General features: G+C 36.7%; 58 protein-coding genes, 8 tRNA genes and 1 rRNA gene (1 of these 67 running past the window's edge). 11 read left to right on the forward strand and 56 right to left on the reverse strand.

Annotated elements, in window-relative coordinates:
- The 24 genes from PGC35_RS09105 to acpS form a co-directional block, all read right to left on the reverse strand.
- Positions 1 to 61: ribosomal RNA gene (locus PGC35_RS09105) — 16S ribosomal RNA — on the reverse strand; the annotation flags it as partial.
- Positions 62 to 213: 152 nt separating this feature from the next.
- Positions 214 to 287, reverse strand: a tRNA-Gly gene (locus tag PGC35_RS09110).
- A 31-nt stretch (positions 288 to 318) separates the two neighbouring features.
- Positions 319 to 395: transfer RNA gene (locus PGC35_RS09115), tRNA-Arg, on the reverse strand.
- 8 nt (positions 396 to 403) lie between these two features.
- A tRNA-Leu gene (locus PGC35_RS09120) sits at positions 404 to 490 on the reverse strand.
- A 63-nt stretch (positions 491 to 553) separates the two neighbouring features.
- A tRNA-Lys gene (locus PGC35_RS09125) sits at positions 554 to 629 on the reverse strand.
- Between the two features lie 8 nt (positions 630 to 637).
- A tRNA-Gln gene (locus PGC35_RS09130) sits at positions 638 to 712 on the reverse strand.
- Between the two features lie 3 nt (positions 713 to 715).
- A tRNA-Asp gene (locus PGC35_RS09135) sits at positions 716 to 791 on the reverse strand.
- Positions 792 to 818: 27 nt separating this feature from the next.
- Positions 819 to 890, reverse strand: a tRNA-Glu gene (locus PGC35_RS09140).
- A 6-nt stretch (positions 891 to 896) separates the two neighbouring features.
- A tRNA-Asn gene (locus tag PGC35_RS09145) sits at positions 897 to 971 on the reverse strand.
- An 80-nt stretch (positions 972 to 1,051) separates the two neighbouring features.
- A complete protein-coding gene (locus tag PGC35_RS09150) occupies positions 1,052 to 1,522 on the reverse strand; it encodes a SprT family protein (protein WP_056830848.1) in 471 nt (156 codons plus the stop codon).
- A 59-nt stretch (positions 1,523 to 1,581) separates the two neighbouring features.
- A complete protein-coding gene (locus tag PGC35_RS09155) occupies positions 1,582 to 3,750 on the reverse strand; it encodes a Tex family protein (protein WP_375218930.1) in 2,169 nt (722 codons plus the stop codon).
- An 89-nt stretch (positions 3,751 to 3,839) separates the two neighbouring features.
- Entirely contained in the window at positions 3,840 to 4,436 is a 597-nt protein-coding gene (locus PGC35_RS09160) for a PP2C family serine/threonine-protein phosphatase (RefSeq protein WP_053591685.1), read from the reverse strand.
- Positions 4,433 to 5,218: an RNA polymerase sigma factor SigB gene (gene sigB, locus PGC35_RS09165; RefSeq protein WP_056830854.1), complete on the reverse strand. Its 786-nt coding sequence runs from the start codon at positions 5,216 to 5,218 to the stop codon at positions 4,433 to 4,435. The genes PGC35_RS09160 and sigB overlap by 4 nt, the downstream gene beginning before the upstream one ends.
- Positions 5,196 to 5,666, reverse strand: coding sequence for an anti-sigma B factor RsbW (rsbW, locus tag PGC35_RS09170; RefSeq protein ID WP_053591683.1), 471 nt, complete (start codon positions 5,664 to 5,666; stop codon positions 5,196 to 5,198). The genes sigB and rsbW overlap by 23 nt, the downstream gene beginning before the upstream one ends.
- Positions 5,653 to 5,997 (reverse strand): STAS domain-containing protein, encoded by a 345-nt coding sequence (locus PGC35_RS09175; protein ID WP_375218931.1) that lies wholly within the window; start codon positions 5,995 to 5,997, stop codon positions 5,653 to 5,655. The genes rsbW and PGC35_RS09175 overlap by 14 nt, the downstream gene beginning before the upstream one ends.
- Before the next feature lie 69 nt (positions 5,998 to 6,066).
- Complete coding sequence (locus PGC35_RS09180) at positions 6,067 to 7,065, reverse strand: PP2C family protein-serine/threonine phosphatase (protein WP_375218932.1); 999 nt, start codon at positions 7,063 to 7,065, stop codon at positions 6,067 to 6,069.
- Between the two features lie 14 nt (positions 7,066 to 7,079).
- Complete coding sequence (locus tag PGC35_RS09185; RefSeq protein WP_053591680.1) at positions 7,080 to 7,481, reverse strand: anti-sigma regulatory factor; 402 nt, start codon at positions 7,479 to 7,481, stop codon at positions 7,080 to 7,082.
- A 5-nt stretch (positions 7,482 to 7,486) separates the two neighbouring features.
- Positions 7,487 to 7,849: an STAS domain-containing protein gene (locus tag PGC35_RS09190; protein ID WP_053591679.1), complete on the reverse strand. Its 363-nt coding sequence runs from the start codon at positions 7,847 to 7,849 to the stop codon at positions 7,487 to 7,489.
- Positions 7,846 to 8,676, reverse strand: a complete 831-nt coding sequence (locus PGC35_RS09195) for an STAS domain-containing protein (protein ID WP_375218933.1) — start codon at positions 8,674 to 8,676, stop codon at positions 7,846 to 7,848. Before PGC35_RS09195 ends, PGC35_RS09190 begins: the two co-directional genes overlap by 4 nt.
- 176 nt (positions 8,677 to 8,852) lie before the next feature.
- Positions 8,853 to 9,203: a type II toxin-antitoxin system PemK/MazF family toxin gene (locus tag PGC35_RS09200; RefSeq protein ID WP_053591677.1), complete on the reverse strand. Its 351-nt coding sequence runs from the start codon at positions 9,201 to 9,203 to the stop codon at positions 8,853 to 8,855.
- A 4-nt stretch (positions 9,204 to 9,207) separates the two neighbouring features.
- Positions 9,208 to 9,489, reverse strand: coding sequence for a transcriptional regulator (locus PGC35_RS09205; protein ID WP_375218934.1), 282 nt, complete (start codon positions 9,487 to 9,489; stop codon positions 9,208 to 9,210).
- Between the two features lie 115 nt (positions 9,490 to 9,604).
- Complete coding sequence (gene alr / locus PGC35_RS09210; RefSeq protein WP_375218935.1) at positions 9,605 to 10,720, reverse strand: alanine racemase; 1,116 nt, start codon at positions 10,718 to 10,720, stop codon at positions 9,605 to 9,607.
- A gap of 68 nt (positions 10,721 to 10,788) precedes the next feature.
- A complete protein-coding gene (locus PGC35_RS09215; protein WP_375218936.1) occupies positions 10,789 to 11,808 on the reverse strand; it encodes a LolA family protein in 1,020 nt (339 codons plus the stop codon).
- Between the two features lie 59 nt (positions 11,809 to 11,867).
- Entirely contained in the window at positions 11,868 to 12,221 is a 354-nt protein-coding gene (acpS, locus tag PGC35_RS09220) for a holo-ACP synthase (RefSeq protein WP_053591673.1), read from the reverse strand.
- 66 nt (positions 12,222 to 12,287) lie between these two features.
- Here acpS and PGC35_RS09225 point away from each other — a divergent pair, with 66 nt between their 5' ends.
- Positions 12,288 to 12,920: a rhomboid family intramembrane serine protease gene (locus PGC35_RS09225; protein ID WP_375218937.1), complete on the forward strand. Its 633-nt coding sequence runs from the start codon at positions 12,288 to 12,290 to the stop codon at positions 12,918 to 12,920.
- A 786-nt stretch (positions 12,921 to 13,706) separates the two neighbouring features.
- Here PGC35_RS09225 and PGC35_RS09230 read toward each other — a convergent pair.
- The 7 genes from PGC35_RS09230 to PGC35_RS09260 all read right to left on the reverse strand — a co-directional run bounded on the left by PGC35_RS09230 (position 13,707) and on the right by PGC35_RS09260 (position 21,976).
- Positions 13,707 to 15,212 (reverse strand): PH domain-containing protein, encoded by a 1,506-nt coding sequence (locus tag PGC35_RS09230; RefSeq protein ID WP_375218938.1) that lies wholly within the window; start codon positions 15,210 to 15,212, stop codon positions 13,707 to 13,709.
- Positions 15,205 to 15,684 carry a PH domain-containing protein gene (locus PGC35_RS09235; RefSeq protein ID WP_375218939.1) on the reverse strand — a complete coding sequence of 160 codons (480 nt, stop codon included), beginning with the start codon at positions 15,682 to 15,684 and terminating at the stop codon, positions 15,205 to 15,207. The genes PGC35_RS09230 and PGC35_RS09235 overlap by 8 nt, the downstream gene beginning before the upstream one ends.
- A gap of 226 nt (positions 15,685 to 15,910) precedes the next feature.
- Entirely contained in the window at positions 15,911 to 17,461 is a 1,551-nt protein-coding gene (cshA, locus tag PGC35_RS09240; protein WP_053591670.1) for a degradosome RNA helicase CshA, read from the reverse strand.
- Between the two features lie 337 nt (positions 17,462 to 17,798).
- Entirely contained in the window at positions 17,799 to 18,515 is a 717-nt protein-coding gene (locus PGC35_RS09245; protein WP_375218940.1) for an alpha/beta hydrolase, read from the reverse strand.
- A gap of 21 nt (positions 18,516 to 18,536) precedes the next feature.
- The gene (locus PGC35_RS09250) at positions 18,537 to 19,904 is read right to left on the reverse strand and encodes a UDP-N-acetylmuramoyl-tripeptide--D-alanyl-D-alanine ligase (protein ID WP_375218941.1); all 1,368 of its coding nucleotides are present in this window, start codon (positions 19,902 to 19,904) and stop codon (positions 18,537 to 18,539) included.
- 5 nt (positions 19,905 to 19,909) lie between these two features.
- On the reverse strand, positions 19,910 to 20,992 hold the full coding sequence (locus PGC35_RS09255) for a D-alanine--D-alanine ligase (RefSeq protein WP_053591667.1): 1,083 nt from the start codon (positions 20,990 to 20,992) through the stop codon (positions 19,910 to 19,912).
- Between the two features lie 243 nt (positions 20,993 to 21,235).
- The gene (locus tag PGC35_RS09260; protein ID WP_053591666.1) at positions 21,236 to 21,976 is read right to left on the reverse strand and encodes a hypothetical protein; all 741 of its coding nucleotides are present in this window, start codon (positions 21,974 to 21,976) and stop codon (positions 21,236 to 21,238) included.
- A 200-nt stretch (positions 21,977 to 22,176) separates the two neighbouring features.
- On the opposite strand from PGC35_RS09260, the gene PGC35_RS09265 reads away from it, so the two are divergent.
- On the forward strand, positions 22,177 to 23,358 hold the full coding sequence (locus PGC35_RS09265; RefSeq protein WP_375218942.1) for an FtsW/RodA/SpoVE family cell cycle protein: 1,182 nt from the start codon (positions 22,177 to 22,179) through the stop codon (positions 23,356 to 23,358).
- Positions 23,359 to 23,406: 48 nt separating this feature from the next.
- On the opposite strand, the gene PGC35_RS09270 is transcribed toward PGC35_RS09265, so the two are convergent.
- Positions 23,407 to 23,538 (reverse strand): Lmo0850 family protein, encoded by a 132-nt coding sequence (locus tag PGC35_RS09270; protein WP_253278910.1) that lies wholly within the window; start codon positions 23,536 to 23,538, stop codon positions 23,407 to 23,409.
- A gap of 177 nt (positions 23,539 to 23,715) precedes the next feature.
- Between PGC35_RS09270 and PGC35_RS09275 the strand changes: the two genes are divergently transcribed.
- Together PGC35_RS09275 and PGC35_RS09280 are read left to right on the forward strand one after the other, a co-directional pair.
- On the forward strand, positions 23,716 to 24,129 hold the full coding sequence (locus tag PGC35_RS09275; protein WP_053591664.1) for a CBS domain-containing protein: 414 nt from the start codon (positions 23,716 to 23,718) through the stop codon (positions 24,127 to 24,129).
- A 126-nt stretch (positions 24,130 to 24,255) separates the two neighbouring features.
- The gene (locus PGC35_RS09280; protein ID WP_375218943.1) at positions 24,256 to 25,419 is read left to right on the forward strand and encodes an MFS transporter; all 1,164 of its coding nucleotides are present in this window, start codon (positions 24,256 to 24,258) and stop codon (positions 25,417 to 25,419) included.
- 289 nt (positions 25,420 to 25,708) lie between these two features.
- On the opposite strand, the gene PGC35_RS09285 is transcribed toward PGC35_RS09280, so the two are convergent.
- Positions 25,709 to 26,992, reverse strand: a complete 1,284-nt coding sequence (locus tag PGC35_RS09285; RefSeq protein WP_375218944.1) for an MFS transporter — start codon at positions 26,990 to 26,992, stop codon at positions 25,709 to 25,711.
- A gap of 207 nt (positions 26,993 to 27,199) precedes the next feature.
- On the opposite strand from PGC35_RS09285, the gene PGC35_RS09290 reads away from it, so the two are divergent.
- The 3 genes from PGC35_RS09290 to PGC35_RS09300 are packed head-to-tail and all read left to right on the forward strand — an operon-like array spanning position 27,200 to position 29,901.
- Positions 27,200 to 28,429, forward strand: a complete 1,230-nt coding sequence (locus tag PGC35_RS09290) for a helix-turn-helix domain-containing protein (RefSeq protein WP_375218945.1) — start codon at positions 27,200 to 27,202, stop codon at positions 28,427 to 28,429.
- Positions 28,430 to 28,432: 3 nt separating this feature from the next.
- Positions 28,433 to 29,341: a hypothetical protein gene (locus PGC35_RS09295; RefSeq protein WP_375218946.1), complete on the forward strand. Its 909-nt coding sequence runs from the start codon at positions 28,433 to 28,435 to the stop codon at positions 29,339 to 29,341.
- Complete coding sequence (locus PGC35_RS09300) at positions 29,338 to 29,901, forward strand: hypothetical protein (protein WP_375218947.1); 564 nt, start codon at positions 29,338 to 29,340, stop codon at positions 29,899 to 29,901. Before PGC35_RS09295 ends, PGC35_RS09300 begins: the two co-directional genes overlap by 4 nt.
- Before the next feature lie 410 nt (positions 29,902 to 30,311).
- Here the strand turns inward: PGC35_RS09300 and PGC35_RS09305 are convergent, their stop codons facing one another.
- The 5 genes from PGC35_RS09305 to PGC35_RS09325 form a co-directional block, all read right to left on the reverse strand.
- Positions 30,312 to 31,874, reverse strand: a complete 1,563-nt coding sequence (locus PGC35_RS09305; protein ID WP_375218948.1) for an aminotransferase class V-fold PLP-dependent enzyme — start codon at positions 31,872 to 31,874, stop codon at positions 30,312 to 30,314.
- 18 nt (positions 31,875 to 31,892) lie between these two features.
- Positions 31,893 to 32,999 (reverse strand): ABC transporter permease, encoded by a 1,107-nt coding sequence (locus tag PGC35_RS09310; RefSeq protein ID WP_375218949.1) that lies wholly within the window; start codon positions 32,997 to 32,999, stop codon positions 31,893 to 31,895.
- Positions 32,996 to 34,270 (reverse strand): ABC transporter permease, encoded by a 1,275-nt coding sequence (locus PGC35_RS09315; protein WP_375218950.1) that lies wholly within the window; start codon positions 34,268 to 34,270, stop codon positions 32,996 to 32,998. The genes PGC35_RS09310 and PGC35_RS09315 overlap by 4 nt, the downstream gene beginning before the upstream one ends.
- Before the next feature lie 10 nt (positions 34,271 to 34,280).
- On the reverse strand, positions 34,281 to 35,210 hold the full coding sequence (locus PGC35_RS09320) for an ABC transporter ATP-binding protein (RefSeq protein WP_375219165.1): 930 nt from the start codon (positions 35,208 to 35,210) through the stop codon (positions 34,281 to 34,283).
- A gap of 263 nt (positions 35,211 to 35,473) precedes the next feature.
- Positions 35,474 to 36,862: an L-cystine transporter gene (locus PGC35_RS09325; RefSeq protein WP_056830897.1), complete on the reverse strand. Its 1,389-nt coding sequence runs from the start codon at positions 36,860 to 36,862 to the stop codon at positions 35,474 to 35,476.
- 166 nt (positions 36,863 to 37,028) lie between these two features.
- Here PGC35_RS09325 and cls point away from each other — a divergent pair, with 166 nt between their 5' ends.
- Positions 37,029 to 38,483, forward strand: a complete 1,455-nt coding sequence (gene cls / locus PGC35_RS09330) for a cardiolipin synthase (RefSeq protein ID WP_053591653.1) — start codon at positions 37,029 to 37,031, stop codon at positions 38,481 to 38,483.
- Positions 38,484 to 38,522: 39 nt separating this feature from the next.
- Here the strand turns inward: cls and PGC35_RS09335 are convergent, their stop codons facing one another.
- From PGC35_RS09335 to PGC35_RS09355, 5 genes are all read right to left on the reverse strand, one after another.
- Positions 38,523 to 39,371 (reverse strand): M15 family metallopeptidase, encoded by an 849-nt coding sequence (locus PGC35_RS09335; RefSeq protein WP_375218951.1) that lies wholly within the window; start codon positions 39,369 to 39,371, stop codon positions 38,523 to 38,525.
- A gap of 101 nt (positions 39,372 to 39,472) precedes the next feature.
- Entirely contained in the window at positions 39,473 to 39,718 is a 246-nt protein-coding gene (locus PGC35_RS09340; RefSeq protein WP_375218952.1) for a hypothetical protein, read from the reverse strand.
- A gap of 74 nt (positions 39,719 to 39,792) precedes the next feature.
- A complete protein-coding gene (gene yidC / locus PGC35_RS09345) occupies positions 39,793 to 40,560 on the reverse strand; it encodes a membrane protein insertase YidC (RefSeq protein WP_375218953.1) in 768 nt (255 codons plus the stop codon).
- A 77-nt stretch (positions 40,561 to 40,637) separates the two neighbouring features.
- Positions 40,638 to 41,429 (reverse strand): helix-turn-helix transcriptional regulator, encoded by a 792-nt coding sequence (locus PGC35_RS09350; protein WP_053591649.1) that lies wholly within the window; start codon positions 41,427 to 41,429, stop codon positions 40,638 to 40,640.
- A 110-nt stretch (positions 41,430 to 41,539) separates the two neighbouring features.
- Positions 41,540 to 42,430 carry a diacylglycerol/lipid kinase family protein gene (locus PGC35_RS09355; protein ID WP_056830902.1) on the reverse strand — a complete coding sequence of 297 codons (891 nt, stop codon included), beginning with the start codon at positions 42,428 to 42,430 and terminating at the stop codon, positions 41,540 to 41,542.
- Between the two features lie 125 nt (positions 42,431 to 42,555).
- Between PGC35_RS09355 and PGC35_RS09360 the strand changes: the two genes are divergently transcribed.
- Entirely contained in the window at positions 42,556 to 43,686 is a 1,131-nt protein-coding gene (locus PGC35_RS09360) for an MFS transporter (protein WP_375218954.1), read from the forward strand.
- Positions 43,687 to 43,713: 27 nt separating this feature from the next.
- On the opposite strand, the gene PGC35_RS09365 is transcribed toward PGC35_RS09360, so the two are convergent.
- Both PGC35_RS09365 and PGC35_RS09370 read right to left on the reverse strand, forming a co-directional pair.
- Entirely contained in the window at positions 43,714 to 44,025 is a 312-nt protein-coding gene (locus PGC35_RS09365) for a hypothetical protein (protein ID WP_056830906.1), read from the reverse strand.
- A gap of 57 nt (positions 44,026 to 44,082) precedes the next feature.
- Positions 44,083 to 44,532, reverse strand: coding sequence for a GNAT family N-acetyltransferase (locus PGC35_RS09370; RefSeq protein WP_375218955.1), 450 nt, complete (start codon positions 44,530 to 44,532; stop codon positions 44,083 to 44,085).
- A gap of 93 nt (positions 44,533 to 44,625) precedes the next feature.
- Here PGC35_RS09370 and PGC35_RS09375 point away from each other — a divergent pair, with 93 nt between their 5' ends.
- A complete protein-coding gene (locus PGC35_RS09375; RefSeq protein ID WP_375218956.1) occupies positions 44,626 to 45,117 on the forward strand; it encodes a GNAT family N-acetyltransferase in 492 nt (163 codons plus the stop codon).
- A 189-nt stretch (positions 45,118 to 45,306) separates the two neighbouring features.
- Here the strand turns inward: PGC35_RS09375 and PGC35_RS09380 are convergent, their stop codons facing one another.
- The 7 genes from PGC35_RS09380 to PGC35_RS09410 form a co-directional block, all read right to left on the reverse strand.
- Positions 45,307 to 45,777 carry a DUF4064 domain-containing protein gene (locus PGC35_RS09380; protein ID WP_275783554.1) on the reverse strand — a complete coding sequence of 157 codons (471 nt, stop codon included), beginning with the start codon at positions 45,775 to 45,777 and terminating at the stop codon, positions 45,307 to 45,309.
- A gap of 318 nt (positions 45,778 to 46,095) precedes the next feature.
- Positions 46,096 to 46,377, reverse strand: a complete 282-nt coding sequence (locus tag PGC35_RS09385) for a GNAT family N-acetyltransferase (protein WP_053591642.1) — start codon at positions 46,375 to 46,377, stop codon at positions 46,096 to 46,098.
- 33 nt (positions 46,378 to 46,410) lie between these two features.
- A complete protein-coding gene (locus PGC35_RS09390) occupies positions 46,411 to 47,379 on the reverse strand; it encodes a ring-cleaving dioxygenase (protein WP_275783558.1) in 969 nt (322 codons plus the stop codon).
- Positions 47,380 to 48,237: 858 nt separating this feature from the next.
- The gene (locus PGC35_RS09395) at positions 48,238 to 49,149 is read right to left on the reverse strand and encodes a DUF1002 domain-containing protein (RefSeq protein WP_375218957.1); all 912 of its coding nucleotides are present in this window, start codon (positions 49,147 to 49,149) and stop codon (positions 48,238 to 48,240) included.
- Between the two features lie 146 nt (positions 49,150 to 49,295).
- Complete coding sequence (locus PGC35_RS09400; protein WP_375218958.1) at positions 49,296 to 50,156, reverse strand: CvfB family protein; 861 nt, start codon at positions 50,154 to 50,156, stop codon at positions 49,296 to 49,298.
- Between the two features lie 167 nt (positions 50,157 to 50,323).
- Positions 50,324 to 50,743 (reverse strand): transcriptional regulator MntR, encoded by a 420-nt coding sequence (gene mntR, locus PGC35_RS09405; RefSeq protein WP_375218959.1) that lies wholly within the window; start codon positions 50,741 to 50,743, stop codon positions 50,324 to 50,326.
- A gap of 141 nt (positions 50,744 to 50,884) precedes the next feature.
- Positions 50,885 to 51,154 carry a late competence development ComFB family protein gene (locus PGC35_RS09410; protein ID WP_375218960.1) on the reverse strand — a complete coding sequence of 90 codons (270 nt, stop codon included), beginning with the start codon at positions 51,152 to 51,154 and terminating at the stop codon, positions 50,885 to 50,887.
- A 99-nt stretch (positions 51,155 to 51,253) separates the two neighbouring features.
- On the opposite strand from PGC35_RS09410, the gene PGC35_RS09415 reads away from it, so the two are divergent.
- Entirely contained in the window at positions 51,254 to 51,409 is a 156-nt protein-coding gene (locus PGC35_RS09415) for a lmo0937 family membrane protein (protein WP_375218961.1), read from the forward strand.
- Positions 51,410 to 51,437: 28 nt separating this feature from the next.
- Here PGC35_RS09415 and PGC35_RS09420 read toward each other — a convergent pair whose 3' ends face one another.
- The 4 genes from PGC35_RS09420 to PGC35_RS09435 all read right to left on the reverse strand — a co-directional run.
- Entirely contained in the window at positions 51,438 to 52,547 is a 1,110-nt protein-coding gene (locus tag PGC35_RS09420; protein ID WP_375218962.1) for a GNAT family N-acetyltransferase, read from the reverse strand.
- Between the two features lie 15 nt (positions 52,548 to 52,562).
- Positions 52,563 to 54,662, reverse strand: a complete 2,100-nt coding sequence (locus tag PGC35_RS09425; protein WP_375218963.1) for a heavy metal translocating P-type ATPase — start codon at positions 54,660 to 54,662, stop codon at positions 52,563 to 52,565.
- Entirely contained in the window at positions 54,646 to 55,020 is a 375-nt protein-coding gene (locus PGC35_RS09430; RefSeq protein WP_053591634.1) for an ArsR/SmtB family transcription factor, read from the reverse strand. The genes PGC35_RS09425 and PGC35_RS09430 overlap by 17 nt, the downstream gene beginning before the upstream one ends.
- 310 nt (positions 55,021 to 55,330) lie before the next feature.
- Positions 55,331 to 57,671, reverse strand: partial view of a penicillin acylase family protein gene (locus PGC35_RS09435; RefSeq protein WP_375218964.1) — the 3' portion only. Its footprint extends 17 nt past the window's final position; 2,341 of the gene's 2,358 nt are visible here — the last part of the coding sequence; the start codon falls outside the window, past its right edge; it ends in the stop codon at positions 55,331 to 55,333.

Consider the following 57,671-nt stretch of genomic DNA (forward strand, 5'->3'; position numbering starts at 1 on the left):
CTTGCATGTATTAGGCACGCCGCCAGCGTTCGTCCTGAGCCAGGATCAAACTCTCCATAATAGAGAACTTAAAAAGCTCATTTTGTTTTGCTGGCATCATCATTAAATGATGTCAAAATTGTTTGCTCTCCGACTAACCGAAGTTAGTCTATCAAGCTATATGTCTTAACGTTTTGCATGTTCAGTTTTCAATGTTCATGTTTTAAAAAATAATGGAGCGGGTGAAGAGAATCGAACTCTCATCATCAGCTTGGAAGGCTGAGGTTTTACCACTAAACTACACCCGCGTTAATATAAGATATAATGTTGTTGTTTTTTTGGCGCGCCCGGCAGGAGTCGAACCCACAACCTTCTGATCCGTAGTCAGACGCTCTATCCAATTGAGCTACGGGCGCATGTGCTTTGGTGCGGCCGAGAGGACTTGAACCTCCACGGGGTTAACCCCCACTAGGCCCTCAACCTAGCGCGTCTGCCGTTCCGCCACGACCGCGTAGTTATCACTTAGGACAAAATTTATTATACTCCCAAAACGAGAGATTGTCAACAACTAAAATGGTGAGCCATGTAGGATTCGAACCTACGACCCTCTGATTAAAAGTCAGATGCTCTACCAACTGAGCTAATGGCTCGAAATAAATGGCTGGGGTACCTGGATTCGAACCAGGGCATGACGGAATCAAAATCCGTTGCCTTACCGCTTGGCTATACCCCAACATGGCGGTCCCGACCGGGATCGAACCGGCGATCTCCTGCGTGACAGGCAGGCATGTTAACCGCTACACCACGGGACCTTTGAAAACAAATTATATAATTAGAAATGACCCCTACGGGATTCGAACCCGTGTTACCGCCGTGAAAGGGCGGTGTCTTAACCGCTTGACCAAGGGGCCATATAATGGCTCCGAAGGTAGGACTCGAACCTACGACCGATCGGTTAACAGCCGATTGCTCTACCACTGAGCTACTTCGGAATAATTTTTGTCGTTTTGTTTTACTCGACTTTTTCTATTATAGAGAGCCTTTAACAAAACGTCAACCACTTTCCCGAAATTTATTTAGAAATTTTACTAGTAACTAAAACTAATTTCCCTAAACACTTGCCACACCTGTATTTCTCAGTATTTAATCGAATTTTTCGATTATATAGAAGTGAGCATTTTTCACATGAATACGTATAGATTTTCTTCCTTTTAATCACTTTAGGTTCAACGAGGGTCGAACAAAATCTTGGAGAGTTTGTTCTTTTTAGAAGTTCTCTAAAATCGGCATCTCTATGTTTATATCCTTTTCCCTCTATATGTAGGTGATAATGACAAAGCTCATGTTTTATAACACCAACTAATTCTTCCAACCCATGTTTTTCAAAGACTAGTGGGTTTATTTCGATATTATGTGTTCGCAACAAATACCTTCCTCCAGTTGTTCGGAGGCGCCTATTAAAGGTAGCTTCATGTTGAAAGTCTTTCCCAAAGATTGTTTTTGATACATTGCATACTAATTTTAAAAGTTTTTCATCTGTCATTTAACTCGCTCCTAAAAAAGAACTTGTCCAATGAGTGCTCATTGGACAATTCTTAACTCTCACACTTGTTCTTGTGGAGGTAGCATCGTAAGTGCGATTCTTCCTTTATTGGCGTCATACTGTTCTACCCATACAGTTACGATGTCTCCTAATGAAACGACATCAAGTGGATGTTTAACAAATCCTTTTTTCAGCTTAGATATATGAACTAGTCCATCTTGTTTTACACCTATATCGACAAATGCTCCAAAATCCACTACGTTTCGAACTGTTCCTTGGAGCTCCATTCCCGTTTGAAGATCTTCCATCTTAAGTACATCTTTTTTCAAAATCGGTTGCGGAAATGCTTCTCGTGGATCTCTTGTAGGTTTAATCAATGTATCCACTATATCTTTTAGTGTGATTTCACCAATCTCTAATTCCTTACTCACATCTACAATATTAATATTCTTCAAGGCTTCTTCTGCCTCTTTAGATCCGATTTGAGACTTTTTCAATCCCGCAATTTCTAATACTTGTTCTGCAGCTTTATAGCTCTCTGGGTGAATTCCAGTGGCATCGAATGGATTTTTTGCATCCGGAACACGCAAGAATCCAATTGCTTGCTCATAGGTTTTAGCTCCAAGTCTAGGAATTTTCTTTAACTGTGCTCTTGATGTAAATCTACCTTGTTCGTTTCTTAGATTCACGACATTTTCTGCTACTGTCTTTGATAGCCCTGAAACGTATTGTAGTAAAGATGCAGAGGCAGTGTTTACATTAACTCCAACCTGATTAACTGCAGTTTCTACTATAAAAGAAAGTGATTCGGATAGTTTCTTTTGGGATACATCATGTTGGTACTGACCTACACCCACTGCTTTTGGATCGATTTTCACAAGTTCTGCAAGGGGATCTTGTAAACGTCTTGCTATGGAAACGGCACTTCGCTGCTCCACCTGCAAGTCAGGAAACTCATTTCTTGCAGTTTCCGATGCTGAGTAAACACTGGCACCTGCTTCATTGACAATAACGTACGCTACATCGCCTTCTACTTCTTTTAAGCAATCAACTATGAATTGCTCTGTTTCACGAGAAGCTGTCCCATTTCCGATTGCAATCAATGAAATTGGATATTTCTCTAAACAAGATAGAACTCTTTTTTTAGATCCTTCTACGTCCATTTTAGGGGCATGCGGATAAATAGCGGATACTTCTAATAATTTTCCTGTATCATCTACTACCGCCAACTTACACCCTGTTCGATATGCAGGGTCTACACCCAAAATTATTTTTCCTTTTAAAGGAGGTTGTAGTAACAGATTACGTAAATTTTCCGAGAATATATGAATTGCTTGTGCTTCTGCTTTTTCTGTCAGCTCCGTACGAATCTCTCTTTCAACAGATGGTTGAATCAAACGTTTGTAAGAATCTTCAATGGACATTTCTACATGTCCAACCGCATCACTGGAAGTGTTATTTGGAACCCATTGTAATTTCATAACACTAGTTACTTTTTCAATAGGAACTTGGATACTTACTTTTAGAACATCCTCTTTCTCACCACGATTTAAAGCTAGTGTTCTATGCGGTACTATTTTTTTCACCGGTTCTTCATATTCATAATACATTTCGAATATGTTTTTCTCATCTAATTCAGCCTTTTTGACGGAGGAAATCACTTTACCATCTGCTCTAGAGATATTACGTATTTGTTCACGAATTTTTGCATCATCTGCAAATTGTTCTGCTAGTATATCTCTTGCTCCTTGAAGAGCATCCTCAATAGTAAGAACTTCTAATTTTTCATTTAAATAATCAGTTGCTAATTTTTCTACCGACTCTTTTGGGAAAGTAAGTAGCAAGTTCGCTAAAGGTTCTAATCCTTTTTCTTTTGCAATCGTAGCCTTCGTTCTTCTTTTTTGTTTATAGGGACGATATAAATCCTCTACACGCTGTAGTACGGTTGCATTATTAATAGAAGTAATCAATTCTTCAGTTAACTTGCCTTGCTCGTCTATTAAGCGGATAACCTCTTCTTTTCGTTGTTCTAGCTGTTGTATGTAATTGTACCGATCTTCAATTGCTTTAATTTGCACCTCATCTAAAGATCCAGTTTGTTCTTTTCTATATCGTGCGATAAAGGGAACTGTATTTCCTTCTTCTAATAGTTTGATTACTTGTTCTGCTTGCGTAGTTTTAACGCCTGTTTCTTTTGAAACAAGCTGTAACATTTTTTTTATTTCCAAAACAAAGTCACCCTTTCCATATTGTATCTATTTTAACACAAGCCCCCTACTTGTCTAAACTGAACCAAACAAAAAAGCTTACCCTAATGCTAGAGTAAGCTTCCTGCGATAAATGTTGCATCATCACCATGCTTGATAATGTCAATTAAAGATTCATATAAACATTTGGTGCTATTCGCCCTTTTTAATGTTTCTTTCGGATTCTTTAATTCTACTCCATCCGAGTGCATCAGGAATTTATCCTTTTCAGAGTAAGAGTAAGTTTGAGTGCGAAACTTTTGCTTCCTACCAGATAGATAGCCCATTACAGGTAAAGGATAGATCATTTTGTCTGTTTTACTTTGATACATGTAAAATTTAATATTGCCAACGCAACTATAGGAAATAGTTTTGTTCTTTAAATCTGCTCTTACAATTGCAACTGCGGCGCCTCTCTTTTGAAACATTCTTTCATTGCAAAGTAACAGCAAATCATCCAAAGACTCATTTAGGTTGTTAGCAAGAATCTCAGGCATTACATCTGCTGATTCTTTTGCAACCGGACCATTTCCTAGTCCATCCGCAATAGCACAAAGTAAGTAATCATCATCTTTATAAATATAGTACGTATCCCCAGAGTCCAAGTTACCTGTTTTAGCTTCTTGATAGACCAAAACGTCTACCGATTCATCTGAAATATATTTCACTCTTCTACTCCACCTGACGCTAATATTGCTGCTTGCAATTTTTTTATAGCTTTTCTTTGAATTCTAGAAACATGCATTTGAGAAATCCCCAAACGATCGCCAGTTTCTTTTTGACTTAATTGCTCAATATATGTAAACTGAATTATTTCTTTTTCTCGTTCAGAAAGTATATTTAAAGCATTAGCTACAAGTAAACGTTGATCTGTTTTCTCGTACTCTCCGTCTGTGTTTCCAATAACGTCAAAAAGAGTGATAGTACTTCCATCAGAATCTGAATCCAGCGAATGGTCCATAGACAGAGCCTGATAGCTTTTACCCATTTCCATCGCTTCTAAAACGTCTTCTACTTCTACTCCTAAATAATCCGCTATTTCTGGGACTAACGGTGATCGCTGATATTCAATGGTTAACGTTTCTACCGCTGCACGAATACGTGGTCCTAGCTCTTTAATTCTTCTAGGAACATGGACCGCCCAAGTTTTGTCACGTAAAAACCGTTTAATTTCACCAATTATCGTTGGAATTGCAAATGCTTCAAAGTTTCTTCCAAAGGATGGATCATATCTTCTAATAGCACCTAAGAGTCCAAGCATCCCAACTTGTACTATATCCTCATGATGTGACTTACCATTAGAATATTTACGCGCAATCGATTCCACGAGTCTAGTGTAATTTAATACGAGATTCGTTTGTGCTTCTTCACTCTCATTTTGTTGATAATCTTCGATCCATTTTAAAATTTGTTCCTTTGATTGTTTGTTATGAAGAGATGTGTTCGACATTTTCATCCACCTGCTCTACTCCGACATACTTCGTCATAAATACAGTTACACCCTCTTGGTGATGGACTTTAACCTCATCCATTAACGTTTCAATCAAATATAACCCTAGGCCGCCTTCCCGTAGAAATGAACCTTCTTCTAAATCGTGATACGGTCCAACTTTAGCTTTTGTTTCCTCAAAGTTAAAGCTCTTTCCATGATCTGCTACCATTATTTCTAGTTTATCTTCATAAACGGCACATCCAATTACTACTTCGCCTTCCTCATCCTCTGTATAAGCATGTTGAACAGCATTAGTAATGGCTTCACTAGCTGCGATTTTTAAGTCCTCTATATCGTCATATGTAAATCCAATTCGATTTGCCAACCCAGAAATTGTTAAACGAGCAACACTTACATACTGTGGCTTTGCAGGCAATCGAATTTCAACATAATCAAACGGTTTCATCTATTTTCACCTCTTTACTAACTGCTTGAATGTCCATAATCTCTCCTAAACCAGTTATATCAAACAATCGTTTTAAACGAGATGAAAGACCAGTTAATTCTAAGTGACTATTGGAAGCTTTAACGCTTTTGTAAAAGCCAACAAAAACTCCTAAACCTGTACTATCCATATATGATACATCTTTCAAGTCTAATTCAACTTGAAGATTTTCTGCTAATTGAATTTCTGCTAATTTTTCTCGAAGAATAGGTGCGGTAAAAGCATCAATTTCGCCTTTAATAATCCCTGTCACCTTCATGTTTTCTTCTAATAACTCTACTGTAATATTCATTATTTTATCCCCCGTTTTCGCTATCTATAGTAATCTATACCACATTTTAGCCAGTGATAAACATTTCTATTACATTTTCTTTAAGATGACCAATGTAAAATCATCTCGTTGTTCGAAATCCTGTAACTCTTCTAACTTATGGAATACGTATTCAACCATTACTTGCGCAGGTTCATTTTTCACACTTTCAATGATTTCCATCACCTTTTGTTGTTCGATGAAGCCTTCCTTCGAGCGACACTCTGTCACACCGTCTGTCATCATGACAACAAAATCACCTTTATCTAATACAATAGATTGTTGTTCATATTTAACATTTGGAATAACACCAAGGAGTAAGCCTTTTGCCTGTAACTCTTTAAAGCTACTGCTTTTTTCACAATAAAATAATGGTGGTTCATGTCCAGCAGAAGCGTAAGTAAACTCGTTATTCGTTGAATCATATGTTCCATAAAACATCGATATAAACATTGAATCACTAACACTTTTCTCTACGATCCTATTAATAATATCCAAAACAACAACAGGTTCTGTTTTTGCTCCTGATAAACCATCCATCCCATACTTAATCATCGACATACAAAGTGCAGCGGGAATTCCTTTTCCAATAACATCAGCTACAGCTATACCTAAGTTTGTTTCGTCACTTAAGAAATAAGCATAATCACCATTCATTTCTTTTGCAGGGACAGAAATCATTCCAATATCTAAACCAGACATATTTGGAACTTTTGTTTTTAGCAATGTTTTTTGAACGTTTGCAGCTAGTTCCATTTCCATTTTAAAATTTTCTTGTTTTTTTATTAAAGTTTGATGCTCTTTTAGCGCCAAACCATAGTGAATCATCACTTCTATTAATAAATCAAAAGAATGTGAGACGTTCTCAGGTAACTCGGGCATTATTTCTTCTAAAGAGGCCTTATGTATGCTTATAACATCTTCCGGGGAGATGTTCTTCTGTATAAGTTGCTTACTAAAGTTTTGCCCCTCATATAAATTATGCTCTGTTTGCTTTAACGTATAATCTTTTAATATATTTTTATAATCTCGTTTAAACTCTTGAGGCACTCCTCAATCACCTCCTATCTAAGCCACTTAGTAGCACTAATCTTTGTACCCTCTCCAATTACTGTCTCAATCTTAAAATTATCCATCAAACGCTTCACACCAGGAAGTCCTGCACCTAGTCCACCGGAAGTGGTATAACCATCTTCCAAAGCTTTTCGAACGTCCGCAATTCCTGGGCCTTCATCCGATGCAATAACTAACAATCCTTTAAGATTGCCTTCTGTAATATGGTTGATCTCTATCTTTCCTTTTCCAGCATATAAATAAATATTGCGAGCAAGTTCACTGATAGCTGTTGTAATTCTTGCTTGGTCGACTGTTCCAAAGCCTACTTCCTTTGCTTTGTTTCTTCCAAGCTGCCTTGCAGCAACAATGTCCCACTCTGTTATTATATCAACAGAAGACTCAAAGTTCATATGGATTAGGCCTCCAATTCTCGTTCTAATTTTTCCAATCCATTTTCTAAGTCCAGGGCTGTTACTATATTTTCTAGTCGAATCCCTAATTCTATCAATGTAATTGCTACTGCTGGCTGAATTCCAGTAATGACAACTTTTGCTCCCATAAGACTAGACATACTAATAACATCTCCTAGCACTTTTGCGATGAAGGAATCGATAAAGTCGATTGGAGTTAAATCTAGCACTACCCCTCTTGCAGAAGTAGTATGAAGCTTGTCCAATAAATCCTCTTGAAAAGATATTGCCGTTTGATCATCTAGCTCCCATTGAATAGAAACGATTAAGCAGTCTTTTAATTTTAATATTGGAATTCTCGTTTTCATTGTTCATCCACCTCTACAATAGCTCGATTTGTAAGAGCAAGCGCCTGCTCGACTCCTTTTTGCATTGTGCTAGTTGTTGTAAAATCATTTAAATTGATGCCTAGTGCAACGATTGTTTGTGCAATTTCTGGTCGAATACCAACAAGCATACATTTTGCCCCAACTAAACGAACGGCATCTGCCGCTTGAATAATATGGTGCGCTACCATTGTATCTACAACTGGAACACCTGTAATATCTAGCAATACGACTTCCGCTCTATGTTTTACTACACCATGCAATAAATTTTCCATGATCAATTTTGCTCGTTCCGTATCAATTGTACCTACTAAAGGCATTACTGAAATTTTGTCGAACATCGGAATAAGAGATGCTGATAATTCCTGTAAAGCCATTTTTTGTACTTGTACAGTTCTATCCCATACTTTTGAATACGCTTCGACAATACTATGTGTTAGTGGTGTCATCCAGTTATTAATAATTTCCATATAAGATTGAATATTCTTTTCATTTAAATAACCGTCTTCATCCATTTTTTCATAGAGAACATTCGTAAAATTAGTTAGCGCTTTTAACACGAAAGAAACGGACCATCCGTATTGTACTACTTTGACCGAGAACTCATTTAACTTTACTTTATATATTTCTTCACTTTCTGTTAAACTAGATATAATCAGATCTCCAAATTCACGTACAGTGTTATTAATAATTTGATCGGACATTATTTGAAAAAATCGATCGTCGTTCTCCTCTTCCATTTTCACTGTCCACTTTTCTAATATGTCATCTAGATGCTCGTGAATATACCCAGCAATTTGTTTATTCATTTTATTACATACAACTCCTCAATCAAAATTGTTAGTATTATTGTATCGGATATTCATTTACTTTACATCTTTTTCAACTACTCAAAAAAGATTACGTTATTACATAGTTTAACATATTTTAAAAAATAAAAAACACGATGTGTCTCGTCGGTCACACATCGTGTTTTATCTATGTATTAAAATTTTACAATTCCTAAGCTTATACCTAAAGCATGATCTACTTCATCCATGACATCTTCATCAAGATGTGTAATTTTATCGGTAAGTCGTGATTTATCTATCGTTCGTAGCTGTTCTAATAAAATAACAGAATCACGTTCGAAATCATACTGTTTTGCATTTATTTCAACATGTGTCGGCAATTTTGCTTTTTGTATCTGTGCGGTAATTGCTGCAATGATGACAGTAGGACTAAATCGATTACCAATATCATTTTGTATCACCAAAACGGGTCTGGTGCCCCCTTGCTCAGACCCTATTACTGGTGATAAATCTGCGAAAAAAACGTCCCCACGTTTTACGATCAAGTTTTCATCCTCCACTTACGAGTCGCTCTGTCGTATGTTGAGCTTCATACTCTGCATGTAAACACTCAGTGCAGATAGTTAAGTTTATATGAGACATTTCAACATAGCCCTTCATCATCGCTTCTCTTATAAGATTTGACTGGCCTTTCTTCATATATTCCTTTGCCTGTACACGTACAATACTTTCACTACCAGCTAATGATTGTTTTACGGTTTTTACTCCTTCATTAACCATTTGCTTTGGAAGCTGAATAATCGCTTCCTTTTTCTTTTTATCACTTACCACAGCAAACACCTCCGACAAAACATTTCCCTATATGACAATATACTTTATATTACCACTACTATCAGCGAAATAAAAGACATAATAAGAAATGGTTTGACAAATTCTGCTTGTAGTATTATTTTGTCGAAGTTTTATTACTGTATACCCTTGGAATTCTATTAGAGAGCATGCAACAAACTTCATATGGTATTGTTTCTAGTGCATCTGCCCATTCTTCGATTTTGATTTCTTCCGTTTTTTGTTTGCCTATTAGAACTACTTTTTCACCTATAGAAACGGGTTTTTTTAGTCGAATCATGCATTGATCCATGCAAACCCTTCCTACTATTGGTACCCTTTTTCCTTTTATTAAAACTGCCTGGTTTTGCAACTTTCTTAACAGTCCATCTGCATATCCAATAGGAAGTGTTGCAATCCATTCATCTTCTTCAGCTTTGTATGTTGCCCCATAGCCTATCGGTGTTCCTTTTTCCACTTTTTTAACATGCACCACTTCAGTTTCGAGAGATAGTGCTCTTTTTAAAGGGAAAGGTAAACAATTATTCATAAATGGAGAAGGAGCAATACCGTACATGGAAATTCCATAACGAACTGCATCCCAAGATTGATCGGGATACCTTAAAGCAGCAGCACTATTCGATGTATGAACCATGTCCGGTTTTCTTTCGAATAATGAAAGCATCCGTGCAAAATTAGCTACTTGCTTATGAAAATGTTCTTTATCTTCTTCATCAGCTGTGGAAAAATGCGTGAATACGCCAGTTACTTGTAGATATTTTTTTTGTTTAATAAATGCTATTGCCTCTTTTAGTTCTTCTTCTTTTACGAAACCGATTCTTCCCATACCACTATCTATTTTCAAATGAACTTTAAGCGATTCATCTTGAACGGTTTGGAGCCATTCAAGAGAATACGCGGTTAATGAAATATTCAACTCAGAGGCTTTTGAGAAAAAAGATGCTGGTGCTGCTCCGAGTACAAGAAGTTCAGCTGTTATTCCTGCCTCTCTAATATGCAGTGCTTCCTCTGGAGTCGCAACTGCTAATACTTTAGCACCAGCATTTAATGCGGCATTTGCCACTTCTATATCGCCATGCCCATAGGCATTCGCCTTTACTACTGCAATTATTTGTGTGTGCTTTGGGAGTGTTTGCTTCAATTGTTGTATATTTGATTGGATTGCTTGTAAGTTTATTTGAATGAATGTTGGTCGATACAATAATTGCGACATGGAACTTACCTCTTTTTCATTTTTAGTGTTTATTATCCCCCTCTTATGAAGGAGTAGTCAACACTCAATCACTTCGGTTCAGCTACGGACATGGAGGATGCTACTTCTATCATTTCTTCTTTCGATAAAGATGACGAAGCTAGGAAGAAGGACATTCCATCTTTTTCCCAAGAAATAGATTGATCCGTTACAGCACCAATAGCAAATCCTAAATCAACTGGATCTCCTGGTGCAAATACTGGAATCGTTGAAGAAGTACTCTTCTCCGTGAGCTGTTGAATAATTGTAAACTCTTTTTCACCGCTAAATGTTAAAATAACTCTCTTATCACCATCTACTTCTAAAACCTTCTCATCAATTAAATGCACTTGATCAATTTGCGCCATTGGATAGTGTGTTTCAAATTCAGCATTGTCCATATCAGCTGAAGCTTCTACTGTCCCTTCATCTGCTTGACCAGTTGGTGATTGTTCAATTTTGAATTCATCCGCAGTGTGAACTTTACCCAATGTCACCTTATTAAATTTAATGTGAATTTGTTCTTCTTTATTTTCATTTAAGATAGAAACATCTGTTGGTAATAATGTCTTTTTGTCGATATAGATTTTTTGGAACGGCAGCATGTTTTTATGGTTATTATTTGTTTTTGTTTCAAAGACGTATTTATTACCTTCTTCTTTAAATTTGGCAGATTTGTCTTTTTTAATGTCTTCCGCAAGAGAACCTATTAGATAGGCTTGGCTATTTTCAGATGGCCATTTGCTTTGGAATTTATACGTTTTGTTAAGTGCAGGTGTTACAACAAATACTCCCTCTTTGTTTCGAACAATCATTTGCGTATTTTCTTCTTTTGCGTCAGCAACTTTCACGCGGTAAAAATCTGGTTTTGTGTGCCATACTTCCACTTGATAAACTCTTGGATCTTGACCCGTTTGAATACTCATTTCTGCTGTCAGTTCATACCCTTTCGTATCTATCCATTTGTTGCTCAACTTTTTCAAAACGTCTTCTTTGGATTGGGCCCCACATGCAGAAAGTATCAGGATCATCGTTAATGCAAACAACAATTTAGCCAGTCGGCTCTTCAAATCAGTCCACCCTTTCTATTATCACTGCGTTCGTTCATTGTATGTAGGTGGACTACCATTTATGATTCCAGAATTACTTGAGCAGCTGCATATTCTTTTGTATGGGTGATTGAAACAAATCCATTTACTAGCTTTCCTTTAAAATAAAGGGTTGGTCTTCCACTAGTCTCTCGAATTATTTCAATATCTTGAAAACTACAGTTTTTGCCGATTCCAGTTCCCTTTGCTTTGGAAAAAGCCTCTTTCGCAGCAAAGCGTCCTGCTAAAAATTCTATTTGTCTGTTTTCGGATAACCCTTGCATCTGCTCAATTTCTTTTTTTGTAAGAATACGTTCTTCGAATTTGTTTGTTTTATTTTTAATTGATTTCACTCTATGTAGTTCTGTAATATCTAATCCAATTCCAGTAATCACGAAGTTACTCCTTTCAAATGCCGCTAATACAGGCTATACTATTATTAGAAAATTTGAGGTGACGATATGTTTGTAAGAAGAGAAAACTTTAAGCAATATATTAAGTTATATCCTGTTGTGTCTATTTTACTTGCTTTGAATATTGTTATCTTTATTCTAACGGGTATTCCAATTCTAGGGGATCAATTATTTAATTTAGGAATTGGTTTTAATTTGCTCATTAGTGAAGGTGAGTATTGGCGATTAATATCACCAATGTTTTTACATGCTGGCTTTATGCATTTGCTTTTCAATATGTTCTCTTTGTATCTGTTCGGTCCAGAGCTAGAGCGATTAACTGGAAAAGCACGCTTTTTAACAATATACTTCCTATCTGGACTTGTCGGTAATATTGTTACCTATTTAATTCAAGATTGGAATTATATGAGCGTTGGTGCTAGTGGAGCAATCTATGGTATTTTGGGAGCATTTGGCGCTTTAGTTTATTATACGAAAAATTTATTGCCACAGTTAAAACAAATTATCTTGCCTATCATTGTAATTGGTGTGGTGATGACATTCCTTCAAGCAAATATTAATGTTACTGCCCATATAGCGGGGCTAGTTACAGGGTTTATCATTGGGTTAATATACTTCCACCCAAAACGAATCGCAGCATGGAAAAAGAAAAAGAACAAGAACAAATTGAAGGTTTTATAAATTTTAAATAGAAAGAACAGCCTATTCTGGCTGTTCTTTCAGTTTGTAGATAAACTCGATTTTTTATATAGGATAGATTAGGTTTTCGAAGCTTGCCGCAGGACGCGGTGAACTTAGATCTTCCATTTGACGAGGCGCACTTATCCTTCCTTCCTATCCTTAGCTGAGGACAATGCAAAATTCTATAGAATTTGACTTAACTAGATAATGTCGTCCGATAAATAAGAAAATCGTTGAAACGGCTCCCTTTCCGCGGGCGTTGCCTTAGCCTCCTCGCTATGCTGCGGGGTCTTCGGCTAACGCTATTCCCGCAGGAGTGTCGCCTTTTTCAACGATTTTCTATTAATACTAATTGAAAAAAATCAAGTGATAAAAACTTGCTCTATTAATGGTATGACATTTTGATTTGAAAAGCGGATAATAGTTGATTGGAGTGGAAGGCGGCGACTCCAGCCGGAATAGCATGAACTGAAGACCCTGGACTGAGCGTAGCGAGGGAAGCGGCTGAAGTCATGCCGGCGGAAAGCGTCCGCCTGGAATGGAAATTAACAGGTCTAAATAAAAATCGAGTTGTGAACAATTTGTCGTTCACATACTGTTATGAAATCTCATTGAGAACTTTTTCAGTGCCCTCTGACGCTTCTCCAAACCAATAAAATGCTACCTTTTCATTTCTATATACTCAGGAAGAATAATCGTGAGTTTATAGAAATTGATGGCATAAATCAAAAAGATGAGCAAGACCAATTTCCCAACTGCCTTTTGTCTTTAATCTTAAAGAACAGCCTATTCTGGCTGTTCTTTTTCTATCATATGAGGTTTGAGTGGTTCATACCAATTGAGTAGCTTTTCTGCATCCGATTTATCTAAATGAGGAACAGTGGATGATTCGCCACCTATTCCCGATTTAATAGTGGTGATAACGGATGATATGTTTTGTCTTTTTTGAAAATAAGTCGTTCTTTCCGTCATAGACTGGATGCGTCTCTTTTCCATCCAAATCGTTACTTTACTAATATTTCGATAGCGCATTATTAAGTGCTGTCCCTCTATTGCATATCCAGCAGTTCGATGTTGCCACATTCCTAAGAGGTAACTTAGAGGAATTAAAATAAGCGACAGGAGCCCAAACGGATAAAAAAAGTAAATAACAGCCGCACATATAGGAATAATCCAGAGATAATCTAGTCGGTAGAAAAACCTTCTCGATTTCTTCGGAACTTTTGTGAATGTTGGTTCCATATGAATTTCATGAAAAATCTGTTCCAATACGTGATTGATTTCTGCTTTTTTTATTAAAGGTAGCAGTCGAATCTTTTCATCCTTCTCTGCAAGGGACCCACCCGCACTATCTACAATAACTGATGCAAATCCTGTCCATTGCCGAAGAGGATTTTCCACAATCCTTACCCCTTGAATTCTAGAAAGTGGTAGGGTGATTTTCTTCTTTTCCAATAACCCTCTTGTAATAATTATCTCGTCATCTTCTACACGAATAGTGAAGTCATAATAATTAATAAGGGTAAGCACTACAGATACAATCCAGGCAACCAATAAAACAAGGAAAACAGCCAATGCTATTAGAAGGGCTCCAAAACGAATGAACACCACAATCTCATCATATATTTTTTCATAGGGGATGATATTGGAAAATTGGGACGCAAATACGGCTATCCCCGAGAAAAATACTCCCATTCCACCAGAAGTGCTCGCTAAGACAAATAAATCTTTCATCGAAATTTTAAAAATCGGTCGCGTCTCTACTTTTACAACTTCTTCTATTAGAATCGATTCATCTATTTCTATTTCTTCTGATTGCTTATTTTTAGCTAGTAGCATTTCTTTTTTTATTTGTTCAGCGGCTTGTTTTGTTATTGCGGTTAATTCGGCGTCCGCTTCTTTTGTTGGTCCGCCACCTGCCGTTTCAACTTTTACTTTAACAAGACCGAATGGTCGATGAAAAATACCCTCTGTATAGTTTAAGCTTTGAATACGATCAAATGGAATATATCGTTTTTTCTTGACGAACAATCCATACTCGATTCGCAATTCTTCATCCTCGAACCAATATCTAAACCGTTTCCACTTGATGATACCGCTAACTAATAGAAATATTAGAACAATAGCATAAATACCTGATGTAATATAAGAAGACCAACCATCTGATTCGGTACTTGTTCCAAAACCATTTAACACCACGACAGCTATTAACGGCACAATCATATCTTTTAAAACTTTCACAAAGTTAATAACAGCGGAGATTGGGTGTAGCTTATATTTTTCGTTAGACATCATCTTCCGCCACCCTTGCAAGTACAGAAATTCTTCCCCTTAGTTCATCTGCTTCTTCTGTAATGAGTGCAGGAATAGTATGATTCGTCGCTGCAGTAGAAATAGTAATAGAAGCTAAATCGTACTTTCTTAATATTGGACCTTGCTCCGTATCAACATGTTGGACACGAACCATTGGTACCAACGTTCGCTTCACTACAAATAATCCATGCTGTAATTCAATTTCTTGTTCACGTACTTCATAACGCCAGCGCATCCATCTTACTTTGGGAAATAAGTAAATCAATAAATATGCGATCAATAATACAACTGCTCCTACAACTATGTATAACCAAATAAAGTTCCCAGTAAAATAATTTATAACACTTACTCCAACTCCAAGCAAAATCGCAAGGAGCGTTTGAAAGATTCCATAAATTCTCCACACGCGAAGCCCTTTTTCAGATATCCGATTTATTGGTTCTGTTCTCATTGTAAACACCTCTTCTCTTGTCATTGTATACGATTTGTAAGACAAAATGTTTCAAAATTTTTAGGAATGTTTCTCGCAGTCTATCAACTTTTAATAGAGTAATCCGGTTTTTTGAGAGAGCCAACCGATTATTCCGTGGTACTACTCGATTATCCTTGGCTTTTTAATTTTACATAAAAAAGGATGAATCCACATCGAAATGTAAGATTCATCCTTTGAGTTAATTTTAGTTTTCGTTACGTGGTGAACGAGTTCTAGTGCTACGTTGAGTAGAGCCATCACGTGGACCACTGCTACGACGTGAGCTGCTAGGACGACCACCGCCACCTGAACGTGAACCCCCACGATCGCTACCTCCACGACCTGAAGAACTGCGTCCCGCGCCGCCACCACTGCGATTACCTTTGTAACCACCGCCGCCACTGCGTCCGCCACCACCGCTACGCTCTCTACGAGCTGGTAATGGACGTTCTTCAGAAAGTGCGATTGGCGTATCATCTGGTTCTTTCGTCAATGATTTAATTGCTGCAGCAATTACATCAACAGCTTCAAACTTTTCAAGCATTTCCGAAGCTAATGTGCGGTAATCACCTAAATCATTTTTGTTCACGATTTCTGATAATGTTTCAATCGCAACACGTTGTTGGCCGACTAACGCTTCGTCTGAACTTGGTGGACGAAGAGGTGTCATACGTTTTTTCGTAGTATCCTCTACGATACGTAAGTAACCCATTTCTCTTGGTGTTACGAAAGTTACAGCGATACCATGTTTCCCTGCACGGCCTGTACGACCAATACGGTGAACATAGCTTTCAGGATCTTGTGGAATATCAAAGTTATATACATGTGTTACACCAGAAATATCTAATCCACGTGCTGCTACATCTGTTGCAACAAGGATATCAATTTTATTTGATTTGAATTGTTTTAATACAGACATACGTTTCGCTTGGCTTAAATCTCCGTGAATTCCTTCCGCTAGGTAACCACGAATGCTTAGTGCTTGAGCTAATTCGTCTACACGACGTTTTGTACGACCGAAGACAATTGCAAGCTCAGGTTGGTGTACATTTAATATTCTTGAAAGAACATCGAACTTTTCACGCTCTGTAGCTTTTACGAAGAACTGTTCAATGTTTTCAACAGTCATTTCTTTAGACTTGATTTTTACTTCTACTGGATCTTTCATGAATTTATCAGCAATTTTACGAATTGGTCCCGGCATTGTAGCTGAGAACAATAATGTTTGTCGTTCATCAGGAACACTTTCTAAAATTGTATTGATGTCTTCGATGAATCCCATGTTAAGCATTTCATCTGCTTCGTCTAAGATAAGTGTTTGAACTTGATCAAGTTTTAACGTACGACGGTTGATGTGGTCAAGAATACGACCAGGTGTACCAACGATTACTTGAGGTTTGTTTTTAAGTGCACGGATTTGACGACCAATTTCTTGACCACCATATACAGATAAAAGACGAACCTTTTTGTCGTAACCTAATTTATAAAGCTCTTCCGAAACTTGGATTGCAAGTTCACGAGTTGGAGCGATAATAAGTGCTTGTATATTAGGGTTTTTTGTATCGATTTTTTCAATCATAGGGATACCAAAAGCAGCAGTTTTACCTGTACCTGTTTGTGCTTGGCCAATAATATCGCGGCCTTCCATAGCATGTGTAATAGTACCTTCTTGGATTGGTGTTGCCTCTTCAAAACCCATGCGTTGAACGGATTTTAGTGTAGAAGCGCTAATATTTAATTCTGAAAAATTTGTCAAAATTTTAATCTCCTTTTTGTTCTGTTTTGACAAATGGTTACATTTTCAGATGAAATTGCGGCAAATTCGAGCCTATACGAGGAACGTTTCCGTTTCTTAAAATTCTCTGTGGTTTTCAGTTCAGAGGGGTCTTATTTAAAGGGAAAGCCCGGTCTTTTGCCGAGCGGTTCGTTATAGAGTAATTACTCTGATTACTTCAACAAACCGTTATGTTCAAAAAAAAGTACTCTTCAATAAAAAGCTGAAGAGTCTTCACACAAAATGTATCCATTGCTCTTTACAGTCTATCATGCTATATCCTACGTTGCAACGAATAAGCAACTGTTATAATAATTAGTTAATTACTCCCTATACTTTCCACCTCTTCTTCCATTAAAAATTGGAGTGCTTTATTATACCAACCTACACTGTCGTCACTATAACATATATGGTGTTTTCCAACCTCGGAATAAATAAGTTCTTTTTTATCTGATCCTAATTGGTCAAATAAGAACTGGGCAGTAGTATAAGGTACAATCCCATCTTTTTTTCCTTGGACTAGACAGATTGGTATTTTAATTTGGCCATAATAAGGTTCAACCATACGTACTAAACGCATAAATTCTATCGTGGCATGAATTGGAGTAGCTTTCAATTTAGCTCTATACAATTTATAAAGGTTATTATCTTCTAGCTTCCCAGCCATAGCTTCCTTTGCAATCTCTCGGATGTCTTGAAGTAACTGAGTGGGGTAAATGTATTTGGCTGCTGCGCTTAGTAAAATCAATTTATCGATTTTATAACGATTTGCTAAATATAGCGCAATTACACCACCCATAGAAAATCCAATAATAAACAAACGATCTACTTCTTTTTGTAGCTGTCTAAGTGCTAGCTCTGCTTCCATCATCCAATTTTCTGCGGATATTTTTTCAAGCGATAGCGTTTCCCCATGACCTGGAAGAGTAGGAACAACAAATTTCCAGTCTGTATTTGCATGTAAATAATCTACAAAAGGTTGCACCTCATATGGTCCACCTGTAAATCCGTGTATGCAAAGTACTCCTGTTTTCATGTTGACCCTCCATTCCCGTTTCTATTTTTGAAACGGTTCAATAACTCTTTCTAATTTCATACCCCGAGACCCTTTTACTAAAACAATTGATTTTTCGTTTATACGCTTTTCTAAAAATAATATGAGTTGTTCATAGTCATTTTCAACCCAAATAATACTGTCTTCATTAAATTTCTCGACTAATCGACCGTATAACCATTCCATTCTTGGTCCAAATAAACAAACTCCTGTAAATACATCATTAGAAATAAACTCACTCATTTGTTCATGGTATTGCTTTTCATTTTCACCAAGCTCTAGCATATCTCCAAGTACAAGCCACTTAACTGGTTTAATCGATGAGCTTTCCAAAAATGAAATAGCGGCTTTCATTGAAGTTGGTGCTGCGTTGTATGCATCATTAATAAAAATAGAGCGATTTGAAGCTTCGATCACCTGCATGCGCATATCGGTTAAGACGATTTTTTTCAATGCATCTCGCATTTGCTCAGCAGTTAAGCCAACCTCTTTCCCGATTAATAAAGCAGCCAATGTATTTTTCACTTGATGCTCTCCAAGAACAGGAATAGACATTTCTTCGTTTAACTCCCCAGCTACACGGAAAGTGCTTCCTTGTTCTGTAAAATTCACTTCAATAATAGATAAATCATTTTGTTTATTGAGGCCAAAGGATTTCGTCTGTATAGAAGGAGCATTTTCCACAAATGGACGTAATAATGGTTCATCCCCATCATAAAACAGCTGTCCATTTGCCATTAATCCAGATATGATTTCAAATTTTGCCTTCGCGATTCCTTCTCGGGAACCAAGGTCTTGCATATGTGCTTCCCCTATGTTGGTGATTACTGCATACTTAGGCTTTGCAAGATTAGATAAAAATTCAATTTCTCCAAATGAACTCATACCCATCTCAAGTACAGCAAACTCCGTGTCATCCTCAAGCGAAAGAATCGTTAAAGGCAATCCAAGCTCATTATTAAAATTGCCTTCCGTTTTTTTCACCCGAAAATAGGGAGATAACATTCCGGCAACTAAATCCTTTGTTGATGTCTTCCCATTAGATCCTGTTATACCAATGAAAGTAGCTTTCAATTCTTCACGATACGCTACTGCCATCTGCTGAAGTGCCTTTTCCCCGCTTTCTACGAATAAAAGAGGAACATCCTCTGGAGGATTTGGTTCATCTTTTAACCAAAAAGACGCTGCTGCTCCCTTATCAAAAGCATCCTTCACAAAACGATGGCCATTTACATTTTCCCCACGAAAAGGGATAAATATGTCCCCAGGTTGCAGCGTTCTTGTATTAATTGATACACCAGTCACTTGTGGATTCAGTGCAGATTTTTGTATCCCTAACCAATCTGCGATTTCTTGTAAGTATTTTTTCAATTATGTCACTCTCCATCCTTTGAATGCTCAAGTTGTTGTTTTTCCTCGAAGCGTTCGATTGCAAGAGTAATCAATTCTTCAATTAAATCGGAATAAGATAAACCCGACTCAATCCATAGTTTAGGATACATGCTAATTGGGGTGAATCCAGGCATCGTATTTACTTCATTAATAACAACTTCTTCGTTATCTGTTACAAAAAAGTCCGCACGAACAAGACCTGAGCAATCTAGTACTTTAAAAGCACGAATCGCTGCATCTTCCATCTTCTTTAATAATTCAGGAGAAATAACTGCTGGAATTGCATAGTTCGTTGTACCGTCCTCATATTTTGCTTCATAATCATAAAAATCTTTCGTTGGTAAGACTTCCCCTGCCACAGAACATCGAGGAGAATCATTTCCTAGCACACTCATTTCTAATTCCCTAGCTACAATTCCTTGCTCTACAATAATTTTACGATCATATTTGAAAGCAAATTCTACCGCTTTTATAAGCTCTTCCCTATTACTTGCTTTCGTGATCCCAACACTGGAACCCAAGTTAGCTGGCTTAACAAATAATGGCCACTTTAAATTTTGTTCCATTTTTTGTAATAACTCTTCTTGACCATTTTTCCATTCTTTACGAATAAAGTGTACGTAAGGAACTTGAGATAAGCCTGCTTGTGCAAATAATTGCTTCATCACTACTTTATCCATCCCAGCAGCAGATGCTAACACACCATTCCCCACGTACGGTAAGTTCAATACTTCCAGTAAACCTTGAACCGTACCATCTTCCCCATTAGGACCATGTAGTAGCGGGAAAACTACATCTAATTGTGAAGTCACGTCTCCCTCTACAGGCAAGAAGCTTGTAATTGTATTAGGCTTACTATTTTCATTTCCAATCTTTAAAGACTCAATATCTTCAATAGGACCAGTTAAGGCACTACCTTTTCTCCATTCACCCATTTTAGTAATGAAAACTGGATATACTTCGTATTTATCAAAATTAATAGCTTGAGAAACTGCTCTTGCCGTCAATAACGAAACCTCATGCTCCGCTGATTTCCCACCATATAATAAACCTATTTTAATTTTCATTTGTAAATAACCTCCACGTTTTGGATAGTATTAGTTTATCACGTACTGTATCGAGAGATGAACCATCAACCGATGATATAAATTAACTATTTTAGGTAGCACTTCAACGACTTAAATCATACCCAACACTTTTTCCACTATAATATGCTGTTCCAATCGGAATCGTTTTCATAAAGTATTACCACAAAATATAATAAACGCCTTTGCAACTGAAAGTAGCAAAAGCGTTAAGTATAGCCGAATTTAAAATTGTATGATCAAATTTGCAGGTTTTGCTAAATGATCGTTCAAATCCCCAAGAACTTCATCCGGAAAAATATTTTCAGGTAAGCTTCTAATCTCTATGCCATAGTTTGTTTTGTCTAATTTAAAAAAGGAGAGTAATGCACCATCTTCAAAATAATCAGCGTATGCTTCTACCTTATCTATGGATAATTCAGGTAAAATTACGTTGTTCTTTTTTCTCCAAAAAGCAGTTGATTTCATTTTTTCATGGATGTATTGATTAAATACACTAGCTATTAAATTGTTAATATCCTCAATATCACGAAAATATATTTTTGTGATCTGTTGACCTTCATCTGATAAATAAACAAAACGATTTTGTATATGATGATAAAAAGGAAGACGAAATGCCTCTTTTTTGTGTGCTATGTATAGTAGCTCTGCTTGTTCCTGAGGGGACATCATATTTAATTTCCGCTCATCCGAAAAATCAAGCAAACAAAGTGCTGTTGGTCTTTCTGCATAATCCTTTAGAAAATGATTATATTGTTCTTTCACCACAAACTCTAATTGCGTATGAATATTAAAAGATGCGTCCTCATAATGATGTTTTAATAATAAAAGAGCCGACAAATCAGAGAAATTCTTTATAAACTGTTGGATCGTAAGTCCACTAAATAATGCGAAATGTTCAATGTCATTTACATGTACATATAGATGCGTTAAATATTCTTCTACTTCTTTCTCTTTTTTTGCCACTAGGTTCACTCCTTCATTGTCTGTTTTATATTAGCATAATTTTTTACAAATGAAACATATGATTTTCGTGCATCGTCTTAATTAACCGACAAGCAAAAAACATTTTTTTAAGCTATAATAGGAAAAGTGTAAGCTGCGACTAGTAGTTTGTTAATACTGCACAGGAAAAAATGAAATTTGATAGAAATATAGGTGACTTTATGGAAAACAAAAAAGGCTTTGCCGATCGATTTGATTGGACGCTCGCTTTTATAATATTGCTATTTTTGATTGTTAGTTTGCTAGCAATTTCTTCTGCTATGACATCAGGACAGTACGCAACGAATTTTGTTGCTAAGCAAGTGTTTTGGTATATAGTAGGAACAGTTATTATTGGACTTGTAATGTTTTTTGAACCAGAACAATACAAAAAAATGTCTTGGTACATTTACGGTTTTGGACTATTATTACTTTTTATTCTTTTTATATTGCCAGGAAGCATGGCACTTGTTGAACCCCGGAACAATGCAAAAAGCTGGTTCCATTTACCAATAGGCGATATTCAGCCAGCTGAATTTATGAAAACCTTTTATATCTTGGCTCTTGCTCGTTTAATAACAAAACATCATGAAGTATATCTTATGAAGACCATAAAAACGGATTTTATTCTGCTTGGAAAAATTGGTATCACCTTACTCGTTCCGTTATTTTTTATTCTTGAACAGCCCGACCTTGGAACTGCACTAGTATTCATTGCTATTACTGCTGCATTGGTCATTGTAGCGGGAATAACTTGGAAAATTATTCTTCCTTTATTATTGGGCTCCGTAACAATAGGAGCTTCCCTTCTTTGGATGGCAATTTATATGCAGGACTTTTTAGAGGAAAAATTCGGCTTACAAAGTTATCAATTTGCTCGAATATATTCTTGGCTAGATCCGTATTCTTATGCCTCCAATGAAGGCATGCACTTGATCACCTCTTTAAATGCTATCGGTTCTGGTGAAATTTTCGGGAAAGGCTATGGTGGTCGCGTTGTATATGTCCCAGAAAACCATACCGATTTTATATTCGCTGTTATTGGAGAAGAATATGGGTTTGTAGGTGCTAGTATCGTCATTAGTCTTTTCTTTTTACTTATTTTCCACTTAACAAAGATTACATTACAGTTAAAAGATGCCTATAGTACGTATGTATGTGCCGGAATCATTGCAATGATTACATTCCACGTTTTTGAGAATATTGGAATGACGATTCAGTTACTCCCGATTACAGGTATCCCTTTACCATTCATAAGCTATGGCGGTAGTTCGCTAATGGGAAATATGCTAGCAATCGGCTTAGTATTCAGTATGAAATTTCATCACAAAACGTATATGTTCGCTAAAAACGAAGATGACTAAAAAAAAATAAAAAGAGGGTGGCTCGAATTATTCCGAGTCACCCTCTTTTTAGCTTTGAGGACTTTGTGCTGGTGGTGCTAACGCTTTAAGCATGTCAAGTCTCGATTTTGTCATTGTAACAGTCACACCAAGCTTTGAAAGATTACTTACAATTTTCTTTAAATCAACTTCCTTAGCCATTCTTTCCACCTCGTCCTTCCATATAGTATTACGATTTATATACAAAAAAGTTTCTTATTTATTAATTTTTCTCAATCCTATAATACCACTATTTACATCGTTTTAATCTTTCATTTTTATTACATATTTTATTTGATTGTAAACCAAGCTAAGTAATAACCATAAGGAGTGATTCACGTGAATGTAAAAGATGTGATGAGTAGAGAAGTCGCGACTTGCAATCCACAGGATTACGTAAATGAGGTTGCTGAGCAAATGCGAACATTGGATATCGGTTGTCTTCCCGTTGTAAGCAATAAAAAACTGGTTGGTATGATAACCGATAGAGATATCGTAACGAGATCCGTTGCAAAAGATGTGAAAAGTAAAGTCGAAGATGTCATGACGAAATCCGTAATCTCTGTTTCACCTGATGATACTACAGTAGAAGCCTCATTAGTGATGGCAAGATGTCAAGTCCGTCGTCTGCCAGTAGTTGAGAACGGTACGCTCGTTGGTTTTGTATCATTAGCAGATTTAGCATTTCCATTTCCACATGTACAGGAAGTTTCTCACGCTATGGAAAGTATATCCGAACCAAGGAGTTATTAAACATCATTAGCTATCCTTTTTTATAATTGGGTAGCTTTTTTTATATGGTTTTAGGTACTGAGATGTCAAACATATAGGAAAAGTGTAATATAGAAACTAGAAGATTTTCAGAAAGCAGGTTTCTGTATGAAAAAGACTATATTTATACTAATGTCCATACAATTTTTAGTTTATCTTGGTTTTGGAATAATCATACCTATATTGCCAGAGGTTATTTTGGAGCAAAATTATAATGAAATACATGTCGGTGGTCTATTAACAGTTTACTCACTAGCTTCATTTTTTACTGCTCCATTTTGGGGAATGCTTTCGGATCGTACTGGAAGAAAGACACTCATTTTAGTTGGGCTAGTTGGTTTCAGTTTAAGCTTTTGGCTATTTTCATTATTTTTTGATTCGCTCTTAATGCTTTATCTCTCTCGTGTCGTTGGAGGTCTTTTTTCAGGAGCCCTCTACACAGCTGTAACGGGATTTGCAGCAGATCTATCCAACGAAGAAAATCGCAACAAATATATGGGGCTTCTCGGAATGTCCATTGGTCTAGGATTTATTTTTGGACCAGCTATTGGTGGTGTTCTCGGACACGTAAGCTTATCACTTCCATTTACCGTGTCTGCAATTTTATTGCTAGTAATTTTTGTATATGCACTTATTATATTGAAGGAGCCAGAGAGAGCTGGAGAAGCGAATAAACGAGCACTTCTTCCTAAGGGTGCTGCGAGTCTTTGGTCATATCGAATAAAGTATTTATTCCTGTTTTCATTCATGGTGACGTTTTTATTGGCTGGATTAGAAGCAACCTTCCAGCTGTTCCAAATCGAGAAAGTTGCCATTACCCCTTTGCAAATCGGCTATTTGTTTATGTTTAGTGGCTTCGTGGATGCGGCAATTCAAGGCGGAGTGGTACGACGAATTAAAAACGGTACAGAAACGAAATGGCTATTATACGCACAAATCATTACTGCAATTGGTCTATTTATGACCGTATTTACATCGAGTATTTTCTGGGCAGGATTCTCCCTTTGTGTGTTTACCGCTGGGAATGCACTAGCTAGAACAACAATTGTTTCACTTACTACGAAGGAATCTGGTGGAAGCTACGGTACAGCGGCTGGTATGACTTATTCGATGGATAACTTAGGTCGAATTATTGGCCCATTATTATTTGCATGGCTTTTCACAATACAACCAAATAATATTTATATGTTCTCTGGTGTACTCGCAGTTCTTTCCATCGGATTGATCTTCGCATATCGTAAATCTACAAAATCATTGAGAGAAGTAGCTTGAGATTGAGCGATTGTAAGTGGAGATTGTGGGATTCTTGGTCGTCATTGAGCGATTTACCTAATATACCACAAAACGCCAAGGATTTTCCTTGGCTTCAGGTAGCAGCTAAATTTAGATTTCTAAAGTGTCACTTCAGACTTGTTTGAAAACGCTTGTCAGTCGATGCGCGCCGACACGAGGCGGAAGCGAATAGAACTTAGGTTCATGAGCTTACAACGAAGTGTAAGCAACGAAGAATGAAAGCGTTTTTCAACAGTCTGATGCCAAGGATTCGCTCCTTGGCATTTTTTTATTGTAACTCTGGTTGCGCAGTTTGTAATTCAGGATGTGCTGCTCTTACAACGGATGGTCTTGCAAGTAGTAATACTACCAAGATTAATACAAGGCTTGATACTATGAGAATACCTTCTGCCGGTAAAACATCGTATAAGAAACCAAACAATACCATTCCAAGCGGCATGAGAGCCATTGCACAAGTTTCAATGATAGAAAACACACGCCCCTTATAATCATCCTCAATCATTTTTTGCATCATCACTTGAATTGGTGTATTAGTCACAATCATCGATATACCAAAGCCAAACATAAGGAGAATGTAAAAGCCTACTAACCAATTATAGGACATATCGAACAGCAACGGTAATGCCACTCCGCCCATTAGCACTCCCATCACCACGATGCTCCATTTAGAAACTAAAAATGGATACTTTAGCTCTTTACGAGAAGTAAAATATATGGACATAATCAACATTCCGATTGCAAATGCTCCTTCAGTGAATCCAAAATGCTGAGCGTTTATTTTTAATTTCTCAATTAAAATAAATGAATAGCCCACTTGGTATGCACCGAACAGAAAATTAATAAAAAGAGAAATTACAACCATCGTTTTTAAAATGGAATGTTTCATTAAATAGTTGAATCCCGCCTTCATGCTTTGAAGCATCGACTCTTTTACTTCTCCCTCTACTACCTCTTTCCGTTTAGCAAATAAATTAAAATTCATCGTGGACTCTAAGAGTACTGCAATAATCGATGCAGCCATATACATAACAAGAAAAACTGGCATTGTTACAGTACCATAGAGTAACCCACCTACGGCTGGACTACCAATTGCAGCAAATGAAATGGATATTTGATTTAAAGACATTGCCTTTTGTATTCTTGCTTCATCCACTAGTCCTGTGATTGACGAGCTAAATGTTACACCTGAAAATAATGAAGTGATGGATAAAATTACAGTAGTTGTATAAATTGCTAACAATGATAAGCCTGCTGTTAAACTAACAATTAGCAAACCACCAATTGCAATTGTGGTGGCAATTTGAGCAATGATGACAATCATTTTCCTAGAGTAATTATCAGCTACATAACCAGCAAAAGGTGCTACAAGCGTCCTTGGTAAAATACTACAAATCAAATTCATTGCAAAGCTTGAGGCAGAACCAGTTAATTGCAAAATATAAAAGCTGATGGCAAATGAATACACTTGCGCCCCAAATGTTGATATGATTTTGCTTATCGTGAATGTCCACAAATGATACGTTGCCCTTTTGAGCTTTAACACTTCTTCCATTTTTATTTCCCCTTTTTTCAAATTCTCATTGGTAAAATGCCGAGATTTTGAATCGCACTATACGATTTACCCCTGTACAGAATCTTTGGCAACCACCAAAGGCCTTACCTTTATTTCTATGTAAAGAAAATAATACCATATTTATCCTTTTATTTCAACGAAAAGTTTAATATAATTAAACAAATAGATAAAGAGGTGATTCTTCTTGTGCCAACATTAGGCGATCGCATACGCAAAATTAGAAAACAACAAAAGATTACATTAGAAGCACTTGCAGGCTCAGAACTCACTAAAGGAATGCTTAGTCTAATTGAAAACAATAAAGCCAATCCTTCTATGGAAAGCTTAAATTACATTGCTGATCAGTTAGGAGTAGATGTTTCAGAGCTTTTGGAAGAAGTAAGCACACAGGATTTAAGAGAAGTATTAGAGAAGGCAGAACTACTTTTTAATACGAAGTATGAAGATTTAACAGATGAATATGAACAAATAATCGATCTAATCGAGCCATGTGTCCCAAAGCTCACTCAGGGGTATGAAGCAGCTCGTTTACTTGAATTGTATAGTAGATGTATATCATTAAAGGACAAAGAATATTCTCTGAAGCTATTAAAACAAGTAGCTTTAATGTATGAGCAATTAAATTTAACAACCAAACGGGCAGAAATAGGGACATTTTTTGCTTTAGTTCCTTATACAAATCACAATTATCAGGAAGCGCTAAATATTTTACTTTCAGAGCGTTCTCAGTTAGAAATGAATCCCTTATGGATTGATCCACTATCCCGACTAGACTATGACTATCTGGAGGCTGTTTTTTATTTTGCAGTAGGTCAACATGAAGACGCTATCGATAAGATGGAAAAAGCAATTGCATATTCAAATAAGCATAAAATATTTAAGCAAGTAGATAATTTATATCGATTAGCTACCGCCCACGCTATGATGGCTACGGACGAAGAGAAAAAAGAGTATTATTTACAAAAGTTACTTGCATATAGTGAATTTGCCGAGGATGAGGATTCGAAGATTTTCATTTCGTACGCTAATATTCACTACTTAACTTCTTTTAAAAAACTATATAAAGAAGCAGACCAGTTATATAACGATACTTTTAAGGTCCGCATACAGAATAAATTATTCGCACCTTATTTCCTACTTGAAAGAGGAAAAACATTATACGGTTTACACCAATTTGAAGATGCACTTAAAAAGTTAGAGGCAGTTGAAATCTCTAGTATTACCCATCACCCTTTCGATTTGTCTATATTCTACGAAAAGGATGCATATGCTGCATTATGCTACATGGAGCTTGGTCAACAGGCAAAAGCTTTGGAAGCAGCACAGTTTGCTATAGATAATATTAATAAAATGCCTGACTCTCCGTATAAAGCTTTTATTAAAGAAACGTACGACAAAGTCCAAGGGGGAATGTAATCATTGAAGAAAAATTGGTTTTGGGGAGTTATTAGCCTTATTGTCATAAGTTGGATTGTCAATTCCATTTACTTTCAATCGAAGCAACTAGAGGAACCAGTTATTCTAAATGCTTATTTAGATATACCAATAAGTGATAGTACAAATTTTTCCATACATTATATAACGAATAAAAAAGATATTATAGAGTTGCAGTCGCTTTCCATTGGCGCTCAAAGCTTATGGAATGAGCGAAACTTCACATTCCCTGGTTTCGAGAATCCAACTGCACAATCTTTCAATCAAGAATTTACTCATCATTATTTAAAAGAGGCTATGTTCAGCTTAGGCGAAGAGGATATAAAAAACTTTCAAGAGGAATTAAAAACTCATAATCAGATATACGCCACTTTTACAAACGGTCAGACTGTGCCGTTACAAGTTTCTAAACTAAATTTCACTTCTTATAAAACTTCAGATGAAGTATTTTATAAAAGTTCAGGATTTAACTATACTGGCAACTCTCGCGCAGAATTTATTCATATAAATAAACCTATAAAGATGGAAGCTTTTGAGTTACCAAAGGGGATTCAACAAGACATAGATATAAAGTTGATGGTATGGAAAGATACAGATGAACATAGCCCTATTATAAGAGAAGACGCTTCAAAAGAATGGGAGGATCTGGACGCTCCCCTCTATACAGATGTAAAATGGCCGCTTCAAATAGATGCAGGAGATTCAATAGGAATTTTCTTTCACACGAAAGATGACTTGGATAAGGCAAAAACGATTAGACTTATGCAAGACTGGACAGGTGAGGATGCCGACGGGACTCAAATCAATCACGTAATCAATATTATTAGTAATCCTATATTGACGCAAGATCAAGTGAATAACATTGTAAAGAAAGCGAGAGGTGAAGCGAAATGAGAAATGGATTCAAACAGCTATTCATCGGCTTTCTTTTCGTGTTCATCAAAATTCACATTATTGTTGACCTCTTGCCAGATTTTATCGGATATATATTTGTTTACAATGGTATCAAACAAATAGCGACTTTATCCTCTCAACCTTATAAAAAACTAAAGGTTCTATTAATTATTTTAGTTATTATTTCAGTGCCTAACTTCTTTTTAAATGACCAAGTTATCCAACTGAATGAATGGCTAGGATATTACTCAACTCTTCTTAGTTTGCTGAAAGTGATTCTTATATATTTATTGTTTGCCCTTCTACAAGAGGTTGCAAGTCAGCTTCCATATAAAGAAGGTTTCATTTCAACTAAGCGAATGTTCTATTGGTATATGGCGATCGCCTTGCCATCCTTGTTCATACAATCGTTTTTAATGAATACAACTTTCGATAATAGCATAACTGGGAGTATTTTGATTGTAGTGTTTATGCTAATCATTGAGATTTCTTTCCTAGTATATTTAAACAATATGCGAAAGAGATATCCTAAAAATGCAATTTATGAAGGTTATGCTTAAAAGGGCCTGTACTGAAAGTCATAAGGGCAACCTCTTTCTCCGTAACTTCTATTAAAAAGTCCGATAGATTTCCGTTCCAGGCGGACGCTTTCCGCGGGCGAGCGCCGAGCCTCCTCCGCAGCTCACGCTACGTGCGGGGTCTCGGACTGACTCGCTTTCCCGCAGGAGTCGCCGCCTTTCACTCCAATCAATTATTCACTCTATCAACAATAGTACCAAAAGCAGAAGGAGAAAAACGAGTCGTTTTTCTCCTTCTACTTTATTTTAGGTACTTATTGGACAGCCCTTTTTTTCTGTGTGGAAGTATTATTTTTTATCCGGTCAGAAATTCTTTTATCTAGTCACATTTTTTCTATACGGTCAGATTTTTTAGTTTCTAGCCATACTATTTTCTATCCGGTCACAATCTTTCATTCACCGTGATAAGCACGATAATTATCAAGCCATTCCATAAATTTAGTCCATGCATCTTCAAAATCAGGTTGGATGCATGAAATCTGGAGCAAGCCGTTTTCAATTAAATAATCACTTTTATAATGCAAATCAAAACCTGACATTCTTGCATCTTCCGCTAAGTGCGGATAATTCTTTTCCTTCCACGTAAAAATCATTGGATAATGTTTGTCTGCTAACAGTTCAATTTGATGCTTTTTCACTTCTTCTTCGATAAATTGCATTCGATTATGTAATTGTTTATATCTAAATCCACCATCATATGCCTTTAATGCATATTCTAAGCTCAATACAAACTGGGAAGGCATTGTAAATGGAACTGCGTGATTACTTCTAAATGCTATATCTAAATACGTTGGTATGTTTTCACTTACTGTAATGTCCGTATTAGCAAATACAAATGCCAAGCCACTCATTGTTCCAATAGCTTTTCCACTTACCCCCGTAGCTAAATAAACACCATCTAGCTGAAAAGGAAGTGCACCAAATGAACTCACACAATCTGCACATAACAATACATTATGACGCTTACATATATCAGCTAACTTCTCCAATTCATTCAACATTCCAGTAGAGGTCTCACCATGTGTCATTAGCAACCAGCTATAATTACCCGTAGCAAGCTCTTTTTCAATCGCAGCTAAATCAAAGGAAGTTCCCCATTCGTACTTCTCAACCTCAAAGGAAAGTCCCCATCTTTTCGCTTGCTTTTCCAAACGTTCTCCGAAGGCACCATTTGTTAGAAGTAACCCCCTCTCGCCAAGCACATGCAATTGGGCAATCATCGCTTCATTGGCAAGAGTTCCACTCCCAACTAACAGATGGACTTGTGCTGCTCTACTCATCTCTAGCAGTCGACTCTTCACTCGCTCCAGCATTACCTTGAACTCATGCGAACGGTGGGATATTGGCTTTTCTAAAAATGCCTGTTGAATAGATTCCGATTGTTGGACAGGCCCAGGATAAAATGAATATCTTTTTTGTTTAAAACGAGCAGCAACCGAGTTGTCAAATCGTTCTCTTGTCAGTACCATCGGAACAAACAGAGCTTCTCCTGTCCCAACCGTGTCTGCAAAGGGTTCAAAACCTAGCTGGTTATATAGTTTTTGTTCACGAATCGTTCCTGATATGACAGCTGCTCCATAGCCATTTTCATAGGCATAATCAGACAATGCCCTAGCTAAATAATAAAACACTCGTCCATTTCGATGTGCTTTATCAACCGCCATTAATCGAACTTCGCAAAGCATCCCTTGAAGTGCATCCTCAGGAAGTAAATCCTCTACTGGACCAAGTTTTAGATCTAGCGAAAAAGGACGGACTGCTCGAAAGGCAACCATCCCCGCTAGTTCTTGATCCTTCAATACAATCACATATACGTTTTCATGATGAAATGGATCGACTCTCATTCCACTCGGATCTGGTTCATGCTGCGGAATCTCTTCCACGAATGTCTGATAATTTAATCGAGCGATTGCATCAAATTCTTTTTCGGTCCGTGCAATTTTACACCAATACATAACCCCAAACTCCCCAATCTATTCACTTGAATGATAGCGTTCCGTTCTCTTTTCCAATAAAGTGATTCCGACCGCTAATAGGATAACGCCTAAAAGTAACATCATACTAACATACGTCCAAACGTCACTTAAGGTTTCCCCATAAATGGTAACTCTCTTTAATGCTTCCATTCCGTAATAGATAGGAGACAACCATTTCATTGCTAGCAAGCCTTCTGACTGTACGATTTCAAGTGGCCAATAAGCACCGCCGATCATAGCAAAAGCGACAGATAGCAAAGAAATAATTACACTGCTTTGACTTACTGTTTTGACTAACGAGATAACAAATAAAGAAAATGCCATCACAAGTAATACATAGAAGCTACAAATGACGCTAACCTTCCATAATCCCCCGTACATATTTGTGCCAACTATAAATCGGAAAACAAAAATGACTAAAAGCATTTGGACCAATCCAATTAAATAACTAAAAGATAAATGCCCAAAATACAATTGAAATCTACTGATTGATGCTAGCTTTAAACGATTCCATACTCCTGAACGTTTATCTTCTAATATAAATTGTACATTTATAGAGATTGTATAAAAAACAAAATAAAGCATAAAACCAAATAAACTTTGTAATGCTCCATCATAGCGGAACACTTTTGACTCATCCATCGATGATTCTTTTATCTGAAAAGCAGGATTTTCTAAGCCTTTTTCTACTTCCTCCCACTTACTTTCCCCACCTACATCAATTATCTGATATTGAAAAGCTAGCTCATTATAGATAGTCTCTACATTTAAAGAAAGATTTCTTACTACATCGGACTCTGTGTCTGCTAGAACACTATACGTTTTTTCATTTAGCAATACACCGATCGTGTCCCTTTTTTCCTTTATTGTATCCTGAAGTTCTTGCTCCGATAAAACAGTTATTGCATAATCCTCTTCTATCTGTATCCTCTCTAAAACTTCCTTACTCATTTTAGATTCATCCGTAGCAATTAATAGAGACAATTTACTACCAACTGAACCACTTAACACATATGCAAAGATAATGGTCATGATAGTCATTGAAATGAGAATAAGTGGCTTTCTTTTTAAGTTTTGTAACCTTGCAATCCATGTACCCTTCATGATGTCACCCCTCTTTTTGGAAATAAAACAATAGAGAGAAACACACAAAGACTAAATGCCACAACCAAAACAGACATAAATGGCCATATTACCTCTAATTCTCTACCTTTTTGAATGGATAGGATGGCAGTCATGGTAGCTCCATTTGGTGTAAGATTACCGATTTTGGCAAGTAGTGTAGATACTTCCCCTATATTGAAAAACGAACCACCAAGAAATGAGAATATAGTAATTACTAAGCCATTAAATATATTCGCTGCTCCCTCTGACTTCGTTCTAAGTTGAAGGGTGGTCAGTAATGCTGATAGGCCCCCAATAAAAAAGCTATAGGTTAAAACGGTAATAGCCATTGCATCTAGTCCAATCCACTCGATTCCTAGCACAAACTTCCCATAAAGTAGAAGTAACAATTGTTGAACAAAAGCTACCATCGTCCCTGTAATAAAAATAGAAATTGAGTACCAATTAGCCGATACTCCTGCTAAAATAATTCGGTCATATACCTTCCATTGCACCTCCTGCAAAGCAAAGCCTGCTAAAAATGACGGGATATACAGAGCAAACATCACAAGCATTCCAGCAGTGTAGTAAACGGAGGCAGGAATTTTTCTTTCACTTTCTTCCAGCACCTGTTCCACTTTTTCCACACTTGAACTGTTTAGCAAACGTTGATCCAGTGATAAACCAGCTTTCGTAAGAGCAAGTGACTTCGTATAGCCATTTTGCCATTCATTGATTACGGATTGAATAATAGAAGCCCGTATTTCATTTTCTTGACTAAGAAATAAATTAATCTCTGGTGTTTGCGTCTCATTAAAGTAAGCCATTTTTATATAATCCAAACGAAAACTCGATGGAATTGTTAATATACCATCCGTATTTTCGTCTTTTCGAATATTTTTTAAGTCTGTAAACTGTTTCTTTCCAACCACTATATACTCCTTTATACCATCGGTTGATAGAATGGAGTCTTCTAAAATTTTTATAGGATCATAATTTTTCATTTGAATTAGTACTGAATCTAAAGAAGAGCCGCTCAATCCCTGTTCCTTTAAGAAATTTATAATAGATTCTTCTTCCTTCTCCCAGCTAGACGTATCTATCAAAACTAATCTTGCTTGAATAGCTGGTTCCCCACCACTATTCATCACACCAGCAAGCGCAGTAGAAAGAATTGTAATAAGTACAAGTGGCATGAGTAATAAAATAATAAGTGGTTGCTTGTTTCGTAATAGCATTTTTATTTGCTTTCCAATTAAAGTAAGTAGCATAGCCATCCCCCTAGTCTCTTAATGCTTTCCCTGTTAAATGTAGGAATACATCTTCAAGAGACGGTATTTTAATGATGGCCGATGTGATTGTCACATCATTTTCTGCAGCTATTGCGAAAATGGTAGCAAGTGGCTCTTCCTTTTTAGGCATGGATAACAGCAGAATATCTTCTTCATGACGAACACTGGCAGCAGGAAATTGTTTCTTCAGTACCTCCCCAAACTCTTTTGAAAGTAAATGTCCCTTTAATTCAATCGTTTGATTATCAGAAACTAGTGATTTTAACTGCTCTTTTGTACCGAAAGCAATAATCTCACCTTGGTCCATAATATAAATTTTGTCACAAAGGAGCTCAACTTCCTCCATATAGTGACTTGTATATAATAAGGTCATTCCTTCCTCAACAAGCTGTTTAACAGTATCTAAAATATACGCTCTTGACTGTGGGTCAATCCCTACGGTTGGTTCATCCATAATTAAAATAGATGGTTTATGTAAAAGTGCAGCTCCAATATTAAGGCGACGTTTCATACCACCAGAAAATGTTTTAACAATGTCATTTTTTCGATCAGTTAATCCAATTTTCTGTAATATTTCTTCTACACGTTCGGTCAATAGTGAACCTTTTAAACCATAGATTCTACCGAAAAAAGCTAGGTTTTCTCTTGCCGATAGCTCAGGGTATAAAGCAATTTCCTGAGGAACTACCCCCAATGTTTTGCGAAGCGACTCGGGATTTTTATTGATCGATTCTGAATTCCAAAGTACTTCACCACTTGTTGGCATTACTAAAGAAGAAAGCATGGAAATAGTTGTTGATTTTCCTGCCCCGTTCGGCCCGAGAAGTCCAATAGATTCTCCTGCTTCTAGCTGCATATTTACTTGGTGAACCACTTCCTTTGTCTTAAACTTTTTATGAAGATTTATTGCTTGTAACACGGCTCCATCCCCTTTATCAATTAAATTCACATTGGCGTATATCCGTTCTCGTTTAGATTGAAAATCTGAGACATACGCCGGAGGTTTTAACTCCAGTCAGTCGAGATTTAGACCTGGATTAAAGTTGGTATTTAGTACAATTATACCAAAATTCTTTTGTAATATTAAAAAACCACAAGTAAAGTTTATGTTAAGAGCATAGATTTTATTTGAGCGCATACAAAAAAGCTGTCCGATAAAGGACAGCTTTTTTTGTAATTTTGTTATTCTACTGTTTGTGTTTCTAATGGTGCATTATAAACGTCTTTATCTAATTCACCGGTTACTTTCGCAGTTGTAACACCTGCAGTCATTGATCCACTCACGTTTACAGCTGTACGTGCCATATCAATTAATGGCTCTACTGAAACGAGTAAACCAGCTAATGCAACTGGTAAATTCAGAGCAGAAAGTACAAGTATCGCGGCAAACGTCGCTCCACCACCTACACCTGCAACTCCAAAAGAACTAATAGCCACTACGGCAACTACAGTAAGAATAAACATCGGATCTAAAGGATTAATACCTTGAGATGGAGCAATCATAAATGCTAGCATGGCAGGATATACACCCGCACAACCGTTTTGCCCAATGGACAATCCAAAGGAACCAGAGAAATTTGCAATACCTTCAGATACGCCTAGTTTATTTGTTTGTGTATTAATATTAATAGGTAAAGTACCTGCACTTGAACGTGATGTAAATGCAAAAATGAGTGGCTCTGCTGCTTTTTTCACATACGTTATAGGATTTAAACCTGAAAGTGAAATAATAATTAAGTGGATTGCAAACATAATAGCTAATGCTACATAGGATGCTACCACAAATTTACCTAAATTATATATTGCTGCAAAATCAGATGTCGCAACGGTTCTAGCCATAATTGCCAGGATACCATATGGAGTCAATCGAAGAACAAGTGTCACTACACTCATAACAAGCGAGTACACAGCGTCTATTCCTTTTTTAATCGTAGCAGCAGTTTCACCATCTTTTCGAGCTACTCTCAAGTAGGCAAAGCCTAAAAATGCTGCAAATATTACAACCGCAATTGTAGATGTATCACGCGCACCCGTGAAATCTAAAAATGGATTAGCTGGAAGTAAATCAAGCATTTGCTGAGGAAGTGTTTTATCTCCTACTTCAGCAGAACGTGCTTCATAGTCCTCTGCGCGTACAGATTCTGCTTCACCTTGCACAATCTGATCTGCATTTAGATCAAAGATTGCTGCAGAACCAATTCCTATTAGTGCTGCTATAGCAGTAGTTCCAATTAAAATACTTAAAATAATTGCAGCCATCTTCCCAAAGTTTTTCCCAATCGTCAACTTCGTAAAAGCGCCTAGAATAGAAATAAATACTAGTGGCATTACTATCATTTGAAGTAACTTCACATAGCCAGTTCCTATCAAGTTATACCAATCTACGGATTTAGCTAACACTTCAGATGTTACACCGTAAATTAGATTTAATGCTAATCCTAAAGCTATACCTAAACCTAACGCTGTAAATACGCGTTTAGAAAATGATACATGTTTCTTTTGCATTACTATTAGAACACCAACGAACAACAGTAAGGCAGCTATATTAAGAATGATAAACAATATGTCCATTTCATTACCTCCATTTTTTCACCTAACATAGAATAATACTTTTATTCCAATAGGTCAAGTAGGTTATACTTTCTACCACATAATACCTAGTTTCTTCATTCTTTCCCCTAAATCGGATATACTAAAACTAACTTCCAAAAAAAATAAAATAGAAGGAGGTGAAACTGTGGCGGCTAGCATTATTAGTTTAATAGTGACAGGGACAATTATTTTAAATATTTTCTTTGCAATTGCATTAATATTTTTGGAACGTAGAGATGCTTCCTCTACTTGGGCTTGGATCTTGGTTTTATTCTTTGTACCTATTGTAGGTTTCGGTATTTATTTATTATTTGGAAGAAAGTTGCGTAAAAAGCATTTATTTCGTTGGGAAGGTAAAAACAAAATTGGTATCGATAAATTAATAGAATTTCAAATGGAAGCGATTGAGGATGATTCGTTTGATTTTCGTTTGGATGATGCCATGCATTATAAAGAGTTAATTATTATGCATTTACACAATAACCAAGCGGTACTAACTCAAGATAACAAAGTAGATATTTTTAATGACGGACGAAAAAAATTCCAGGCACTTTTGCAGGATTTAGAAAATGCAAAGGATCATATTCACATTCAGTATTATATTTTTCGTCTAGACAATCTTGGTCAAGAGATTTACCAAGTACTATTAGATAAAGCGAAGCAAGGAGTAAAAGTTCGAATTTTATATGATGACACAGGTTCACGCTCTTTGCGGAAGAGGCAATTTAAAGAGTTAATAGAATTAGGTGGCCGTGTAGAAGCATTTTTCCCTTCTATCCTACCTCTTATTAATCCACGTATGAATTATCGTAACCACCGAAAAATTGTCGTTATTGATGGTCGAATTGGTTATATCGGAGGATTTAATGTAGGGGATGAATATTTAGGATTAAATAAACGATTTGGTTATTGGCGTGATACACATCTAAGGATAGAAGGAAGTGCAGTACATCCACTTCAAACCCGATTTATACTTGATTGGAACCAAGCTTCCGCCGAACATGATATTGAATATTCCGATGTATTTTTCCCAGCTATCCCGATGAAAGGCTCAGTTGGATTGCAAATTGTTTCCAGTGGACCTGATTCCGAATGGGAGCAGATAAAAAACGGATATTTAAAGCTTCTAATGATGGCGAAAAAGTATATTTACATTCAATCACCATACTTCATTCCAGATGCGAGCTTTATGGATACACTTCGTATTGCTTGTCTATCTGGTATCGATGTTCGGATAATGATTCCAAACAAACCAGATCATATATTCGTTTATTGGGCTACCTATTCTTATGTAGGAGAATTAATAAAAGCCGGAGCAAAAGTATATATTTATGAAAATGGATTCCTTCATACAAAAATGATTGTCATTGATGATGAAGCCTCTACTGTAGGAACAGCAAATATTGATGTCCGAAGCTTTAAGTTAAACTTTGAAGTTAATGCATTTATCTATGACCGCGAAACTTCTCATGCGCTTGCAGAGCTATTCGAGGAGGATATGAAGTTATCTACTCCATTGACTATGGAACTATATGAGGAAAGAACTCGTATGATTAAGTTTAAAGAATCTCTAGCACGATTATTATCCCCAATCCTATAACTAGAAAAGTCAGCGTCCCTTAATGAGGACGCTGACTTTTTATATATCCAAATATTCTTCTAGCGTAGTGCCTGCTTCATAAATCTCCCCCGCTAGTTGCTTACCAACATAGCGGAAGTGCCATGGCTCGTACATATATCCGGTAATTTTTTCTTTTTCCTTTGGATATCGCATGATAAAACCATAGTGATGTGCATTGGCAGCAACCCATTTTCCAGCCTCAGTTTCTCCAAAGCTTTCACGCGCAAAATGTTGCTCAAAATGTTGTTCTCCTATATCAAAAGCAAGACCAGTTTGATGTTCGGAGTATCCTGGACGTGCGCTATAGCGATCCGCCTCTTCTTGCCCATCATTACTTACATATCTCTGATAAAGTGTCGTTTGATATTCAAATGAACGATATGTACTAAATGCAACGAGGTCAAAACCAGAAAGTTTTGCTTCGGCAGCCATTTCTTCAAATGCTGCTCTTGCATCCTTACTTTCTCCAGGGTCAAATGTTGAAGGTAGTGGATACTTTTTACTTGCAATGAGTACTCCTTGGAAGTATGTCGGTTCCATTGGTAACGTTTCATGACCTATGTATCCATTTGCTCCTGACATATCGACTTCAGGCTCTTCGACAACTGGTGGTTCTACTACCTGCTCTTCTTTCGTCGGTTCCTCTGCTTCTTGCTCATCTATCATGTCTTTTTCTTTTTCCTCTGTAGTCATCTCTTCTGTTTTATTCGTCAGACCTAAAGATGCAAGACTTTCGTTTATATTCCAATCATTTATTCCAATCCAAGTGACGATGGCTGCAACTAACAATCCCAAAATTGTACCCGAGACAATATATGGCCATTTTTTTTGTTTTTTCTTTTTAAATAAACTTTGTCGAGAATGCATTGTCTTCCTTCTTTCCAATAACGATACTATCATTTTAACATTTTTCTTCTAAAACTGGATGAGAAAATGGGTTGTCTTTGTGGACAACCCATGAACAAAAGTTATATTAAAACCATTCCTAGAACGATGAAAAATAATACGATAAATAAAATAGACATTCCCTTCATCCATTTTGCTTCCCGTTCAAAACCTTTTTCCTTAAAGCTGACCGCTCGGTAACCATTACTTAAAGCAAATATTGCAGTCATAAAGAGGACTGCCATGTTTAAATTCCCTACTATAATAAATATTAAAGAGGCAATGGAAGCCGCTGCAATTAAGATTCCAATGATCCAATTCTTATTCACTTTTAAACTACACCTCTCATAGAAAAAACGAAGCTATAAAAAGCTTCGTTTTAGACTGTTGACAAACGTTTTCGTTATACAGATTCTTCTGCTTTTTCTGGATGATTTGAATAAAATTTACGCCCTAAGTATGTTTGGAAGATTAAGATAATCCCACCGACAGCCCAGTACAATGGTAATGCAGCCATAGAGCTGAACGAGATGAACATAATCATGATAGGAGAAATATAAATCATCATTTTCATTTGTTGCTTTTGTTGCTCTGGTACCGTCCATAATGAAACTTTTGCTTGAACAAAATAAACCACACCTGCAATAAGCGTCATCGCAATATCCGGAGAACCTAAGTTAAACCATAAAAAGGGATGTGTTTTCACATCTGTTGAGTGCAGGATTGCAAAATATAATCCCATGACGATTGGCATTTGAATAATCATTGGTAAGCAACCCATATTCAAAGGATTTACATTATGCTTACGATATAATCCCATCATTTCTTGTTGTAAAGCCATTTGTTCTTCTTTTGACTTTGTAGCTTTTAATTTCTTTTGAATCTCATCCATTTCTGGTTTCAATTTATCCATTTTTTCTTTCATACCTTGTTGATTCTTATAGTTTTTAAGCATCAAAGGCATTAAAGCAAATCGAATAATTAATGTAATTGCTATAATAGCAAGTCCATAACTACCATTGAATATTTCTCCAAAGAAATGAAGTAAAAAATCAAAAGGTCGAACAAAAATATTATAAAAAGTACCTTCTTTATTCTCTACTCCTGAACATCCGCTTAGAACAACTGCTGCAAAGACAAGAATAGAAAGCAAACTAATCTTCTTTTTCATTCATTCACCTTCATTTTTCAAACTATAACGAGTATACCTTCTATGAAGCTATTTATCAAATATAAACATAGCAATACTTATATAGCTCTGCTTTCATTTGGAAAATTATATTTGAAATTAGGGTATTCATGATGATCCCTAAACTGCTTCGGTGTTAGACCTGTATACTTTTTGAATATACGAGTGAAATAGCTTTGATTGCAAAAGTGAAATGAATCAGAAATATCGGAAATCCCTTTGTTCGTATGTCTTAGATAATACTGGCACTCCTCTACCTTACGAATATTTAAATATTCTACTAGAGTTACCCCTGTATGTTCCCGAAAAATTCGAGATAAATGACTTGTACTAATATTAAAACATTTAGCAATATCTTCCACAGTTAAATTTGTTTCAATTTCATCATTTATAAATAAGATAACTTTGTTCACTGTTTGATGACCAAAGGACGGTTTTTTTCTTTCTGTAATGACCAATACAAAAAACTCTACTAATTCATCTGCACATTGAAGAAACTGTGCATCGCTCATTTTTGTTTCTATAACGTTGACACTAGCGATATTAAAAGCCATTACCTTATCAGAGGGAACTTGGCTTTCTTGTAATTTCCTTGCCATCACAGCAACTAATTGTATGTAGTAATTTTTGACATACATAATCATTAACTTCTCAGCTCTAATAATAATTAAGTCTATGATTTCTCTTAATACTTTTTTAGCTTCCTCAAGCTCGAAAGCATACATATGAAGAAATAATTTTTTTTCTAAATCTAAAAACAAACTCAAACCTTCAATGCTGTTAATTACGCTTATTTCTTTTGTATACGCTTTGGAAAAGCTTTCTAAAAAAATCTTTTGTGAGTATTGCATAAGGACCTCATCTTTCTTTTTTTATAGTACTTTTGGTATTGTTCTTTATTGGGTACGTAGAATCATTTTATAACACTTTGTTGGAAAATGGAAACATTTATGATGATAATTTAGCTATTATTTGGAATTAATAATTTTAAGTGCTTTGGTAGTACCTTAATTTCAAATGGTGTACATACACCTTCATCCCCGTCAACGTTACAAAATAATGGTCGATCAGACTCCATGTAAACCTTTTTAGTCGTAATGACCTCCACTCCATCATCCTCTTTTAATGTGCCCAATAAAATTTTTGTACCCATTCGAACGAGGTTAGCAATACCAGATTTTTTAAAAATATACACATGAAGAAGTCCATCGTTGATTTCGGCATTTGTCATCATTTTTTCAAATCCACCTACTGAATTTGTTAAGCCAACTAAAACGAGCATCGATGTTCCAGTCCAGGTCCCATGGTCATGTTGAATAGTGAAACCCACCTCTTCGTTAGAAATAACTACTTTTGCACCTTCAATTAAATATGCTAATGAACCTAGTTTCGTTTTTTTCTCAACGGAAGTGTTCGCAACTCTACTTGCAATCTCACCGATTGCAACGATATTTCCAAAATATTTATTACCAATTTGAGCTATATCTACAAACTCTGTATTGGTCATCTTTAATGCCTCGATTGCAATCTCTGGCTCTAAAGGGATTCCTAATGCTCGTGCGAAGTCATTTACTGTTCCAAGAGGCACTATTGAAAATAGAGGTCGATATGATTGATTGGCTAGTCCGTTTATAACTTCATTTATCGTCCCATCTCCACCCATAGCTACGAGGAACTCCATTTTCTCTTCACAAGCTTGTTTGGCAAACGTAATAGCATCATCTTTTTTTTCTGTTTCCTTTTCAACTATTTGATATCCAAGTGCATCGAGAACTGTAAGAGCCCTTTCTTTATATGTTTCGGCTTCTTCCTTCCCAGATGAAGGATTAAATATAACCATTGCTTTTTTCAATCTATTTACCTCCTTTATTTGTAATTTTTATTTCCCTAATACCCTATTTACCTATTATGAAACAGATTACATAATAAAAAAGTGCTAAACTAGAGTAGAAGCTGAAATAGAAATGAGGAATATACTTGCGGGTATTTATATATATAATTGTCTTTTTTTCTTTTTTTGATTTATTTGCACAGCTACCTATCATGAGTCCTTACGCTAAATTTTTAGGTGCTACCCCATTCTTAACGGGCTTGGTTGTAGGAATGTATTCATTCTCAAATACAATCGGAAACATCATCTCAGGTTTTTTAACCGATAAAAAAGGTCCTTTTTCTATATTAATCATTGGTTTATTTGCTACGAGTATTTCCCTCTTTATGTACCAAGGGGTATCAGACCCAATCGGTCTATTAATTGTCCGCTTTATCCATGGACTGCTTGCAGGTCTTATCGTTCCTGCAGCTTTTACGTATTCTGCGAATCAAACCTCTGCTGAAAAGCGTGGAAAAAGTGTTGCATTATCAGGAGCATTTGTAGGACTAGCTGCGATTTTAGGTCCTGCTTTTAGTGGAATTATGGCTAGTAAAAAAGATGAAGTATTTGTCTTAAGTATCACAGGTTCTATTATGCTTATTCTTAGTATTTTATCAGTTTTCTTATTAAGTACAGTTTCTATTCAGAAAAAAACGAAGGAAAATGCTTCTGTAACAGTAAGAGACATTTTTGCAGAAAGTGGTTTGGTAAAAGCATTTGCAGGTGCCTTTTTCTTGATGTTTTCACAGGGCGTACTCGCCTATATGCTCCCTTTAAAAGTACTGTATCTAGGATATGATTCAAAAACAAGCGGACTATTACTGAGTACATTTGGCTTTGTGGCAATTTTAGTCTTCATATTACCTATTAATCGACTATTTGATAAAGTTAAACCTATTAAAACACTCGCTTTTGGGATGGGATTAATGGGGATAAGCATGCTTTTACTCGGACAGATTGACACATTACAACTGCTATACGTGGGAATGAGTTTATATGGAGTAGGATTTGCATTTCTATTCCCCTCTATCAATTCGTTGCTAATTGACTCAACAGAACCTACTTTTCGGGGAAAGGCATACGGATATTTTTACGCCTTTTTTTCAATAGGCGTGGTAGTTGGTTCTAGTGTTACTGGACTACTGCAACTTACTGCAAACGGTGGATTTCTATTAACGGGTGGATTGTTAATATGTTTATCAGTATTATCTATACTAAAAGATAAAAAAAATTGAGGGTCCCCATGCTGGAGACCCTTTCTATTAAGAACTCACTTCATTATATTCTGGAGTTTTCTTGTCCTTATTTTGCACTTCATCATTATAATATTGAACACTTGTCATTGCGCCTTCGTCTACCATCTTGCTATCGGGAGTATTGTGCGGATCTGGGTGCCCAGCAACAGTTAAATCGGAGCGATTATGTTTTTGTGCATCTATAAATGAGTTAACCTTTGCTTTTGTATTATTAAATGCAACTATCGCTTTATCACGATTTTCTTTTTTACTAAAATATGCATAAGCTCCAGCAGCAATTCCTGCTAGTAGTAATGTGTTATTTTTTCCTTTAGCCATAATATGTACCTCCTAATTATTTATGTTCTACTTATTACTTACCCTTTATTTCAAAACTTACACTTTTTTATTTCTAACCATATAAACATGAGTAATTCCATCTTCATCAAATTCATCCGAGCTAGCATGAAAGTTAAAGAAACTGTAGAAGTTTTTCAAATGACTTTGAGCACATAGTTGAATCGATTCCACTTGATAAGTGCGTTCTGCTTCTTCTAAAGCTTTTATCATAAGTTGTCTTGCAACACCAGTCCCGCGGAATTTTTCTTTCACAATTACTCTTCCAATAGAGCATTCCTCATATTTTTCACCAGGTGGAAGTATTCGGCAATAGGCAATTATCTCATTTTCTTCGCAAGCAAATAAATGCAAAGAATTATAATCATAAGTATCCAATTCAGGGTAAGCGCAATTTTGTTCTACAACAAAAACATCCACGCGTAGCTTGAGTATTTCGTACAATTGATATACATCCATTTCATTAAATTTTTGTAAATTCCATTCCATAAAAAACCCACCTTTCATTTTTATTATCACACAATAGTAGAAGATTGATATTATTTTTGTTATGATAACAAAAAGAATTTAGAGGTGACTCAAATGATTAGGGCGATCACGTTAAATGATCTAGCAACTGTTCAACAAATCGCAAAGATCAGTTGGAACAGCACATATAAAGGAATTATTCCAGACAATATACAAGAGCTTTTTCTAAAAAAGGCTTATTCAAATACGATGTTAGCCAAAAGAATGGAAAAAACTATTTTTTTACTTGCAGAGTTTGAAGGAAAGCCAATTGGATTTGCTAATTTTACGTATGTAGATGAAGATGGAGATGCCGAGCTAACAGCTATCTATGTACTTCCAGAGTATCAGCAAATAGGCTACGGCAAAAAACTTCTACAGGCCGGCTTGATCGAGATGCCAACGGGACGTCAGTTATTCGTCTATGTAGAAAGCAAAAATGATGGAGCGCGTGCATTTTATGAACGTTTCGGTTTTGAATGCTTGGAAGAATTTGACGAATACTTTGAAGGTCATCCTCTATCCACGGCTAAATATGTGTATTTATTAAAAACACCGACTTACTGAGTAAGTCGGTGTTTTATCTTTATACTGTTTGATCTGGGTTGTAGTATTCTTGCTCCTGCGCAAAGCTCGTCGCAGAAAGACATTTTGCTCCTGCGCAAAGCTCGTCGCAGAAAGACATTTTGCTCCTGCGCAAAGCTCGTCGCAAAAAATTTTTTCTTATCTTCTTATTTATAAAGAATTGTGATTTAGTTATACCGTTTGATCTGGATTGTAGTATTCTTGCTCAGCGAATTCAACTGGCGGCTTACGGACGAAGCACATAATTGCTGCGATGTATAACAATATCGATGTTAACGATATGATCCCCGCAAACAGTCCAGCTAGTATAAACATAATACCTGCTAATTTTGGATTTTTATTTTTGGATATAGAAACAATCCCTACAATATTTAGTATAAGACTAATTACAAGGGCAACAACAAATCCCCAACCAAATACACCAAACACACTTGGAAGTATATCCACCAATTGTGCAATTGCTTCCGCATCCTGACCAGTTAAAGTTGGATCATTTAATATTTGTTGCTCAAACTCCGTATTAAATGCCTCATCCTGTATGGCTGCACTTCCAGTAGTTACAATTATCGCCATCAATATAATTGCTAGAAGTGTAAAAATTGCACTTATAATACCTAAAACCTTTTCTCCTGTACGAGACATATGTATACCTCCATTAATGTTTTATATAGTAATTTTACGTTCAACCTTACTAAAAGTTTCATCTTTTTTTACTTTTACCCTATACAAAATGAAATAAACTTGTTTAATAGTTGTTTTAGGGGGGTATTTAAATACTAACACTTACTACAGAAAGGAAGGAATAGGATGGAGAAAAAGTTAATCTTTAATCAGTCTGATTTCTTATACACATTGGCAGGTGCATCCGTATTAACCGGTATTTTAGTTTTATTTATTTAACATTACAAATGTAAAAGGCAATCCACTTTTCTTAAATAAGCGGATTGCCTTTTATATTTATTAAGCTTTTACATCGTCATATTCGTTTGATTTATTAAAAGCTGCCACAACGTATGAGCACACAGCTTCCATCTTTAATTCTTTTTCACGAGCGTAGGCTACTGCAGTATCTAATAATTTCTTTGCTATACCTTGCCCTCGTAGTTTATCTGAAACGTATGTGTGGTCCATCACCATGACATCTCCAAGTAAAGTCCACGTAATTTCACCAAGTCTTTCACCATCTTGGACATATTGATAGGCATAAACATCATTTCCTAATTCTTTGTATTGAAATTCCACAGTCAACCACTCCTTTTTTGAATTTTAACATAGTTATTTGTTAATTGACAACGGACGCAACTTAGCTTCTATCTGCTCTCTTTTTGTTTCTAAAAAAGGAGGTAGAGCGAGAGACTCACCTAAGGATTCTAATGGTTCATCTGAATTAAAGCCTGGCTCATCTGTAGCCAATTCATATAGAATACCGTTAGGTTCTCTGAAATAAATGGATTTGAAATAATAACGATCTACTAAACCTGATGTGACAAATCCTTTTGCACGCAATAATTCTTCCCATTTTGGATAGTCCTCCATTGTCGGCACACGGAATGCAACATGGTGCACACTTCCTCTACCAGGTCTCTCTTGTGGTAAATCAGTTCTTGTTTCAATATGCACTTCGCCTGCCGGCCCCCCTGCACCTGTGGTATATACTAGCACTTCAGGCATATTAGCTATTTCTGATGGATAAGAGCCAGCTAACGTGAATCCTAGAATTTCTGTAAGCACTTTTTCTGTTGGATCTGCTTTTCGCACAGTTAGCTTCACTGGACCTAATCCTACAATCGCATTTTCAGCAGAGATCTCTTCTTTCACCCAAGCCTCTCCATATGGAATTCCTTTACCATCATCGACTACTAGCATTAAACGAGAGCCCTCAAAGTCTTCAAAATAAAGTGTTTTCCGCCCGAATTTTTCCTTTATTTCGTCATGGGGTACTTCCAATTTCGTAAATCTTTCTTTCCAAAATTTCAGAGCATCTTCGCTTTTTACACGGAATCCCGTATTGCTAATACTTGATACACCAGGATATGTTCTTCCTGCCATCGGAATGTCAAAGTAAGTCATATCTGTTCCAGGGGTTCCTACAGCATCTGCATAAAACAAATGATAGGAAGATGTACTATCTTGATTGACTGTTTTTTTCACTAATCTCATGCCCAGTATTCTTGTAAAAAAGTCGTGATTTTTATCAGCATCTGCTGTGATTGCTGACACATGGTGTATTCCTGCTAATTTCATTGCTTTCTCCTCCATTTTATCTCGAATTCAAGATAATTTTATTAGTTTTATAATATCAAATAAATATAATATGTGCAAATAGGAAGTTAGTATTAATGGTTCATCGTTAGTATGCAATGAAATTAAAAGTCATAGTAATAATTTCTATAGGCATTCGCGCCTGCGTCCGATAAATAAGAAAATCATTGAAACGGCTCCCTTTCAACGGGCGTTGCCTTAGCCTCCTAGGCCAACACGATGTTGGTCATGCAATCGTTGCCGCAAAAGTTCTTTTGCGACGAGCTTTGCGCAGGAGCAGGATGCGGCGAACTTAGATTGCCTTCCCCTCAACTGCGGGGTCTTCGGCAAACGCTATTCCCGCAGGAGTGTCGCCTTTTTCAACGATTTTCTATAATACTAATTGAAAAATGTAAGTGATAGAAACTTGCTCTATCAATGGTATGATCGTTTTCTAATTGAAAGGCGGTTAATAGATAATTGTAGTGGAAGGCGGTGACTCCAGCCGGAATAGCAAATGTTTTCTGCACCGAAAGCGAAGCGGCAGGTGCATGAGCGAAAAGACCCTGGACAGAGCGTAGCGAAATTAATTTTTGCGACGAGCTTTGCGCAGGAGCATTGTTTTTTGCGACGAGCTTTGCGCAGGAGCAAGGGAAGCGGCTGAAGCCATGCCGGCGGAACGCGTCCGCCTGGAACGGAAATTAACGGGTCCAATGAACCCCGTAAAGGATATAGGAGCGACTTATCCTGCGGAGAGTCATGCGTAGCGTGCAGCAAGAGGTATATCCGTCTTTCCAAACTCTAAGCGCTAGCTCATAAAAAACACCCTAAATGCCTGCGATGACAATTAGGGTGTATCGTTTAATTAAATAAAGAACGAATGGAATCAATTAAATTATTAAAGAAGTCTTTGACACTTTGCCAAAATCCTTCATCATCTACAATCTTACCAATCTTATCTTCTATCGTTTTACTTAAATCATTCAATTGATCAGACCACTGGCTAAAATCGATGTCTAGTTGACGAATTCGATCCATCAAATCTATTAGTAATTGGCGATCTTTTTCAGATAGTTCAATCTGTAACTTAGCTAACTGCTCCGTAACTATCTTTTCAACTTCTTCACGTGAAACAGGATTTTGCTCAGCAATTTGTTTTTTAATTTCTGTTAACAATTCACTTACTTTCGCTTCATCAATACCTGCTTCTTTTGCAAGATTTGTCGCTACCGATAGTTCATCGTTTGCTACATCTGTACGTTCTGGGTCTAACTCTCCGCCTGTCACTTCGTAAGCTTTATATATTCCTACGAGCGCCGAATGACCAGTAACTGGTTTTGGAGCAGCGATTTCTACAACTGCGTCCTGAATTCCAGCTGTAAGCATTGCATTTGCATACATTTCTGAAGTTACCTCAGTAATATTATCTGGTGTGACAATATTGATTACTAAACCTTTACCAGCATCTTTTCTAGTGATTTTGGCTGAAGAGAACATTCGTGCAGATGCATCACCGTCTTTTAAATACGTCGCTAAATCTTTCCCTGTTACGATTATTTCTTGAACATCTGAATTCTCGGTTATTTTTAAATTATTTTTCACACTATTTTTTTGTTCATCTGTCAGGTTCCCACCATAAACGACTATTGGTGCACCGAATTTTTCGTTAACTGGTTCCGTAGTACCCGTAGAGTCTGCAAACGTGATAGAAGGAGTAACTAAAACTCCAAACAATAAAATGACAGCGATAAATGGTTGTAATAATTTCTTCACTCAAATATCCCCTTTCTTCCAATCCATTCTTCCATTAGTACGAAAAAAGGAGCAAAAAGTTCCGACTGATCGATTCTTTTTACTCCTTCTCCAATTATTTCTAACTATTTAGACCTTTCCAAGTTTAGCTATTGGAAACTTTTCTTTTACATTTTTACTTCTGTCCAGCCATCATTTTGAACAATTTTACCCTCTTTCATGAGTTTACCAAGTGCTCGTTTAAAAGCCGCTTTACTCATCGTAAACATTTCTTGGATCTCCTCAGGCGTTGACTTATCAGTAAATGGCATTCTGCCACCTACGTCATTTAAATATCTAAAAATAGATTCCGCATCGTCTCCCAAACGTTCATGTTTACGAGGTAATAAGGAACCGTTCAATGATCCATCTTCCTTTGTATCTATGATACGAACCGTTAAATCCTGGCCTAATCTAGGTTCTTCCACACGTTCTGATTGGTGCACGAAAATACGGTAATTTTCTGGAACACTAAGTAAGAAAGATCCAATCGGAAGAAGTCTATACGCTCTAGCTTGTACATTTTTGTTTAGTAAAGTAGTTGGAGCATCTATATATAGTTCCTCCACGCGATCTTCTGTTGCAAGACGACCAAACAATTCTCCTTCTTTGTCTGTGCGAAGTGTCATATATAAGTGATCGCCAATAACTGGCCACAGTTCTTTCACTTTCGGTAAGTCCTCTGCCTTTACTTGTACCTCCTTAGAAGTGCCAATATCGACAAATGCCCCTTCTTTATCCGTAACTTTTATCACCCTCGCCCATCCATACGTCCCCTTTGTAATATGTCGAAGTTGTGTGGTAGCTGATAAATTCCCTCTACGATCTACAAATAAAAATACTTCAATCTTGTCATCCACTTGTAAATCTTCTGGTGCTTCAGAAGCATTTAAAGAGATTTCTTCTCCTTTATGTGTGAGAATCCATTTTGATCCTTCTTTTTCTTCAACTTTTAATTTTACGATTTCTCCTGATTCTAGCTCTGCCAAATTCACCGCTCTCCTTCTGACCAATTATGATAATGGTCTTGACCTTACTTCTAATTTGTATCGTACATTATCCACTTATATATTCAGAAATCCTTACTTTACTTATTACCTTTTCGTTTGCATTATAAACTCTCCAACTAATCTGTAACAAAGACTATGTATATAAACTAATCGATCTCTTCTTCTTGTAATTCAAGGAGTTTTGATTGAAGATCTGGATTCTCTTCTAGAAACAAAACTAAATCTGCTATACGATCAATGGAATTCCAGCTTAAATGGTGTTCAATTCCTTCTACATCATTGTATATATTCTCTTCTTTTACTCCAATTAGTCTTAGGAAGTCTTCTAATAAATCATGTCTTTTCACTAATTTTTTCCCAAGTTTTAATCCTTTAGGAGTGAGTGTAAGACCACGGTATTTCTCATAAATTAAAAAACCGTCTTTATCCAACTTCTGTACCATTTTCGTTACAGACGAAGGCAAGACAGATAAGGCTTCTGCAATGTCAGACACACGAGCATATCCTTTCTGCTCGATTAACAAATATATTTGTTCGATATGGTCTTCCATGCTAGGTGTTGGCATACGTATCTTCCTTTCATAACTACTTCGTTTATTTTACTACAACGCTCTCTTCTTCACAAATATAGCTATATTATCCAAGTAGAGCTTTTCTAAGTGAAAGAACCTTATCGTTTGATAAGGTTCTGAGAGAAAGTTTAAGGTTTAACTACGATGAGGATACTTTCCAATTACATGAATGGAGTGGATAATTCTCTTATTAATCCATTCTAAGTTCTCTTTTGAATTTAAACGTTCAAATACAGCCGTTCTTCCTTTGTCAGTTGTGACGTAATGTGCTGGTAAAGTATTTAAGCTTAAAGCAATAATATCCAATTCACATTGTTCACATTTACAAAAGGTTTGGTATTCCGGACCTCTCATAAGCATCGTCACTAGGCTCTTCACAATTTCTTCCGTTACGTTTGTGAGCAAATTTATCTCTTCTCCTTAAAAATTATCATGATGTTTAACACTATATATGAAAGGGTAAAACTTTAATAACCAAATGCTCAAGCGGAAAGGAGAATATATATGGGTAAAATTTTATGGTCTATTATCGTTATTTTAATCGTACTCTGGTTACTCGGTTTAGTATTAAAAATTGGTGGAGGACTAATCCACACACTACTAATTATAGCAGGTATTATTTTTGTTATTCAACTTGTAACAGGAAGACGGACCGTATAGAAAAAGGATGCTCTATGAGCATCCTTTTTTATTGGATTGTTTTCCCATAAATACATGTGTTTCTAAGTCTTTTCCCGTCTGCTGATAAGGAATCATTGTGGAGTAATCCTTCTAATGTATATCCGACTCTTTCTGCAACGGAGCGACTTCGAACATTTTCACTATCACAACGAATTTCCACTCGGTTTGCCTGTAATTCCTCAAAAGCAAACTGTGTTATTCGTTCACAAGCTTCCGTCATTAAACCTTTTCCTTCAAACTTACAATCAATCCAATAGCCAATTTCAAACTTTCGTACATTCCAATCTATTCGATGTAATCCGGATGCACCTACAAATTCACCAGTATCTTTCAAGAACAAATGGAGTCGTAAGTCTTTTCGTGTTATAAAATCAGCAACCGCTTGGCGTAAGTTAGTCGTCGTCTGTTCCAATGTTTGTTTATTTTGTGCCCATGGCATCCACTCTTTTAATGCATCATGAGAGTTAATTACTGACCTCCACACAACTTCTGCATCCTCCAAACGAGGTGCTCTAATTATAAGCCGTTCTGTGTAAAATTCCTCTGAAATAGAGTGTCGCTCTTCATTCTTTGCTTTTTTATTGAAATCATCGTCCCAGTTAACCGGAGTTGCAGTTCCCTTTAAAAAGTCATCTCTCGTCATTCCATATGTCACTGCATCATAGTAAGAGTTTTCCTTGGGAGAGAACCAAGCCTGTCTGAGCTGCGCTTCTTTCACAAAGCCAGCTCTTTCAAACGTTTTACGCATAGCAAAATTATCCTGTCGAGTATGACCCTCCAATCGTATTTTCACTTCAGGTAGTTGGAAAACATACTCAGTAACCATTTTCAACGCAAGAGGACCATATCCTCTTCCACGCGCTTCATCTGCAATTCGTAAATCAAATAAAGGAATCTCATCTTGTAAGTCATAGATTTTAACAATTCCTACTTGTTCTTTTTTTTCATTTTCAACCCAAAATGTCTTCACTTGGTCCGATTGATATCCACCTTCTTCAATCGTCTTTTCTATTAATTCTCTCGCCGGATGAGAGTTACCATGATATGGCCAAGTGTTAGTCGTCATAAAATGTATTAGCTCTTCTTGTTCTTCCATTGTCCATTCTGTAAGCTTCATGCTACCCCTCCCGTGCTACTTATGCACTTTTAGTAGTCGTAAAGAATTTAGTACCACCAGTAATGTCGCACCCATATCAGCAAAGATGGCAATCCATAACGTTAACCATCCTGGAATAATGAGTAAAAGTGCAATGATTTTTAATCCTAATGCAAACATAATATTTTCTTTAATAATATGCAATGCTTTTCGACTTAATCGAATCGTATATGGGAGTTTTTCTAAATCATCGGCCATCAATGCAACATCCGCCGTTTCAAGTGCTGCATCTGTTCCGGCTCCACCCATGGCAATTCCAACCGATGATGCTGCAAGTGCTGGAGCATCGTTTACACCATCTCCAACCATTGCTACTGACCCATACTTTTCTTTCAATGATTTTATAGCAGATAGTTTTTGTTCCGGCATAAGTCCGGCTTCTACATCTGTAAGTCCAAGTTTAACAGCAATAGCTTTAGCAGTTCGCTCATCATCTCCAGTAAGCATTACGGTATGTTTGATACCTGCAGATTTTAAATCGGCTAATACTGTCATGCTAGTTGAACGAATTGGATCTGCTACAGCAATAAATCCTTTGTATATTCCATCCTCTGAAGCCAACATCACTGTGTTTCCTTCTGTTTGTAACTTTTCCACACGAGCTATAACTTCCGTTGGAACAGTGTTAATGGCACCTATCCAAGCAACGCTTCCTACCGCCCATTTCTTTCCTTCTATTACTCCCACTGCACCTTTTCCAGTAACAGATTGGAATTCCTCGACCTCTACCGCTTGTATATGTTCCTTAGAAGCATACTTTACAATTGCTTGTGCAAGTGGGTGCTGTGAATATGTTTCAATAGACATTACTTTTTGAATGAAGTCATTATCGGATTCTGCTTCCACATAAGTCACTTCAGGATAACCTTTTGTTAATGTTCCTGTTTTATCAAACGCAATTGCTTTCAAACGACCTATTTCTTCTAAATGTATTCCACCTTTAATAAGTACACCCTGTTTTGCGGCATTTCCTATTGCTGTTACGATTGCAACGGGTGTAGATACGACTAATGCACATGGACATCCTACTACTAGAACTGCAAGTCCTTGGTAAATCCATGTCTGCCAATCTGCTCCGAATAATGGAGGAACGATTGCTACTAAAAAGGCGATCACAATAATAGCAGGTGTATAATACTTCGCGAATTTATCAACAAACTTTTGTGAAGGAGCCTTTTCAGCCTGTGCTTCTTCTACTAAATGAATAATCTTAGCAATCGTAGTATCTTCTACTCTCTTAGTTACTTGAACTTCCAAAGAGCCCTCTTCATTTAATGTACCAGCAAACACTTCGTCCCCTATAGTTTTTACTGCAGGTACTGACTCACCTGTAATAGACGCTTGATTGACAGCTGATGTACCTTTTAAAACAATTCCATCCATTGCAATTTTTTGTCCTGGTTTCACAATGAGAACGTCATTAATTTGAATAAATTCTGTATCGACTTCTACAAGCTGATTATCACGGCGAATCGTTGCAGTTGGAGGAGCAATATCCATTAGCTGGCTAATTGATTGTCGTGCTTTATTCATCGAGTAAGCTTCTAATGCTTCACTCACTGCGAATAAAAAGACGACCACTGCACCCTCTCTCCATTCACCGATAATCGCTGCCCCTATAATGGCGATAGTCATTAGCGTATTCATATCAAAATAAAATTTTGATAAATTCTTAAACCCATGTTTGAACATTTCGTATCCACCAACAGCAATGGAAACAACAAATAAGCCGACTGCAGATGGATGGGACTCACCATTGACAATGGACGCAACAATCCCGATGACTAAAAATACAAAGGAAATGACTGTCACGATATTTTCCTTTCGTTTAAAAAACGGTACCTTTTCTTCTACTTTACGTTGCTTTTCTTGTGCTACTTTAATGCCGTCAAATGCCCCTGCTTTCTCAATATCTTCTATCGTCACATCTCCTATTACAGAAACTTTAGATGCTCCGAAATTAACAAGAGCGTCATCGACATTAGGAAGACTTTTTATATTATTTTCGAATTTCATGGCACAGCTGGCACATGAAAGATTTTCTAAGCGATATTCTTTTTTAGCTGTTTTCTCCATCTTTCTCACCCTCTTCTACCGCGTGTTCATACGCGATTTTAACTAGCTCGTTCACATGATGGTCTGCTAATGAATAATAAACTAATTTACCTTTACGACGTGATTTTGCAAGGGATAAATCTCTTAAAAATCGTAAATGATGTGATGCAGTTGCTGTAGATGATCCAATAATCTCACTCACATCGCAAACACATAATTCTTCTTCTATTGTTAGTGCATATGCAATTTTAAGTCTTGTTTCATCTGCCAACGCTTTAAAAATTTGCGCAACCTTTGTAACTTCTGGCAGCTTCTTTTTGACAGCCTGCACTACTTCTTCATGTACAATTGTCACTTCACACATATCTTTGGTCTGCATTTCCTCACCTCATTCAAACGTTCATTTGATTGTTACTTTCATTATATGTTCACACTATTTAATATGCAACTTCATTCAAACATTTATTTGAATGTTTTTCATTCTTTGAGCGAGCCATCCGATGTGACCAGATAATCGATTTTCTGTCCGTATAAAATTATTTCCGACTGGATAAGTGTGGTTTCTGTCCGTATAAAATTATATCTGACCGGATAGTTGTAGTTTCTGTCCGGATAGGTATTTTTCTAACCGCATAGCAGTTTCAACCAAAAAAAACCACTCAGATACTGAGTGGTCTCTCTATCCAAACTTATTTAGATTTCAAATTCAATTCATAGCCTTTCTCTATGTCCCCATCAATAACTGTTGTATGATATTTTCCTTCTGCCCAATCCATCACCTGATCTTGGTACCAATCTGATTTCATATGCCCACTTTGACCAGGTCCAACGATATGATATGACTCACTTAAATCTGCCAAATCCGCAACAAATCGCCAGGATGCTCCGTGGTCGACTCTTCCATCATCACCGAAACCAGCTGCCTGCACTGTAATATTTGAGCCGCCAATTGGCACAGATTTTGGATTTAATAAATACTCTAAAATCGGCGAGGCACCTGCCAAGGGATGGTCAAATGTTAACTGATGATAATCCCCCCACTTCCACTTTTCTTCATTTGAACCAAACTCCTCTTTAACATCCGCAATCGCATCTACAAAAGAATCATAAACCCATTTGTCCACTCCACCATACTCATCTAACCATGCACTAGATTCATTACGATATCCTTTCCTTAAAAACTGATCCGAGATATTTCCTTTTCCGAATAACATATTGTATACATCCTCTGGCATTTCATCTTCCAGCAAAGTCTTTGGAAGCTGCTTCATCCACTTATGAAAAACAAGAGGAGCCGCTAACTCCTTGTCATCCACCTGGTTCCACTCAGCTAGTAAACTAATAATCTCTTTATATTCCCCACCATTGTCTAGCTTTTCCACTGAATTAATCATAGAAGATAAAAATTCCCGAGCATATAAATTCGTTTGATCCATTTGTAAATTCATCATATCTTCCTTTGTTAAATCGGAATTACTTTTCAACACTTCTGCAATACGATCAAATCGGTAGGATTGCGCCCAAAAGTCTGTAATATGATATTTATAAGAACCATCTACTACTTGATTGTTCGCTGTCGCAATAAACCCTTCTAAAGGATTCACAATATTAGGTAGTTCATTGTATGGCACATACCCTTCCCACCCATAGTCAGCAGAGTCTCCCGGCACAGGTAATTGTCCGTCTCCAGATTTACGTATTGGTAGCCTACCATTTGCTTTATATGCAATTGTTCCATCTTTAGCAGCAAACACAAAGTTTTGTGCAGGTGCATGGAAATCCTCTAGAGCAGTTTCAAACTCATCCCAATTAGTCGATTTATTCATTTTAAGAATTGCTTGTAATTCAAGCGTCGGCTCTAGCGCAGTCCATTGCATGGAAAACAAAGCGGATGCTTTCTCTTCTTTGAATAAAACATCAGAAATAATTGGCCCATGACGAGTTACCACAACCTGGAAAGGAATGGCTTCTTGTCCCTTTACTTTAATTTCATTTTTACGTACCTCTGCCTGCTCCCACTTACCTTCATAAAAAAACTGTGTTCGGTCATCCGGGTTCGGTGTTTCAATATATAAATCCTGGACATCAGGTCCCACATTCGTGACACCCCATGCAACGTCTTCATTGTGCCCTAGAATAATTCCAGGGATTCCAGCAAATATAACCCCGCTTACGTTTTGTTCTGGAGACTCTAAATGCATTTGATACCAAATAGAAGGCGTGCTTAATCCTAAATGTGGATCATCCGCAAGTAGTGGCATGCCACTTTCCGTTTTATTCCCACTAACGACCCAATTGTTGCTCCCGTTAAATTCATTCGGTAGTAAAGAAGCATTAAAGTAACCACTTACATTTACTGGTTTATTTTTGTTTGCCTCTATGATCGATTGTGCATCCTCTGGATAAGTAATAAATAATTCTTTCGCCTTTTCTTCCTCATATTCATTTAGAGCCCAATGCCTAATTGCCAAGGTTGACCAATTTCCTCCTAGATCATATGCCATAAATTTTCCTATTGCCAAAGAATCAATAGGCGTCCACTCTTCTGGTTCATATCCAAGGAGCTTAAACTCATAACTCAATTTCTTTTCTTCTTTCGCGAAGGCGATAAACTCATTAACCCCTTCCGCATACCATTTCAACACATCTTTTGCTTCTGGGCTATAACCTTCATATGATTTTTCTGCAGCATCTCGCAAGCTAAATGTTAAGAAAAACTTATCTGTATCTAAAGCTGTTTCACCTACAACTTCTGATAATTGCCCACTTGCTTGCCTTCTCGCTAAATCCATTTGGAACAGTCGATCTTGTGCTTGTACGAATCCTTGAGCGCGATATAAATCTGCATCCGATTTTGCTAGAATATGAGGTACACCGTCAGCATCTCGCACAACTTTAACATCTGCCTCTAATACATCTACGGAAAGATTTCCCTTTATTACAGGCTTGGAATTGGATATATACATATTCACTCCAATTAGCGCAATTGCAATTATCGCAAGGGTACTCCCCAATAACCAAGCAATTATT

The organism is Psychrobacillus sp. PGGUH221 (assembly GCF_042055255.1).
GTDB lineage: Bacteria > Bacillota > Bacilli > Bacillales_A > Planococcaceae > Psychrobacillus.

Coding starts and splice junctions, on each gene's coding strand:
- PGC35_RS09370 (WP_375218955.1), bottom strand. CDS start 44,532: ATGGAATGGAATTTACAAAAATTTAATGAAATGGATGTATATCAATTG.
- PGC35_RS09430 (WP_053591634.1), bottom strand. CDS start 55,020: ATGCAGACCAAAGATATGTGTGAAGTGACAATTGTACATGAAGAAGTA.
- PGC35_RS09335 (WP_375218951.1), bottom strand. CDS start 39,371: ATGCATTCTCGACAAAGTTTATTTAAAAAGAAAAAACAAAAAAAATGG.
- PGC35_RS09235 (WP_375218939.1), bottom strand. CDS start 15,684: ATGAGAACAGAACCAATAAATCGGATATCTGAAAAAGGGCTTCGCGTG.
- PGC35_RS09285 (WP_375218944.1), bottom strand. CDS start 26,992: ATGGAAGAAGTGTTAAAGCTCAAAAGGGCAACGTATCATTTGTGGACA.
- yidC (WP_375218953.1), bottom strand. CDS start 40,560: ATGAAAAAGAAGATTAGTTTGCTTTCTATTCTTGTCTTTGCAGCAGTT.
- PGC35_RS09245 (WP_375218940.1), bottom strand. CDS start 18,515: ATGAAAACAGGAGTACTTTGCATACACGGATTTACAGGTGGACCATAT.
- PGC35_RS09305 (WP_375218948.1), bottom strand. CDS start 31,874: ATGTATTGGTGTAAAATTGCACGGACCGAAAAAGAATTTGATGCAATC.
- PGC35_RS09185 (WP_053591680.1), bottom strand. CDS start 7,481: ATGAACTTTGAGTCTTCTGTTGATATAATAACAGAGTGGGACATTGTT.
- PGC35_RS09230 (WP_375218938.1), bottom strand. CDS start 15,212: ATGTCTAACGAAAAATATAAGCTACACCCAATCTCCGCTGTTATTAAC.
- PGC35_RS09350 (WP_053591649.1), bottom strand. CDS start 41,429: ATGCAATACTCACAAAAGATTTTTTTAGAAAGCTTTTCCAAAGCGTAT.
- PGC35_RS09415 (WP_375218961.1), top strand. CDS start 51,254: ATGGGTAAAATTTTATGGTCTATTATCGTTATTTTAATCGTACTCTGG.
- PGC35_RS09310 (WP_375218949.1), bottom strand. CDS start 32,999: ATGAAGGGTACATGGATTGCAAGGTTACAAAACTTAAAAAGAAAGCCA.
- PGC35_RS09270 (WP_253278910.1), bottom strand. CDS start 23,538: ATGGCTAAGGAAGTTGATTTAAAGAAAATTGTAAGTAATCTTTCAAAG.
- PGC35_RS09365 (WP_056830906.1), bottom strand. CDS start 44,025: ATGGCTAAAGGAAAAAATAACACATTACTACTAGCAGGAATTGCTGCT.
- PGC35_RS09280 (WP_375218943.1), top strand. CDS start 24,256: ATGAAAAAGACTATATTTATACTAATGTCCATACAATTTTTAGTTTAT.
- rsbW (WP_053591683.1), bottom strand. CDS start 5,666: ATGAAACCGTTTGATTATGTTGAAATTCGATTGCCTGCAAAGCCACAG.
- PGC35_RS09420 (WP_375218962.1), bottom strand. CDS start 52,547: ATGAAGCTTACAGAATGGACAATGGAAGAACAAGAAGAGCTAATACAT.
- PGC35_RS09150 (WP_056830848.1), bottom strand. CDS start 1,522: ATGACAGATGAAAAACTTTTAAAATTAGTATGCAATGTATCAAAAACA.
- PGC35_RS09380 (WP_275783554.1), bottom strand. CDS start 45,777: ATGTCTCGTACAGGAGAAAAGGTTTTAGGTATTATAAGTGCAATTTTT.
- PGC35_RS09195 (WP_375218933.1), bottom strand. CDS start 8,676: ATGAATAAACAAATTGCTGGGTATATTCACGAGCATCTAGATGACATA.
- PGC35_RS09315 (WP_375218950.1), bottom strand. CDS start 34,270: ATGCTACTTACTTTAATTGGAAAGCAAATAAAAATGCTATTACGAAAC.
- PGC35_RS09425 (WP_375218963.1), bottom strand. CDS start 54,662: ATGGAGAAAACAGCTAAAAAAGAATATCGCTTAGAAAATCTTTCATGT.
- PGC35_RS09225 (WP_375218937.1), top strand. CDS start 12,288: ATGTTTGTAAGAAGAGAAAACTTTAAGCAATATATTAAGTTATATCCT.
- PGC35_RS09255 (WP_053591667.1), bottom strand. CDS start 20,992: ATGAAAATTAAAATAGGTTTATTATATGGTGGGAAATCAGCGGAGCAT.
- PGC35_RS09325 (WP_056830897.1), bottom strand. CDS start 36,862: ATGGACATATTGTTTATCATTCTTAATATAGCTGCCTTACTGTTGTTC.
- PGC35_RS09265 (WP_375218942.1), top strand. CDS start 22,177: ATGGAAAACAAAAAAGGCTTTGCCGATCGATTTGATTGGACGCTCGCT.
- PGC35_RS09375 (WP_375218956.1), top strand. CDS start 44,626: ATGATTAGGGCGATCACGTTAAATGATCTAGCAACTGTTCAACAAATC.
- PGC35_RS09300 (WP_375218947.1), top strand. CDS start 29,338: ATGAGAAATGGATTCAAACAGCTATTCATCGGCTTTCTTTTCGTGTTC.
- PGC35_RS09175 (WP_375218931.1), bottom strand. CDS start 5,997: ATGAATATTACAGTAGAGTTATTAGAAGAAAACATGAAGGTGACAGGG.
- PGC35_RS09190 (WP_053591679.1), bottom strand. CDS start 7,849: ATGAAAACGAGAATTCCAATATTAAAATTAAAAGACTGCTTAATCGTT.
- mntR (WP_375218959.1), bottom strand. CDS start 50,743: ATGCCAACACCTAGCATGGAAGACCATATCGAACAAATATATTTGTTA.
- PGC35_RS09390 (WP_275783558.1), bottom strand. CDS start 47,379: ATGAAATTAGCAGGAATACACCATGTGTCAGCAATCACAGCAGATGCT.
- alr (WP_375218935.1), bottom strand. CDS start 10,720: ATGTCGCAATTATTGTATCGACCAACATTCATTCAAATAAACTTACAA.
- sigB (WP_056830854.1), bottom strand. CDS start 5,218: ATGTCGAACACATCTCTTCATAACAAACAATCAAAGGAACAAATTTTA.